The sequence below is a fragment of the Bacillus sp. CIS52 genome (assembly GCF_053545315.1).
On sequence record NZ_JBIUFR010000002.1, the window covers coordinates 457,001 to 511,847 of the forward strand.

The window sequence follows — 54,847 nt, forward strand, 5'->3', positions numbered from 1 at the left end:
AAAACCGCTACCGTCTGATGAACACCGTGCTCAGCCAGCCGGGGATCAGACGGTCGTTTATTCATCTCTTTTTAAAAATACCGTTTATCAGAAATAAGTTCATTCAGCAGGCCTTTTAAACAAATCCCGTTTTTTCAGCGGGATTTTTTGCATGAAAAAACCTGCCTGTAATGACGGCAGGTTTTTCTCGTAATGTCAGTTTTTTTTCAGGAAACCGAGAAGGATTGAAATGATCGGTGAAATGTACAGGAAAAAGGTAAACGGCAGGTAGTCGATGACAGAAACCCCTAACGCGCTTGCCATGAAAGCGCCGCTTACTCCCCAAGGAATCAGCGGATTGATCAATGTTCCGCCGTCCTCAATCGATCGTGCAAGGTGAAGCCGCTTAATGCTGAGCTTGTCATATAAATGTTTATAAGACTGACCCGGAATTAAGATCGACAAGTATTGCTCGCCTGTCGCAAGGTTTACTCCAATGCTTGAGAAGACGGTCGCCATGACAAGACGTCCTTTCGTATGCACGCCTTTTATCAATCCTTGAAGCAGCGCTGCGATCAGGCCTGTTTTTTCCATCAGGCCGCCGAGCGCAAAGGCGATCATAATCAGAGATACTGATCCCATCATGGATTGGAGTCCGCCTCTGTTGATAATGCTGGCTACAGCCTGGTCGCCGGTTTTAAAAGCCGTGCCGCTTTGCAGGGCGGATATAAATCCTTGAATGCTGCTGGCAGGAATAAAAACGGCAGTCAGAAGCCCTGCAGAAATAATACCGGCGGTAAGCACCGGAATAACAGAAACCCGCCTGACCGCCAAAATGATCACCAAAAGAGGTGAAAGAAGCGACCAAGGCGTAACGTGCACGGCATCTTTAATTCCGGAAATGACTGCCTCAATATTTTGCGTTGAAGCGGCATTTATTGAAACGGATGAACCGAGAATATAAAAAAGAACGATTGTGATCAAAAGTGCCGGAACGGTCGTGCCCATCATATGGCGGATATGCTTAAAAATCGGAATTTCGCCGATACCGGCGGCAAAATTCGTCGTGTCGGACATCGGTGACATTTTATCACCGAAACAGGCCCCGCAAATGACTGCTCCCGCCGTCCATTCGAGCGGAACTCCCGCCGCGCTTGCCACCCCTAACAGCGCGACGCCGATTGTACTGACAGTTGTCAGACTTGAGCCGACAAGTGTGCTGATGATCATGCATGAAAATAATGCGGTCAATAGCAGCTGACTCGGCTGTATTATTGATAAAGCGTAAACAGTGACGGCGGGAATAGCCCCGCTGTACATCCAGGCGCCGATCAGCATACCGATCAAAGCCAGCACGATAATCGGCTGTACACCGTTTTTCAATCCGCTGACAATTCCTTTTTCAAGACTGCCCCACGAGAAACCGAGCCGCAAACCTGCCAGAGACAGAATAATGACACAAAAAAACAGCGGCATATGCGGCTCCGTATGAAAGAAAAACAGGCAGGAAATAATGACTGCTAACATTAAAACAAATAAACCGATGGCTGAAATGAACGTCAGCCTTTTTTCTTGTTTCAAAACAACACCCCATCAAACTTTAATCCTTTTGTGCTTTTGGGCACGAAAGTATTGTAACAGAAAAACGCATAAATGAGTGTTTTTTTACAATTATGAATATAGATTTTACCAAAAAGACACAAGTGAATTTTATCCAATTGTTTTTTACTTGACGCCTGCTTTAGAGATGAAATACGCTTATACTGAGAAGAAAAGAAATGGTGAAGAAGATGAATTCATTTTATGACGTACAGCAGCTGTTTAAGTCATTCGGACATATCGTGTATTTCGGTGACAGACAAGCTGAAATTGACTTTATGAAAGATGAATTAAAGGAAATGTACTTGTCAAACGTGATTGAAAGAGACTTATGGCTGAAGGCCTCCGGAGTTCTACAGCAGGAATCTGAGAGGATCAAAAGAAGAGACAACAGCAGGATCTAATAAGAAAAGGAGATCATTATGGAAGAGACATGGTTTGCGGGGATTGATCTTGGGGGAACAACTATCAAGCTGGCCTTTATCAATATGTACGGTGAAATCCAGCATAAATGGGAGGTTCCGACCGATAAGACAGGAAACACTATAACGGTCACGATTGCAAAAGCGCTTGACCAGAAGCTGGAAGAATTGAACAAGCCGAAACGAATCTTGAAATGGATCGGCATGGGAGCGCCCGGACCCGTGGAAATAGCGACAGGGATGGTTTATGAGACGACTAATATGGGGTGGAAAAACTATCCTTTGAAAGACCATCTGGAGGCGGAAACGGGTATTCCGGCCGTTATTGAAAACGATGCCAATATCGCGGCGCTCGGAGAAATGTGGAAAGGCGCAGGTGACGGAGCCAAAGATGTCATTTTAGTGACGCTCGGAACCGGTGTCGGCGGAGGCATCATCGTCAACGGTGAAATCGTACACGGTAAAAATGGGGCCGGCGGAGAAATCGGTCATATTTGCAGCATTCCGGAAGGGGGAGCTCCGTGCAACTGCGGAAAATCCGGCTGTATCGAAACGATTGCGTCCGCAACCGGCATCGTCCGCATCGCAAAAGAAAAACTTGCGTCGGTTTCCGACTCTTCGCTCTTGCAGGTGAGTGATCTGACGGCACGTGACGTGTTCGATGCGGCAAAACAGCAGGATAAAACTGCGCTTGAAGTCGTTGATTATGTCGCAAAACATTTAGGCCTCGTGCTCGGAAATCTGGCAAGCGCCATGAACCCGACGAAAATCGTGCTCGGCGGAGGCGTGTCTAAAGCAGGCGAAATACTGCGGTCAAAAGTGGAAGAGACCTTCAAAATCACCGCGTTCCCGCGTTCTGCGGAAGCGGCCGATATTTCGATTGCGGCACTGGGAAATGACGCCGGAGTCATCGGCGGAGCGTGGATTGCCAAAAATGAATGGCTTAAATATCAAAACTGCTAGAGAAAGTCTGCCTGCCCATGTAGCGGGCGGCTTTCTTTTTTTATCTCCCCTGTCATATAGTTTTAAAAAAGGGGGATGAACATGGCGAGAATTCGTGTCAAACCTGAAATGAAACGGCGTATGAAAGATGTCGCACAGGTGCTTTCAATTGATGAAAAACTGCTGGAAGAAGCCAATAAAGCGGCGGAAAGTGATGAATTATTTTGTCCCGGCTTCCTCGTGAGCGGTCAGCCAGAATGTCCGATAGAAACGCTTAGCGGGCTTTCGCAATACATCCGGGACTGTGAGAGCGTTCTTTCCGCTGATCAATGGGTGAAGGAAGAAAAGGTGTACGGCTCTCAATCGGTTTATGAAGAAATTGAGAAAATAACGGAGGTCTTTCCGTTTGTCATGTGCCGTAAAATCGGCAGTTCCGTTTTGGGAAAACCGCTCTATGAGCTGAGAATAGGCGCAGATACGGCCGAGAGAAACGTGCATGTAAACGCCTCTTTTCATGCCAATGAATGGATTACCACGTCAGTTGCGATTAAATGGTGCAAAGAATATTGCGCGGCATTATGCGAAAATAAAACGGTTTTCGGACATTCCGCTATTGATATATTCAGCCGGACATCCTTATCATTCGTTCCGCTCGTAAATCCTGACGGTGTGGATCTCGTACTTTACGGATGTGAAGATTTATCAGAAAAAAATGAATTTCTCAATGAATTAAATGAGCACCGTCCGGATTTCCGCGAATGGAAGGCGAATATAAACGGCGTTGATTTAAATAAACATTTCCCATCGAATTGGGAGATTGAACAGAGGCGCAAACCGAAGGCTCCCTCGTACCGTGATTTTCCGGGCACGGCGCCGCTCACTGAACCGGAGGCGCAGGCGATGCACCGGCTGATAACGGAGCAGCCGCCTGACAGGCTGATCGCGCTTCATACACAGGGAGAAGAGATTTATTGGGGGTACGAAGGATGTGAACCGGAGCAATCATGTGAGGTCATCCGGGAGTTCGAAGCGATAAGCGGAAACCGCTATCAAGGTGTAAAAACCATTGACAGCCATGCCGGTTTCAGGGATTGGTTTATACAGCAATACGGAAAAGAGGGCTATACCGTTGAGCTCGGGAAGGGGAAAAATCCTTTGCCTTTTCATCAGTTTTCGGATATTTATCAAGCGACGGAAGGAATATTGTGGAGGGCGCTTGTTTTTTGAGACATCTGTGAAATTTCTCATTTGTTTATATTAACAAATATGGGACAATAGAAAAGAATGGGGGGAAGGCTGGTGAGATACTTGTGTTGTGTTCTGCTGTCCGCGTTCGTTCTGTGTTTAGCGGCCTGTGAACCATCTCATCAGCAGCCTGACACAGACGTCTCAGCAAAAGCAGCAGAACAAAAAATCGTTCCGCTCAGTAAAAATGAAGCGGAGAAAACGGAAGGATGGCTGGATAACAGGACCATTCTGTATACAGCACATAATCAGCTGATGAAATATGACCTTTTCAGCGGAAAATCCGAACCGCTCTGCGAAACAAAGGGCCATATTGTCAATGTAAAGATCAGCCTGAAAAAAAAGCTGATTCTCGTTCAAGTGACAAACAGCGGACAGACTGAGCTTGTGCTCATGAACAAGCAGGGGAAAAGACTTTATCACAAAGCCTTTAACTCTTATGAGCTGGAGACGGCTTGGAATCCATATGACCCGTACCAAATGATGATTACCGTTTTTTCTGAAACATGGGACTTCACAGCCTATACAGCCGATATGAAACGCGGCATTTTAAAAATGAGTCCCGTTCAGGCCCCTTTTGTCCATTGGACGTCCTCCGATGAATTTCAATATATTAAGCAAGGAAAAACGGAGGAAGAGGGCCCTTTATATTCTTATGATCTGCAGACGGCAAAAGAAAAAAGAGTGCTTCAACATGTCATCTGGGCAGATTCCCGCCCGGGTATGACGCTTGCCGTCAGACAAACGGATAAACCGGACGGCGACGGCGAGTTCCTTTTCCAAAAGCCGGCATCCGTGACACACCGCTTTCCTCTTCAAAAAAAGTATGAGAGCTTTGCGCCGATGGAATATGATTACGATCAGATCCACAAGCGGTTTTACACGTTTAAGCCGGAGGGCCGGTTATACAGGCTGATCAGCTTTGACTTGGGGGACAAACGGGAGCGGACGGTGCTTAACAATACGGAAATGGAACCGATTCAGATCTCTCCGAACGGGGAATACGCTTTATACGGCTTTACGTATGATCGTCTGATTTCACTGAAAACAGGACTGACAGAACCAATCATAACAAATGAAAAAGGAGTTTGAATCAAATGGCAATCGCAGATGTGACAATTATTCCGATCGGAACAAAAACACCGAGCGTCAGTGAGTATGTAGCGGATGTGCAAAAGATTTTGGAAGGCTACAAAGCAGCCGGCAAAATCAAATTTCAGCTCACACCGATGAACACTTTGATTGAAGGGGAGCTGAGCGACTTGTTCGCGGTCATTCAGGAGATCCACGAAGCCCCGTTCCAAAAAGGGCTGCACAGAGTGGCGACCAATATCCGCATTGATGACAGGCGTGATAAAGAAACGACGCTGGAGAGCAAAATCAAAAGTGTCAGCAAACATTTGCAGCAATAAAAAATAAGCCTGTATCCTAATGGATACAGGCTTTTAATGTGCAGTCGGATATCCGCTTGTAACAACGGTCATTACGGTAAACCAGCCGAACACGCCCAGTGTGGCGGCGGCTAACAAAAATCCCAGTATATTTCTCTGTCTGACAGCCCGCAGGACTCCTAACACAGCTAATAATGCGACAAGGCCGAAGATTACAACAAGTAACATCATGCTCCCCCTTTGTCATTGGAACCTGAAAATCTTTCCATTTTATTTTAACCGTTTTCATTTTGTTTGTCGATAGTGTTTTCCCAGCCGCATTCATTGAATCTTCGGCAGAAAACCTTCATAATAAGGGCATATACATAAAGAGGTGATGAAAGTGAAATGGAGACGAATGCCGGCCGGTCCGATTCAGGCAAACGCCTATTTTCTCGTCAGCGAGGATCAATCTTGTCTAATTTTCGATCCGGGCGGGGAAGCGGACAAACTCAACAATTACATAAAAGAAAACAATTTGAAGCCGCTTGCGATCTTGCTGACGCACGCCCATTTTGACCATATCGGCGCGCTTGACGAGGTAAGAGACAGATGGGATGTTCCCGTATATCTTCACAAAAATGAAGAAAAGTGGCTGGAGGACTCTTCCTTAAACGGATCAGGCATATTGCGCGGCATCGCTGTCACGGCACGGCCCGCCGATCGGCTGATTGAAGGCGACGGCATATTGGACATCGGCCCTTTCCATTTGGAGACGCTGTTTACGCCGGGACATTCACCTGGAAGCGTTTCTTATTATGTGAAGGACGCTGATTTGGTGATTTCAGGCGATGTGCTCTTTCAGGGAGGCATCGGCCGGACGGATTTACATGGAGGAAATCAAGACGTATTGCTTGATTCCATCCATCAAAAACTGCTCACGCTTCCCGGACATACACTTGTGTTAAGCGGTCATGGCGCGGAAACGGACATCCAGACAGAGCAGGAGCGAAATCCGTTTATTAATGGATTTTCATTGTAAACGAAAAAAGACAGACCGTAATCGGTCTGTCTTTTTCAGTCAGTGGGTTCCGCCGCCCGGTGTCATAATAAAAATAGAGTAATATGTAAATCCGGCGAAAAATACGGTTAAGTACGCTCCGAAAATATAAATATACATCCGCTCAGTCAGATTCAAATAAGAAAGAAATACGAAAAAGATCGTCTGTCCAAAAAACAAAAGAGATGCGTCTTTCATGCCGCCTAAAAAAAACATGACTGCAAAAATCCCCGTCCAAAATCCTAACACCCGGAACATGCGATTCATTCCTTATCCCCTCCCGAGAGTCTATCTGAAGTTTATTATAATAGATCGGCAGTTAAAATGTAAACATTTTCATGATTATATTTATTGTGGAATTTATGTCTTTCCCTGTGTTTTATATCTTATGCCGTTCGCTAAAAAAGATCCGAAAAACCTTTTTGAAATATGTTTAGTGAAAAAAAGTTCAGGGTACTTATGTTAACAAAGAGACGGATAATCCGAGGGAGGAATTTTTAAAAATGAAAGATCTTATTTTTTATTCATACCCGAGCTGCACATCATGCCGAAAAACGAAACATTGGTTAAAAGCCCACAATATTGACTTTCAAGAGCGCCACCTATTCAGGGAGACACCGTCAATTGATGAATTGAAGCAAATCTTATCCTTAACAACCGAAGGAATTGATGAAATATTAGCGACGAGGAGCCAAACATTTAAAAACCTCAACCTGAACATTGAAGAAATGACTGTAAATGAAGTGCTGAAGCTTTTGACTGAAAAGCCGAAGCTGCTGCGGCGTCCGATCCTGATCGATCGCAAAAAGCTTGTTGTCGGATATAATCCAGGAGAATTGATGAAGCTGACGAAGAAAAAAACGGTACATCAATCTGTATCATAAGAAAAAAACGAAGATCCGCTGATCAAACATTATCAGCTAATCTTCGTTTTTTGCGGTTCCAGGACTGGGCTAGCTGGATTCGAACCAACGATCACGGAGTCAAAGTCCATTGCCTTACCGCTTGGCTATAGCCCATCGAATGCTAATTACAGTATGTGCATCCGGCGCCGGTTTATACATACAAGTCAGATTTGAATGGAGGAAACCCGTGAAACATTTAAATGAAGTATTATCTCAAGTATTAATTGAAGAATCAGGCGAAATCATACGTCAATGGCTGCTCATCCCCGAACCGGGGCGGCCTTCAGATGATCAGAAAGCGGAAACGCAGCACCGCCTGTTAATTGAAATCGTTGCCGGCATTTTATCAGGGAAAGACGGCGGAGAAGAGGAGCTGACAAAGTGGGCGCTGCAGTTCGCAAGAGACAGGGCCGTGCATGAAGTCCCGGTCTATGAAAGCGTCGCAAGCTTTAAAGAATTCCGGAGATTGGTCTGGAACCGCATACAGGCATGCAGTGAAATGATGTCTGAGAAGCCTGATACAAATGCGGTATTTACATGGGGAGAAAAGCTGAACCAAGCAATTGACCATATGATTGAAGTATTTACAGAGGAATATCATAAAGTGACGATAACGCAATTAAACGCCCAAAAAGAAATGATTAACGAACTAAGTGCGCCGATTATGCCGATTGCCGACGGTATTGGAATTTTGCCGCTTGTCGGCGAAATTGACACTTACCGGGCAAAAATGATTTTGGAATCGGTGCTTGACCAATGTTCTTCGCTCCGGCTTTCTTATTTATTTCTAGATATATCAGGTGTGCCGATTGTGGATACGATGGTCGCTTATCAAATTTTTAAAGTGATTGACAGCACAAAACTTCTTGGCATAGAAACGACAATCTCAGGCATCCGGCCGGAAATCGCGCAAACCGTCGTGAAGCTCGGCATCGACTTTTCTCAGGTGAAAACGGAGCAGAGTCTGGCGAAGGCGCTGGCAAAAAACGGTTTTGTCGTAAAAGAATCATTAAGATGATATAAAGCTGAATGGCCGAGAGGGATTCCCCCCTCAGCTATTCAGCTTTGTCAGCTTCAATCGTAATGATATGATGGCTGTCGATTTCTTTTACTGTAAATGTGTACCCTTCAAAATCAATGGTGCTTCCGGGTTTTGCATCAATATGCTGAGTAAGGAACCAGCCCCCGAGTGTATCGACTTGATCGGCCGTAATCTCAGTTCCGAGTACGTCATTGACGTCACTGATCAGCAATTTGGCGTTCAGAAGATAACGGCTGTCTCCAAGCTTTTGAACGGAAGGTGTCTCATCCGTATCAAATTCGTCCCGGATCTCGCCGACGATCTCTTCAATGATGTCTTCCACGGTTACTAATCCCGCGGTTCCGCCGTACTCATCAATGAGAATGGCCATATGGGCGTGTTCCCGCTGCATTTTAACGAACAATTGATAAATCGGGATCGTCTCAATCACGTGGATGGCCGGCTGAATGTAAGGGCTGAGCTCGTGTTTTGTAAACGATGCCCCTTCAGACAGGAATCTGAATAAAACTTCTTTTATATTGATGATGCCGACAACATGATCTTTATCTCCCTTTACGACAGGATACCGGGTATATTTATTTGTTTTGATAATGTCGCGGAGCATATGTCCTGAACCGCTGTCTAACGGCAGGCTCACCATTTCATTCCGGGGCACCATGATTTCTTTCGCAGTGCGCTTATCAAATGTGAAAATGTTATTTACGTAATGCAGCTCGCTTTTTTTAATCATGCCGCTTCGGTAGCTTTCAGCAAGCAGCACCCGCAATTCTTCTTCCGTATAAGCCATTTCATGTTCTGAAGCCGGCTTCAAGCCGAACAGGGCTGTAATCAGGCGGGCGGAATGGTTAAGCAGCCAGATGAACGGAAACATTAACTTATAAAACAAAATGATCGGTCTGGCAAACAAAAGCGTAATCCGCTCGGCTTTTTGAATGGCAAAACTTTTCGGGGCGAGTTCACCGATGACAACATTCACATATGTAACAAGCAAAAATGCGATAATCAGCGACAGTACATGGGAAACCGCTTCATGAAGCCCGGTTTTTAAAAATAACGGGTGAAGCATTGCTTTGACTGTCGGTTCACCAAGCCAGCCGAGTCCCAAGGCGGTTACGGTGATGCCCAATTGGCACGCCGATAAATATTCATCAAGGTGTGTAATGACATGCTTGGCTGCTTTTGCCCCTTTCACACCTTCCTGAATGAGCTGATTGATGCGGGAGCGCCTTGCTTTAACGATTGAAAACTCGATGGCGACAAAACACGCCGTTAATAAAATAAATAGTACGATGGCAGTCAGTTTGATGATATACAATGTAACGCCTTCCGTGAAGGAAGGCTTGCACCTCCCTTTTTTCGGAATAATACCACTCTGGAAAGCTGCTCAAACATCAAACCTGGTTTAGCCTGCTTCATTTACGGTAATTAAAAACAAGAAAGCGAAACTGGAGGCTGACAAGAGATGAAGATACATTCGGGGACGGACTGGTTTTGGTACCAGCTCGGTCCGCATGAAAAAGCGGAAGCAAAAAAAATGATCCACCACAATCACTGGCCGCAATGCGAAAAGTGGTTTGAACATGAAAATCATATAAACTTTCTGCGCGCAGATACAAATGATCAAAATAATGAAGCGGTTTTCGGTTCTTTAATCTATCATCAAGGATTAGATGATGAAAAAAACCATACCGTATTTCACTTTTATATTACGAGAGACTTCTTTTTTACGATTAATTTTGATTTTTCGCTGCTGCGCGGTGTAAAAGAAAAGCATGCCACACAGCAGATTCAAACCTGTGAAAATCCGATTGAAGGCTTTTTTGTTCTGCTGGGAGAGCTGATGAATTCCTATCTGATCGGACTGGATGAATTTGAAGTCAAGCAACGGACGCTCAAATGGCAGATTCATGATGACAACAGCAAAGGAATCTTGGAAAACGTGCATAAGCTGCGCCATGAGCTGTTCATTTGGAAAGGCCTGATACTGGGGGCTAAAAAAGTGGAAATGGCTTTAAAAGAAGCGTTTCTTCCGAAAAATGACAGGCAGAAAGATTACCTCAGGGCTCATCAAAAGATGGAGAGAGGGATTACATATATCAATGAGTTCGATCAGGAGCTGAGCAATCTGCTGCATGCCGAGGAGGTCATTACCTCTCAAAGAGGAAATGAAATTGTAAAAGCATTGACGATCTTTACAACTCTCTTTACACCGATGACGGCGCTTGGCGCTCTCTGGGGGATGAACTTTGATAATATGCCGGAGCTTCATTGGAAATATTCATATATTTGTTCCATCGTGCTTATTATCGTATCAACCCTGCTGATTTACATTTATCTGCGGCAGAAGGGCTGGACAGGGGATATTCTGCGGGAGAATCAAAAGAAATATTTGCGGAAAGAGAAGAAACGCTAAGAAGAGCAGGCACATGCCTGCTTTTTTGGCGGCCGAAAATGACTGAATGGTTCCGGATTTCATTCAGTAAATCAATATCATGCAGCTGATTTTTGATTTTTTTACGTTTTACACTGTGTAAAAAGCATTATTTCTCTTTTGCCGGCTCTTGTGTATTTGATTTACAATACGTGTCGGAAGGAGGGAAGTCTTATGGAGAATATTGAAACATACAGCAGGAACATTATAAACGAGGCCTATACGGCAAGAGCTTCAGATATACACATTGTGCCGCGTGAAAGGGATGCTTTCATTCATTTTCGCATTGGTCATGCTCTTGTGAAAAAAAGAGTCTTAAAAAAAGAGGAATGCGTAAGGCTTATTTCTCATTTTAAGTTTTTATCGGCGATGGATATAGGAGAAAGACGAAAGCCGCAAAACGGATCACTGTCTCTGCCGCTTCCATCCGAAACCGTTCATTTAAGGATGTCAACCTTACCGACAATGAATGATGAAAGTCTTGTCATCAGGCTTTTGCCTAAGCGGCAGATTCCCCCTCTGGATAAACTGTCCTTATTTCCGGGGGCAGGCGCCGCACTCTTGTCCTTTCTGAAGCATTCCCACGGCTTGATTCTTTTTACCGGTCCGACCGGATCTGGAAAAACGACCACTCTCTACTCGCTTGTCAATTATGCAAAACGGCATTTCAACCGGCGGATTGTCACGCTTGAAGATCCCGTAGAAACGAGAGATGAAGATGTTTTACAAGTTCAGGTGAATGAAAAAGCCGGAGTCACATACTCCGCCGGTTTAAAAGCGATTTTAAGACATGACCCCGATATGATCATCTTAGGGGAAATCAGGGATGCCGAGACGGCTGAAATCGCAGTCCGCGCGGCTATGACGGGGCATCTTGTTCTTTCAAGCCTGCATACAAGAGATGCTAAAGGCGCTATATACAGACTGCTGGAGTTTGGGGTGAACATGACGGAAATTGAACAAACCGTTATTGCCATTGCCGCTCAGCGTCTGGTTGATTTAACGTGTCCGTTTTGCAAAGCGGAAAACTGCTCCGTGTACTGCCGGCTGTACAGGGAGACGCGCCGTGCGGGAATCTATGAACTGCTTTATGGGAAAAATCTCACCCAATGCTTTCAGGAAGCAAAAGGAGAGCACGCCAATTTTCAATATCAGACGCTCCGCAGGCTGATCCGAAAAGGAATCGCGCTCGGCTATGTCACGACTGATAACTACGATCGGTGGGTGTATCATGAAGCGGATTAAAAGAACCTGGCCGTTGAAAGATCAAGCGGCTTTTTTGAAAAGGCTCGGTGAAATGATCGAAAAAGGGTACAGTCTGATCGAAGGGCTCAGACTGCTGAAACTCCAGCTTCATAAACGCCAGCTTGCAGAGCTGACGGACGGAATCCGCCGGCTGAGGGAAGGCGATGCGTTTTACGAAGTGCTTGAGGCATTGTCTTTTCATAAAGAAGCCGTCTCTATCTGCTATTTCGCGGAAAAACACGGAGAATTGCCCGGGGCGATGAAACAAAGCGGCGAATTGTTACAGAGAAAGCTCATGCAGACGAATCAAGTCAAAAAAATGCTCCGGTATCCGATGTTTTTAATCTGCTCCGTCTTTGTCATGTTTTATATTCTGCAAAGTATGATCATCCCGCAATTTTCAGGGATTTATCAATCAATGAATATGAATACTTCCGGTTGCGTCAGTTTCATTTTTTCGTTTTTTCAGCATTTTCACGAAGCTTGCGCACTGGTGCTGTCAGCCGCCCTCAGCTTGTTTTTGTTCGTTTGGTTTTTATGTAAGAAAAAATCCCCGCAAGACAAAATGCTTATTGTTGTGAAAATCCCCTTAATAGGAAAAGCAGCCGTTCTTTTTAACAGCTACTTTTTCTCTTTACAGCTCAGCAGCCTTCTGAAATCCGGTCTTTCTATCTATGACAGCTTAACGGCTTTTAAGGAACAATCTTTTCTGCCTTTTTATCGTGAAGAAGCGGATATGCTCATTACACGTTTGAAAGCAGGTGAGACAATAGAATCCGCTCTTTCCGGGCATCCGTGTTATGAAAAAGATCTAGCGGCCGCAGTCAGCCACGGACAGGCAAACGGCAGGCTTCATCGCGAGCTTTATACGTACAGTCAGTTTATGATGGAGCGCCTTGAACAAAACGCGGAGAAGTATACAGGCATTCTCCAGCCTGTCATTTACGGCGTTGTGGCCGGTATGATTCTGATTGTCTATATGTCAATGATGATGCCGATGTACCAGATGATGAACCAAATGTAAGGGAGTGCTTCGTCTGAAAAATCAAGATGGATTTACTTTAATTGAAATGCTGATCGTGTTATTTATCGTTTCAATTCTGCTTTTAATAACGATTCCTAACGTTACAAAACATAATCAAAGCATACAGCATAAAGGCTGTGAAGGACTGCAGAATATGGTGAAAGCCCAAGTGACGGCGTACGAAATCGACCATGAAGGAAAAATGCCGGATATGAAAGACTTACAGTCAGAGGGATATATCAAAAAGAATACAGCCTGTCCGAATGGAAAACAGATCTTAATTAGCGGCGGGGAAGTTACAGTTGAACAATAACAGGCTGACAGAAAGCGGATTCACCCTTCTTGAAAGCCTGATTGTGTTAAGCCTGGCGTCCGTTCTGCTGACGGTCTTGTTCACGGCGCTTCCGCCGGTTTATACCCATCTGGCCGTTCGGCAAAAAACGGAACAGCTCCAAAAAGATATTCAGCTTGTACAGGAAACGGCTGTCGCAGAGCATAAAAGAACAAAAATCATTTTTCTCCCAAAAGAGCATAAATACAAATTCCAGTCAGCCGGAAAGGCTGTCGAGCGTTCATTTGATTCGCTTCATATTACACTTATGACCTTGCCGGAGAGCCTTGAATTTAATGAAAAAGGCCATCCGAATTCCGGCGGAAAGATTCAATTGAAGCACGCAGGGGTCACTTATGAAATAACAGTTTACCTAGGGAGCGGAAATGTCCATGCAGAACGGAAATAAAGGGTTCTCTACTATTGAAACACTATCAGCAATGGCCATTTGGCTGTTTCTTATGATTTCTATCGTTCCGGTCTGGACGGACATGCTGACGGATAATCTGAAAACAGAGGAACGCCAAAAAGCGCGCCAGCTTCTCCAGGAACGCATCAGCGCTTATATGATGTCCGGAAAAAAGCAGCCGTCTCCCGGTGTGACGTGGAAGGAGGAAGGTGATTATTACAAAGTCTGTGCGGCTGTCCGCGGCGAAAAAGAAATGTGTCTCAGCATTCTCAAAACAGACTGGCTTTACGCTTCTTAATGTTTTGTTTTCCTTGGCAGTCTGTCTCTTCTTATCAAGCACCCTGAGCCCGGTTTTACATTTGTTTTTATCAGGCCAAAACGATAACGGCGGAATAGACAGCCGGGAATATCATATTGCCGTTCAGCAGATCATGAATGAATGTAAACAGGCTGAGACTGTAAAGCCGGCGGACGGCGGACGGGCATTAAGCTGCCGGAAAACAGGAGGCGAAGAAGTGCGTTTTGAAATCTACCATACGATGATAAGGAAAAGAGTGAACGGAAAAGGCCACGTGCCGATCCTGCATCATGCGGCATCTTTAACGGCTGGTGTGAAAAACGGCCTGCTTTTATTAGAGATCTCAAGCGATACAGGTAAAAAGAATCAGGCAGCTATTCCGGTTTACAGCTCTTTAAAAGGTGATTAAATGTACAAATCTGACGGGTTTATATATCCAGCGGTTCTGTTTGTTTCTGCCGCGGTTTTACTTGTCATCAGCTATACTTCAACTGATTTCATCACCCGAAAAACCTTTGCAAAAGAGGCCGGGGAGTACTGGATCGGTGAGAACCTGCTTCAAAACGGCGCGCTGCTGTCAAGCCGTCATGTGATACAGGGACAAAAGGACCGAACCGATACACATCGTTTTCCGTACGGAACCGTTTCCTTTCAGATCACCGAAAGCGATAACCCGGAAGCGGTTCAGGTTACAATTCAGGCGGAAACAGCGTCAGGGACGAGACGGGAGGTTCACCTTTTGTTCAATCAGAAGAAGAAACAGCTGATTCAATGGACAGAAGTATAAAAAAGAGGCGGCGGGACAACACTTCATAGTAAAGACAGCAATATGAGGTGAGAGCCGTGAAAACAAACGATTATGTAAAATATATGACTGAGCAATTCGTTAAATATTTCGATACGCCGAAACAGGAACGGAAAGAGCGAAAAGAAGTGCGGAAAGAAAAGAAAGTGCCGGCTTCCCAGCACTGGTTCGGAATATTGCCGTATGGTTTTAAGCTGTGGATGCAGCGGAAAAAATAAAGTGTAACACACGAAGGTCCTCCTGATACAGGAGGGCCTTTATTGGTATTCCTCAATGACGGCAATTTTATTTACTTTTTGGCTGTAGGGATTAAAAGAAATCGTAACAAACACACCAAATTCTTTAGCGCCTTCCCGCAATGTCAGGTGGTATTGTTTTACCGCTTCATCTGTTCTTTTACGGTCCCACACCTTTTGAATAAATAACGTTTGAGCGAGCGGATATCTTTTTTTAGCTTCTTTTTCCGCGATTTTTTCCCATTTTGATTTATGGTGAAAAGCATAATAAGGCGCCGCTTCCGCCTGATCCATTCCTGAAACCCCGAAAACAAGAAGAGAAAGGCAAATCAGACTTTGTTTGATCATCATTCTTCGTCCTTTCGCTGTATATGATTTCCAATTTGTTCTGAACACTTCATTATTTTCTCACATTTTATTAGAAAAAATTCCAAAAAGGTGTGTAATTTGGAGCAAAACGATGTTTTTAAAAGATTATATTCTTAAAAACGAACAATTTGACCGTTTTTGACATTTTTCAAGACGATAAACCTTGATTATACTTTGTTTGTGCAGTTCTTTAAAAAGAACGATTGTTATATTTATTAACAGTTTTACAGGGGGTAAGGCATGTTCCGATTGTTGCGAATGGAGAAAAGGGATAAGGGGAGATGGAGGATAATGCTGTTTTTGCGGCTTTCATTCATTTTCTGCCTGTCCGTGACGATATGTGCTCAGTTTACGGGTGACACGAGTTCCTCCTTTAATGATGTGAAAAGCTTCAGTCTTCCGGTTCAAACGTGCGGAGATTTTCGATATACAGATGACAATTGCCGTTATGACGAACGCTGGGATCAAAGTGATTTACATATAACAAATCAAACTGATACGTCGGGCGCCGTGTGTGCGCCGCTTCAACTCTATGCCGAGCTGGAGAATAAGGGAAAAGAGCGGACTGTTTCTGACTGGAGGTGGGAACTCCATAAAATCGCCTCTCAGCAACAGCCTCTGCAAAACGGAAATGTTGTGGATAAAGGGCTTATTACTGATAAAAAAAGCAAAACGATTTATAAAATTGAGTCAAAGCGGGCCCTGCAGCCAGGCATATACGCATTCAAGGTTTACAAGCCTGAAGGGTATCCTGCGAATGATGAAAAGTATGAGTGGTCAAAACCGATGAAGCTTGTCAAATGCCAGGAAAAGGCGACGGCTTCCGATCAGAAGAAAACAGAAAAACAACCGGCTGAGCCGGTAAAAGAAAGCGGGGAAGAACATGAAAAGAACGCTGAAACTGATCAGTAATATTTTGTATGCCGTCATTTTCAGTTTGATTATTGTGCTGACTTTAACGGTGATCTCGACCCGGGCTTCCGGCGGTGAGCCGGCCATCTTCGGCTATACGCTGAAATCCGTGCTGTCGGGTTCAATGGACCCGGAATTTAAGACGGGTTCGCTCATAGCGGTAAAGAAAATTTCTGACGTGAATGATTTAAAAAAAGGCGATGTCATCACTTTTACACAAAATGACGGATCAGCCGTAACACACAGAATTATCGGGATCACAAAAAAGGGCGGGCACCTGATGTTTGAGACAAAAGGAGACCATAATGCCGCTCCGGATGCCGCTCCTGTTCAAGCTGAAAACGTGGTGGCTCAGTATACGGGATATCAGCTTCCGTATGCGGGATATGTCATACATTTGGCAAGCCAGCCGATCGGAACGGCGATTCTGCTAATCGTTCCCGGCGTCATGCTTTTGATTTACTCAATCACAGTTATTGTCAGCGCTCTCCGCGATATCGAGCGGAAGACGAAAGCGTTGGAAGAACATGCGAAAAACGGGACGATGTCCACATGAATACGGTTGCAACCTGGCGACAGGATTTGATAACAAAAAAGAAAAAATAGGGGGAATACAAACATGGGTATGAAAAAGAAATTAAGCTTGGGCGTTGCCTCAGCCGCACTCGGTTTAGCATTAGTGGGAGGAGGCACATGGGCCGCATTTAATGATGTGAAGTCGACGGACGCTACATTTGCGTCAGGAACACTTGATTTATCGGCTAAAGAACAATCAGCCAATGTCAATTTATCAAACTTAAAACCAGGTGATAAATTGACGAAAGATTTTGAATTCAGAAATAATGGTTCGCTTGCCATTAAAGAAGTGCTGATGGCATTGAATTTTACTGACTTCAAAGGAGCGAAAAAAGGAAACGAATCTGCGGAAGATTTCCTCAGCCAGTTTGAAATTACGGTTCTGACAGTCGGCAAAGAAGGCGGCAACGGCTATCCTAAAAATATCATTTTGAAGGCAGCCAGCCTGAAAGACTTATACTTAATGTCAACAAAACAGGATAAAGCAGCTGCCGAAGCGATCAGCAAACACATTGATCCGAAATTCTTGAGTGCAAGCGGAAAAGTCAATGTGGCAACCATTAACGGCAAGACGGCGCCTGAGTATGACGGAGTTCCGAAAACGCCTGTTGATTATGATCAGGTGCGGATGGAAATCCAATTTAAAAATGATACCGCAAAAGGTGCGGACGGACTGAGTGTCCAAAACAAATTCCAAGGCAATGCGATTTCTCTTCAATTCTCTTTTGAAGCGACGCAATGGAACGGCTTGACCATTACAAAAGATCATACGGATAAAGACGGTTACGTGAAGGAAAACGAAAAGGCTCACAGTGAGGATAAAAACTAATCCGAACGTCGGGCAGATAAAAGAGGAGTTGTGCACATATGGCGGCACTACTCCTCTTTTTGCGATTTTCTCCATTTTTGATAATCTAAAAATTCACGAAATTGTTTTTTTGATACCCCGGATGTCATCGCATCACGAACTAATTTCTCCCATTCACTATCTAATTGACCATCGTATTCGGTTTCATGTTTTTCATCAAGTAAAGTATGAACCGAGACGTCCAGAACAGCGGAGACTTTTTCTAGAAATTGAATGGAGGGGTTCGTCTGTAAATTTCGTTCTATTGAGCTTAAATAAGACTTCGCTACCCCAGCTTTTTCAGCTAGTTCTGATAGTGAGTAGCCTTTTTCTTTTCGGTATTGTTTAATACGCTGGCCAATCAATGTCATCACCTTCCTTGTGATATTATAGCACATTCAGAAAGGATTTACGGTATGACTTCTGGCGGCCTGGATATGTTGAGAAGACTTTTTATGCGAATGCAGGTATTTGCGTATTTCTTCCAGGCTGATATTTGCTTTTTGAGCTTCTAATATCAGCTCAACCCATTCCTTATCTAATTGCGAAAATTCCATTTTTGCATTTTTCATGCATTTTCTCCTCCTAAAATACTTGTTTATGTATTTCAGCCAATCCGCCCATGACCTTATCTTTACATGTCTGGAAGTGATTCATCGCATGCGAAACGCCAGAAATTTTTTCTATATACTTTTATTATAATATAGAATTTCCAGAAAAAACGGGAAAGGTGTCGAATGGATAACGCTTATCCAGAAAAATTACTTTGCAGGAAAAATAAACCGCCGTTTTCAATCTGAATATGAATTTTCGGCTGATATAAGGCTTTCAGCGCTTGTTTTTCCAAATGGTATTCCTCAGGTTTTTCTTCTGTCTGCTCATAAAACTGATCGAGCAGCCTGAGGTCCTTTTTCCATCTGGCGATCGCGCTGTCGGCCCAGTCTGACGGCTCTTTGGCGGCAGCGTCTTTTAAGTAATGCTCCATCCTTTTAATTCCGCTTTCCGGCTTAATCATCGGCGATATGGTAAAGCAATAGTCTGATATTTGTGATGTCATCGGCAGAGGTGCAAGCTTCTGCTGAAATCCCTCAACGATTGTTCCAGAAACAAGATGCAGGCCTAAAGACAAAAGTCTGTCTTTTTTCATGTCGGATTGGTATGAAATCACTACATTTAATCCAAGCCAGGGCTGAAGCGGCACTCTGGCTCCGGCTGATACAATTTTCTCATATATTCTTGTAAATCTCCCATTTTGTTTAACTGCTTGAAAGATTTGAAAGAGGCGCGGGGCTCCAAAGTAAATAAACTCGCCGTCCATATCCTCCGGAGCCGTTTCTTTATCAGTGATGAACGTAATCTTCATCGGGTTCGGTTCGCCGCCCGTTTTTTCACGCCAATGCCAATAAAACGGGCGGTTCATAATTTGTTTGTCCATCTCGACCGTCAACTGAACCGTCATAAAACCCGGCCCGTGTTCAGTAATCGGGCAGTGGTTCGCTTCAAAAAAGCGCAGTAAAAATTGGTGAACTTCCTGCTGTCTCATGTCGCGCTTCCTCCTTTTAGATTAAGAGCCTTTTTTTCTGGCGGGTTTTTCCGTACCATACGATAAGAAAGAGGTAAGGTTGTCCATTTTGATCCGCATTTCTTCCTCTGTCAGCGAGTGGCATAAAATATCATGTAAATGATCTTCAAAATTGCTCACTTTGATTTTTGTTAAAATGTCATCTAGTTCTCCGACGACATTTTCAAATAAATGAATTTTGTCATACAAGAGTTTTAAGATATGCTCTTCCACCGTATGTTTTGTCGCCATATTGTAGATGTGGACATCTCTTTCCTGACCGAGTCTGTGAATCCTTCCGATTCTTTGTTCAAGCCGCATCGGGTTCCACGGAAGGTCATAGTTGATAATATGGTTGCAAAATTGCAGGTTGATCCCTTCCCCTCCGGCTTCTGTAGCGATCAGGACCTGCACTTTGCCGCGGAAGAGATCCTTCATCCAGTCTTTTTTCCCGCGCTTAAATCCGCCTCTGAACGGAACGGAGCTTATGCCGTTCTGCTGGAGGAACCATTGTAGATAAATCTGTGTCGCCCGATACTCAGTAAAAATAATGACCTTGTCATTAATCTTTTTAATTAAGTCAACAACTTGAATCGCTTTTGAGTTTTGCGTGACTTGATTGATGCGGTCCATTAAATTGGCGATCGTCTGTTCATCGAAAGCGGGCGCTTGTTTGTCTTTTTGATCAAGCATTTTTTTAAGCGTCATATACACGGCTTCCCTGCTTGAACAGCACTCCCGTTGCAGCGTCATAATGGAAAATGCGCTTGCGGGCTTTTCTGTGCCGTTTTTCAGTGCGTTAATGTCATCGTAGAGCGCCTGTTCCGTCGGTGAAAAGGTGATCGGCACTGTTTCCACGTGTCGCTTCGTCCATGTAAGCCCTGTGTCGCTCCGTGTGTTGCGGATCATCACTTTATTGACGAGCTCTTTCAAATGCTCATGAGCGTCAATCCCGTCCTTTTGATTGAACGTTTCTTGAAATCCGCTTTCATTTCCTAAGTGGCCGGGTTTTAACAGTGACACTAAATTGAAAATTTCTTCGATCCGGTTTTGAATCGGAGTCGCCGTCAGAAGCAGGCAGTATTTCTTCACAAGACTTCTCGCAAATTCATAATTTTTCGTTTTGCTGTTTTTGAGCTTATGCGCTTCGTCAATAATGACGAGATCATACGGAATCGAAAGCACAATCTCCTTGTGAGGCGAACGCTTGGCCGTATCAATAGAAGAAACGACGATATCGCACTGTTCCCACACATAGCTTTTTTTCTGTTCAACAGCGGGTATTAAAAACTTCTCCTGAAGCTCTTTCACCCACTGGGACACGAGTGATGCCGGCACAAGAATCAGGATTTTTTTGGCCAGCCCGCGAATCATGTATTCTTTTAAAATCAGTCCCGCTTCGACCGTTTTTCCGAGCCCCACTTCATCAGCCAAAATCGCTTTGCCGTTCATTTTTTCAACGACTTTCTGCGCGACTTCAAGCTGATGGGGAAGCGGAGTGAAATCAGGCAGGTATAAAGGAGCCCTTAACCCTTCGAATTCAGGAATGGCAAGGGTCTGCTGGACTTCAGCCGACAGTTTGTACATCTCCCAATTTGACCAGGGGCCGTCGGTTTTCAGCCGCTCAGAAAACTCTCCCGGCCAGTTTGCATCAAATATGATCTCTGCTGTCATATGTAACAAAACCGCCTTTCTTTTAAAAAACTGATTTATCATCATTTTTGTTGCCGGACGTAAGTGAGGGTGGTAGGATATAAGTAATCATTTCACTAAAAGATATTGCTTTAGTATGTCCATAACAATTGGTAAATATGAGCGAATGACAGCAAGGGGAGAGACTCGGACGAAAAATGTGCATCCGGGCGCCGAAGGAGCAAACTGCGGAGTGAATCTCTCAGGCAAAAGAACTCTTGCTCGACGCAACTCTGGAGAGTGTCTGCGATTTGAAGCAGCAGACCACCAAAGGGGACGTCTTTATGATGTTTTCATAAAGTAAACTTTCAGGTGCCGGGACAGAGAAACCTTCATTTTCATGAGGTGTTTCTCTGTCCTTTTTTATATGTCTTTACAATGCGCCAATGACTGAAGGGGGAAGATGATGCTGAAACGAACACCGCTTTATGACGTGTATAAAGAATACGGCGGAAAAACGATTGATTTTGGAGGATGGGAGCTGCCGGTTCAATTTTCTTCTATTAAAGAGGAGCATGAAGCCGTCCGCACAAAGGCGGGTCTGTTTGATGTATCCCATATGGGAGAAGTCGAAGTCTCCGGTAAAGACGCCCTGTCTTTTCTGCAAAAAATGATGACAAATGACGTTGCCGATTTAAATCCGGGAAGCGCCCTCTATACCGCCATGTGTTATCCTGACGGCGGTACGGTCGATGATTTGCTGATCTATCAGAAAAGCGAGAGCTGCTATCTGCTTGTGATTAACGCGTCCAATATTGAAAAAGACATCGCTTGGCTGACAGAACACGCGGAAGGGGATGTCACGCTGATGAATCAGTCTGACGGGATTTCACTGCTAGCCGTTCAGGGGCCGAATGCTCAGGCGGTTCTTGCGAAGCTGACTGAACGTGATTTGTCTTCCTTAAAACCGTTTACGTTTATTGATGGAGCGGACGTTGCCGGCCGCCAAGTTCTGCTTTCAAGAACAGGCTATACCGGTGAAGACGGGTTTGAACTCTATTGCCGAAATGAAGATGCGGTGCATCTATTTAAGGAGATTCTTACAGCGGGAGAGAATGAAGGAATCGTTCCGTGCGGCCTCGGCGCGCGTGATACGCTGAGATTTGAAGCGAAGCTCGCTTTATACGGTCAGGAATTGACGAAAGACATTACACCGATTGAAGCCGGGATCGGATTTGCCGTAAAACACAAGAAAGATTCTGATTTTTTTGGGAAGTCTGTATTGAGTGAACAGAAAGAAAAAGGAGCTCCGCGTAAGCTGGTCGGGCTTGAGATGATTGAAAAGGGGATTCCGAGACACGGATACGCCGTGAAAAAAGACGGTGCCCTGATCGGGGAAGTCACGACAGGCACACAATCCCCGACGTTAAAGAAAAATATCGGCCTTGCCTTAATCAAAACGGAATTCAGTGGAATTGGAACGGAAGTCGAAGTGGAAATCCGCAAAAAAACGGTAAAAGCAAAGATTGTCCGCACGCCGTTTTATAAACGCCCAAAACAGAGCTGAAAAAGGAGAGTCATATGAAGCATCGATATTTGCCCGCGACAGAACAGGATAAAAAAGAAATGCTGAAAGCCATCGGCGCAGATTCAATTGATGAACTGTTTGCCGATATTCCGGAAGATGTGAGGTTTCAAAAAGACTACCAAATTAAAAAAGCAAAATCAGAAACAGAGCTGACGAGAGAGCTGACAAAGCTTGCGGCGAAAAATAAGGACGCTGTTACATATGCATCTTTTCTGGGGGCAGGAGTGTACGATCACTATCAGCCGGTTATCGTCGATCATGTGATTTCCCGGTCAGAGTTCTACACGGCATATACGCCTTACCAGCCTGAAATTTCACAAGGAGAGCTGCAGGCGATTTTTGAATTTCAAACGATGATTTGCGAGTTAACAGGTATGGATATTGCAAACTCCTCCATGTACGACGGGGGAACGGCGCTGGCAGAAGCGGCGATGCTTGCATCGGGACATACGAAAAAGAAAAAAATCGTCATTTCCGCAGCCGTTCATCCGGAATCACGGGATGTTCTGAAAACATACGCAAAGGGCCAATATATTGAGGTTGTAGAGGTGCCCGCGAAAAACGGCGTCACAGATCTTGAAGCATTGGAACATGCCGTTTGTGATGAGACGGCCGCCGTGATCGTTCAGTATCCGAACTTCTTCGGACAAATTGAGCCGTTAAAGGACATTGAGCCGCTCGCACATAAAGGGAACAGCCAGCTGATTGTTTCTTCTAACCCGCTCGCCCTCGGTATTTTGACTCCGCCCGGAGCATACGGAGCTGATATCGTCGTCGGGGACGCGCAGCCTTTCGGCATACCTGCGGCGTTCGGCGGCCCGCACTGCGGCTATTTTGCAGTAACGAAAAAACTGATGAGAAAGGTGCCGGGCCGGCTTGTCGGCCAAACGGAGGATGAAAACGGGCGGAGAGGTTTTGTTCTCACCCTTCAGGCGCGCGAGCAGCATATCAGAAGAGACAAAGCCACCTCTAACATCTGCTCAAACCAGGCGCTGAATGCGTTAGCAGCTTCAGTCGCGATGACGGCGCTCGGAAAAAACGGCGTCAAAGACATGGCCCGCCAAAATATACTGAAAGCCGATTACGCGAGACGCCAAGCGAAAAAAGCCGGCTTGCACGTAGCATTCGACGGCCCGATGTTTAATGAATTTGCCGTCAGGCTGAACCTCCCCGTCAAGGAAGCAAACCGGCGGCTCCTCAATGACGGCATCATCGGCGGATATGACTTAGGCCTTGCGTATCCGGAATTGAATCAGCATATGCTCATTGCCGTCACAGAGCTGAGAACAAAAGAAGAGATCGATTCGCTTATTGCGGGATTGGGGGATCAACATGAATAATCAAGATCAGGCGCTTATTTTTGAAATGTCCCGCGAAGGGCGTATCGGTTACAGCCTTCCGGAGCTTGATGTGCCGGAAACAGAGCTTGAAAGCCTTCTTCCCGGTGACTACATCCGCGATGAAGACGCAAAGCTGCCGGAAGTATCAGAGCTTGATATTATGCGGCATTATACCGCTCTTTCCAGAAGAAACCACGGAGTTGATTCAGGTTTTTATCCGCTCGGCTCCTGTACGATGAAATACAATCCGAAATTAAATGAAAAAATTGCCCGGTTCCCTGGCTTTTCCGCCATTCACCCGCTTCAGGACGAGGACACGGTTCAGGGGGCGCTTGAGCTTTTATACGATTTAAGCGGACATTTGGAGGAAATTACCGGCATGGACGAGGTGACGCTGCAGCCTGCCGCGGGCGCTCACGGCGAATGGACCGGCCTGATGATGATCCGCGCCTATCATGAAGCGCGCGGGGACTTCGGACGGACGAAGGTCATTGTCCCTGATTCAGCTCACGGCACGAATCCGGCATCCGCTACGGTCGCCGGTTTTGAAACGATTACCGTCAAGTCGAATGAACACGGACTGGTTGACATTGAAGATCTGAAAAGAGCGGTAAATGAAGAAACAGCGGCGCTGATGCTGACGAATCCGAACACCCTCGGATTATTTGAGGAAAACATTACGGAAATGGCTGAAATCGTCCATCAGGCCGGCGGAAAACTTTACTATGACGGAGCGAATTTAAATGCCGTTTTAAGTAAAGCAAGACCGGGAGATATGGGGTTTGACGTCGTTCACCTTAATCTGCATAAAACATTTACCGGGCCGCACGGCGGGGGAGGACCGGGTTCGGGGCCGGTCGGAGTAAAAAAAGAATTCATTCCGTATCTGCCGAAACCCGTTCTCACGAAAAAAGAGGGCCGTTTGACTTTTGACGATGACCGCCCGCAATCGATCGGGCGCGTAAAGCCTTATTACGGCAACTTCGGCATTAATGTCAGAGCCTACACGTATATCCGTTCTATGGGGCCTGACGGCTTAAAAGCAGTGACCGAAAACGCGGTTTTAAATGCAAATTATATGATGAGAAGACTCGCGCCTTATTATGATCTCCCGTATGATCGTCATTGCAAGCATGAATTTGTGTTATCGGGAAGAAGGCAGAAAAAGCTCGGCGTAAGAACGCTTGATATCGCTAAACGGCTTTTAGATTTCGGTTATCACCCGCCGACTGTGTATTTCCCGCTAAATGTTGAAGAAAGCATCATGATCGAACCGACGGAAACGGAATCCAAGGAAACGCTTGATGCGTTTATAGATGCGATGATTCAAATTGCGCGGGAGGCGGAGGAATCGCCTGAAATCGTTCAGGAGGCGCCGCATACCACGGTAGTCAAAAGAATGGATGAAACCAAGGCCGCAAGAAAGCCGGTTTTAAAATACGAACATACATCTGAAGGGGTGTAAAAAAAAGAGCTTCCGTATAAACGGAAAGCTCTTTTTCATTATTGGTTCTTTGCTTTAATTTTTCCGCCCCATTTTTTAAATCCGCCTTTCAGGTTGTAAATATCCTTGCAGCCGTGTTTGCGGAGCGTCTGTGCCGCGCGGCCGCTGCGGACATTGTTTTGGCAGTACAGATAAACGGGTTTATCAGGACGGATTTCGCTTTTGCGCTGTTTCAGCTGTGAAAGCGGAATGTTGCGCGCGCCGAGAATATGGCCGCCTTCAAATTCATTCGGTTCACGGACGTCAATCAGCTGCGCTTTTCTGTAGCCCGCGCGGAATTCCTCTTCCGTAAGTGTTTTCATTAAACGCTGTTGGTAAAAATACGACACGATCATATAAACGATAAACGCCGCAACAATAATTAAAGCAATCATATTAGACAATGCGATTCTACTCCTTTAGCTTATAAAATCAAAACCCTGCTTCCTGAAAACAAGGCTCACCGGACGTTTTGGGACAAATACTATTATAGTAAAGCATGAAGCGATTGTCATCCTTAATGAAACGAAATATTTTTCATTTTCACGGCAGTTTGATAAACTGATTTTATTAAAACGATAAAGAAGGGTTCAATGTATGGAAAAAGAAACATGGCGGTTTATTGACTCAGGGAACGAAAGCCCGGCATTTAACATGGCGCTGGATGAAGCGCTTTTATATTGGCACAGCCAAAAGAAAATTCCCCCGGTGATCCGTTTTTACGGGTGGAATCCGGCAACATTGTCTGTCGGATATTTTCAAAATATTAAGAAGGAAATTAACTTTGACGCAGTACATAAACACGGTCTCGGGTTTGTCAGAAGACCGACAGGCGGACGGGGTGTTCTGCATGATAAAGAATTGACATACAGCGTCATCGTTTCAGAGGATCACCCGGAAATGCCGGCCACGGTGACAGAGGCGTACCGGGTCATTTCAGAAGGCATTCTGCAGGGATTCAGAAACCTTGGGCTTGATGCCTGCTTTGCGATTCCGCGCACGGAGAAAGAAAAAGAAAGCCTGAAAAATCCGCGCTCGTCCGTTTGCTTTGATGCGCCTTCGTGGTATGAGCTGGTCGTCGAAGGACGCAAAGTTGCGGGAAGCGCCCAGACACGCCAAAAAGGCGTTATTCTTCAGCACGGCTCCATCCTGCTTGACATTGATGAGGACAAGCTGTTTGATCTGTTTTTATATCCGAGCGACAGAGTCCGTGAGCGCATGCAGCGGAATTTCAAAAACAAAGCGGTAGCCATCAACGCCTTAGCCCAAAAACCGGTGACGATGGATGAAGCCAGAACCGCTTTTAAAGCCGGTTTTGAGGAAGGCCTGAACATTCATCTTGAACCTTACACGCTCACTCCTGAAGAGCTTGCGTTTGTCAATGAGCTGGCCGAGACGAAATACGCGTCTGACGAATGGAATTATAAGCGCTGATTAAGGCTTGACAGGCCGGAAGCATCCTTGTTTTTTCATAACCGTTAGTGTAAACTTGTAATGGTTTATTAAGTTAAGGTGCTTTTTGGGAGGGGTACGATGACAACACCAAGTATGGAAGATTATATTGAACAGATTTATATGCTGATAGAAGAAAAAGGATATGCGCGGGTTTCTGATATCGCGGAAGCTTTGGCAGTCCATCCCTCCTCTGTAACGAAAATGGTTCAAAAACTAGATAAAGACGAGTATTTGATTTATGAAAAATATCGCGGGCTCGTATTGACGTCAAAAGGCAAAAAGATCGGCAAACGGCTCGTATACAGACACGAATTGCTTGAGCAGTTTTTACGAATCATTGGTGTTGATGAAGAGAAGATTTACAATGATGTAGAAGGAATCGAACATCATCTGAGCTGGAACAGCATTGACCGCATCGGCGATCTCGTTCAGTATTTTGAAGATGACGACCGCCGGAAAAAAGAATTGAAATCCGTACAGAAAAAAACCGAAACTCCCGGTGAATAAAAGGGCGGCCCAAATAGGGCGCCCTTTTTTTAATGTCTTCATTCTTTGGTCTATTTCCCCAAGCCGTTTCTTAAAATAATAATACACCTTGGATGGAAGGGAGAGGGCGCGCTATGCAGATTGACGGCGTATTTTCGGGCGGGGGAATAAAAGGGGTGGCGCTTGCCGGCGCTTATGAAGCGCTGGAAGAAAAGGGCTTTCGCTTTGAAAGGCTCGCCGGAACAAGCGCCGGCGCGATTATTGCCGCATTGATCGCTGCGGGCTACACGAGCAGAGAGGTTCATGCGATCATCGATGATGTCGACGGAAGGCAATTGCTTGATCAGAGATGCTCATTCCTCCCGCTGAAAATCCTGCAGTGGGTGTCGATATATTGGCGCCTCGGATTATACAGAGGCGATGTGCTGGAAAAGTGGATTGCGGATAAATTAAAAGCGAAGGGCATCATCGCGTTCGGCGATATGAAAAAAGGATCGCTCCGTCTGATCGCTTCAGATCTGACGAACGGAACGATGATCGTGCTTCCCGACGACCTTCCCCGCTACGGATTAAATCCGGAGGTGTTCCCGGTTGCCAGAGCTGTCAGAATGAGCTGCAGCATCCCTTATTTTTTTGAACCGATTAAACTGAAGACCGAAAAAGGCATTTCAACGGTTGTTGACGGCGGCGTGTTAAGCAATTTTCCGATTTGGCTGTTTTCAAAAGAGCGCAAGCGGCCGGTCATCGGAATTTCGCTTTCACCTAATGAAAAAGAGCGTCCGAAGAAATCAATCCGGAACGCTTTTGAGCTGTTCGGCGCTTTGTTTGAAACGATGAAAGACGCTCATGATGCCAGACATATCGCGACAAAGTACGAACAGAATATTATTTTTATTCCGGTGGAACATGTAATGGCGACGGAGTTTCACCTCACACCGCAAAAAAAACTAGCTCTCATTGAGCTAGGAAAAAGCAAAACAGAGCAATTTTTGAAGCAATGGAGCTATTAAAAAAGCGCTCTGTTTTTCTTTTTATTCTTTTTACCTTCTATGACGGTAAGCTGGGTCTGGCTTTTTTTCTTAAGAATCATCGGCTTCGGTCTGCTGCTGCTCGGCACGCTCCGCAAATGGCTGACCCGCCCTCTGTGGCCGGCGCGGTGTTTCGCTTTTTGCTCCTTCATTCGGAGCCGCGATTGTTTGGCCGCTTTTCTGAAAGCGGTTCCGTCACGTCCGGCGCGGCGGTTCAGGACCGATCTCACGATAAAATAAATAATGATGCCTGCGATAATGACGGTGATCGCTCTTGAGATCATCTGTCCGGGGTTTGTGACCGCCGCATAAATGAAACCGAATGCGCCAAGCGCTATTAATACAGCAAAAAAAGGTTGTACACGATGATTCATAACTGCCCACCTCCGAAAATAATAACAGGTAACGGTTCAGATTGCGTTGTGAGACGGCTTTTCGCTCTGTTCTGAAATGTCTTCCAGTCTGAGAAGCTCGTTAAAGCTTTCTATGGCAACCTCGACTTGGTCATCTTCCGGTTCCTTTGTCGTTAAAAGCTGCAGCCACAGGCCGGGATAACCGAGCACCTTCAAAACGGGGATATGCCGAACCCTGTTCGTCAGCTGGAGCACTTCAAAGGAGATGCCGAGGACGGCCGGTATAAGCGCAATCCTGTCTAAAATCCGCACCCAAAGCGGATCTGTCGGAACGAGTAAATAGACAAACATGCCGACAATGATCGTAAATAAGATAAAGCTTGAACCGCATCGGTAATGCAGCCGCGACTGTTTCTGAACATTTTCTATCGTAATTGGTAAATTCTGTTCATAACAGTTTATGACCTTATGTTCGGCTCCATGATATTGAAACACTCTTTTAATTAACGGCGTCATTGATAAAAAATAAATGTAGCCGAGAAGCAGGATAAGCTTAAACAGGCTTTCGATGCCGATCTGCGCTGCGTCTGAGGAAAAAACGGGCCTTACAAGCTCAGCTAAAAAGACCGGGACGAGCGTAAAAACGAATTTGCTGAACAAAAACGATAGAACGCCGATCACCGCCAGGCTGAAAAACATCGATAATCCCGAACCCTTCTTATCTTCCTGTTCCAGCTTGGCTTCATCTTGGGGGTCAAGCCCGTAACGTTCGCTGGAGAAGTTTAAATGCTTTGTGCCGTTGGCGCTTGCCTCGATAATTGCGACGATTCCCCGCAAAAAAGGAATCTTTTTTAAAACCGAAAGCTTGGGGTTCGGCACTCTCGGAAGCTTGAAAAAATCAATGCTTCCGTCATTCCTGCGGATGGCGGTAACATAATTTTTTCTGCCGCCGAACATTACCCCTTCAACGACAGCCTGACCGCCGTATGCGGGCGGCGTTTTGTGTTTGGACATTGTTTATCAACCTGCCTGTTTTCTTAGGATTTACTAACCATTTCCTTTCACTCTATTGTACAGGAAACAGCGGTAAACCTCTAGTTTGACAGCCGGAAAATCAATGCTTTTTCTACAAGCAGTATACCCGGTTTCCTTAGAATTTACTCATTAAATGAAAATATGGCGGAACTTTTTATGACTTTTCAATTTTGGGGCATTCTATGACTGGAGGTGCCATGATGACCAGCGAAAAACATTCAGAACAGGAAGAAAAAAAGAATCAGGGTGATGATCAGCAGCCTGTTTCATTTACCGGCAGAATTTGCGGTATCGGATTTGCCGGCGGTGTATTTTGGAGTTTGATCGGCTATCTCGGATATATCTTTCATTTTTCAGAGATCAGTCCCAACATGATTCTTCAGCCGTTTATGATCGGAGAATGGAAAAAACAATGGCTCGGCACGATGGTCAGCATCGTCGTCATCGGATTCATTTCGATTGCCGGGGCATTTATATATTTCGTCTGTCTGAAGCGTTTTAAAACGATGTGGCCGGGGATGGTATACGGCGTCATTTTATGGTGCGCGGTTTTTTTCTTATTCAATCCGATTTTCGAAGACGTGAAATCTGTCACTGAATTGAAATCAGATACAATCGTGACGACGATTTGCCTTTACATTCTGTATGGTTTGTTTGTCGGCTACTCGATTTCTTTCAACTACAATGAGCTTACGTCAGACAAGCTTGCAAGGGCGCTAGGCAACAAGTGAATAAGTGTATAATCCCTGTCCGGTATGGTAAAATGTTCACGAGAAGTGAACATTTTTTATGCTGAAAACCGGATGGGGATGCTCCCGCGGTGTCAGGCGGCAGTCAAGAATCGGCGAGGAGGAGAAAGGGAATGAAACTTGAGAAATTGCGAAATCTGTTCGGTCAGCTGGATATAGACGGAATGTTGGTGACAAGCTCCGCCAATCTGCAGTATATGACGGGATTTACGGGTTCGTCGGGTCTTGCGGTCATATCGAAAGAACGCGCGGCATTTATCACGGATTTCCGTTACACCGAGCAGGCGAAGGCGCAAGTAAAGGGCTTTGATATTATCGAGCACGGCGGAAGCTTAATCCAAACCGCTGCGGATACGATTCTTGAGTATGGCATTAAAAAACTCGGCTTTGAGCAAAACAGCATGACGTACGGAACATATGCATCCTACCAAGCGGTGCTGCAGGAAGCGGAGATGGTTCCCGTCGCGGATTCCGTTGAAAAGTTGCGCTTGATTAAGTCAAGTGAAGAGATTAAGATATTAGAGGAAGCTGCGAAGATTGCGGATGATGCGTTTGAACATATTCTGACGTTTATCAAACCGGGCATCTCAGAGATTTCAGTTGCGAATGAGCTTGAATTTTATATGAGACGTCAGGGAGCAGACGGTTCTTCCTTTGATATGATCGTCGCCTCGGGAGTGAGATCCAGCCTTCCGCACGGAGTGGCAAGCGGCAAATTGATTGAAAAGGGAGACTTGGTCACGCTCGATTTCGGCGCGTATTATAAAGGCTATTGTTCTGATATCACACGCACCGTCGCGGTCGGAGAGCCTAGTGATAAACTGAAAGAAATTTATCAGGTCGTATACGATGCCCAGGCGCTTGGCGTTTTGCATATTAAACCCGGCATGACGGGAAAAGAAGCGGATGCCCTGACGAGGGATCACATCACCGCAAAAGGCTACGGACAGTATTTCGGCCATTCAACAGGACACGGATTCGGAATGGAGGTCCATGAATCACCGGGGCTGTCTTTCAGGTCATCGGCCGTTCTTGAGCCGGGCATGGCAGTAACGGTTGAGCCGGGCATATACATACCGGAAGTTGGGGGCGCAAGAATCGAAGATGATATCATCATCACAGAGGACGGCAACCGGACAATCACGCATTCCCCTAAAGAATTAATTATTTTGTGATTGGAATATAGGAGGACATCAAACATGATTTCAGTTAACGATTTTCGTACAGGATTAACGATTGAAGTAGACGGCGGCATTTGGCGCGTCGTTGACTTCCAGCACGTAAAGCCGGGAAAAGGCGCGGCATTTGTCCGTTCTAAATTGCGCAATCTGCGCACGGGCGCTATTCAGGAGAAAACATTCCGTGCAGGTGAAAAAGTGGCGAAAGCGCAAATCGAAACAAAAACGATGCAGTATCTTTATGCCAATGGAGATCAGCACGTGTTCATGGATACAAGCTCATATGAACAGCTTGAATTGAACGAAAACCAAATCGAAGAAGAATTAAAATATCTTTTGGAAAATATGTCTGTGCACATCATGATGTATCAATCTGAAACGCTCGGTATTGAACTGCCGAACACAGTTGAACTGAAAGTTGTTGAAACAGAGCCGGGAATTAAAGGCGACACGGCGTCAGGCGGCACAAAACCTGCCAAAACGGAAACAGGTCTTGTCGTAAACGTACCGTTCTTCGTGAACGAAGGCGATACGCTTGTTGTAAATACATCAGACGGCTCTTACGTGTCAAGAGCATAGTCAAAGACATACGAAGTCTGCTCCTTTTACGGGGCAGGCTTTTTTTTGCGTTCTGAAACAGAATCTTTCTTCTATATGAAAATAGTGAGACTACTTCCGTCAGCTAGAGCATATAGTGTAACAAAATGCTTGAAGTTGGGGGATTGTAATGAAATTTTTGTTTGGTTCAATCAATTCTACTGTTTTAACGATGGCCGGTTTACGAGTTTTGTCCTCTCTCATTGAATTATCGGCGGCCATTATCATGCTTGTTACAAACGACATCAGAAAAGCGGTTGTGGTAAATAGTATTTTGGCAATCGTCGGCCCGCTGATTTTTATCATTACGATGACGATCGGTATTTATCAGATTGCCGGACAGCTTTCATATGCAAAATTGATTTTGATTTTCGCGGGGGTTGTGCTGATTCTAGCCGGTGTTCACAAATAGGGGTCCGGGTGTCATAAAGTCTGTCCCGGATCATACATTTTAAAGAAGCCAATCGGTAAAAAAGGAGGAGACTCTATTGAATGAAATTACAGAGGTTCTCCCTGAATTATTGAGAGATGCCATCTCCGCCGTGTCTGAAGAAGCGCGCGAGGATACAGAGGAAATCAGAATCCGCGTCGGCAGGCCGGTTGAACTGATCCGAAAAGGACAACCTTTGTTTTTGTCATATATCTGTACGGCCGGCGACGCACAGCTGATCCTCAGCCGGCTCAGCAATTACAGCATGTACACGCTGGAAGAAGAGCTGAAAAAAGGATATATCACAATCAGAGGAGGCCACCGTGTGGGGCTCGCCGGAAGAGTCATCGTCGAAAACGGAGCCGTCAAAGGACTCCGGGATATTACTTCCTTTAATATTCGAATCGCCCGGGAGAAGCTAGGCATCGCAGAACCGCTCATTCCTTTCTTATGGAAAGAAAACTGGCTGAATACGCTGATCATCGGCCCTCCGCAAACGGGGAAAACGACCTTGCTTCGTGATTTGGCCCGGCTTTCAAGCACCGGATCGAAACGCATTCCGGCGAAAAAGACCGCTATCGTAGATGAACGCTCAGAAATTGCCGGCTGCCTGCGGGGCATTCCCCAGCACAGTTTCGGCCGCAGAGTGGATGTCCTTGACGCCTGTCCGAAGGCGGAAGGGCTGATGATGATGATCCGCTCTATGAGTCCCGATGTCATGATCGCAGATGAGATCGGGAGAATGGAAGACTCAAAAGCGCTGATGGAGGCGCTCCATGCCGGCGTAACCGTTATCGTATCCGCGCACGGATGGAATATGAAAGACTTGGTCAAGAGGCCGTCGCTGAAAATGCTTTGGGAGGAAAAAGTGTTTGACCGGTATGTAGAGCTGTCAAGACGCCGCGGTCCGGGAACGATCAGCAGGATGTACGGAAAGGACGGAGAACCGGTTCCGTATGCTGAAAGCGTGATGACATGCTGAAGCTTTTGGGCGCTGTGTTCATTCTGACGGCGACAACATGGACGGGATTTGAGATCGCCAAAATCTATATTGAAAGGCCGAGGCAGATCCGTCAGCTGCGTGCGGCGCTGCAATCGCTTGAAGCGGAAATTATGTTCGGGCATACGCCGCTGCACATTGCTTCGGGACAAATCGCCGCACAGCTTTCCAAGCCTGTATCGTCATTGTTCCAAGCTTTCAGCAGGAGGCTTGAGCAGGGAAGCGATTCCGCCAAAACAGCCTGGGAACAGAGCTTGAAACATAACTGGCCCTCCATGGCGATGAAAAAAAGCGAATACGATGTGCTGAAGCAATTCGGAGAGACGCTCGGGCTCCATGACCGCGTTTCTCAGCAGAAACATATCAAGCTTGCGCTTACACATTTGGAAGCGGCGGAAGCGGATGCCGGACGGGCGCAGGCGAAAAATGAAAAAATGGTGAAAAGTTTAGGGTTTTTAGCCGGACTGTTACTCATTCTTCTATTGATGTAAACATGAGGGGAGCAAACATAAAATGGGAGTCGACGTAAATGTCATTTTTCAAATCGCCGGAGTCGGTATCGTGGTTGCGTTTCTGCACACCATACTTGATCAAATGGGAAAAAAAGAATACGCCCAATGGGTGACGTTGCTTGGCTTTATCTATATTTTATTTATGGTGGCGACGATTGTCGATGACCTGTTCAAAAAGATCAAAGCTGTGTTTCTATTCCAAGGATAGGGGGGCTTACAGATTGAGATTGTTCAAATTGTAGGTTTAGGCCTGATCGCCACGTTTCTCTCCCTGATCGTAAAAGAACAGAAACCGACTTTCGCGTTTATGATTGTCGTCTTCAGCGGCTGCGTGATCTTTCTTTATCTCGTCGACCAGATTTACGACATTATCAGAATGATAGAAAAAATAGCCGTCAATGCAAATGTCAATATGGTCTATGTGGAAACCATTTTAAAAATTATCGGCATCGCCTACATCGCTGAATTCGGAGCGCAGCTGACAAAAGATGCTGGCCAGGGAGCAATTGCTTCGAAAATAGAGCTGGCCGGGAAGATTTTGATCCTCGTGATGGCCGTGCCGATACTGACCGTTATTATTGAAACGATTCTCGGACTTATTCCTTCTTAATCATAAAGGGAAAGGGGGGCGCAAAAAATGAAGCGCTTTCGGTGGGCGGGGGCTTTTTTGTTCATCCTCCTCTTAATTTTTCAGACTGAATGTGTACAAGCTGCCGGAACAGACGGTGCGGCGCAGGAAACCGCAGTTCACCAAGAAACGGCTGATGAAGTGGCGAAAAAGCAGGCCGAAGCGCTGAAAACAGAAGGCATCGGAAAGTTCTGGGACGACATTATGACAGAATACGGCGGCCTTCTGCCGGAAAGCCAAAAGGGAAGCATCATTGACTTTATTAACGGAGAAAAAACGTTCTCGCCTGAGGCGTGGCTGAAGGCCTTATTTTCCTATCTGTTTCATGAAGTGCTCGCAAACGGAAAACTTCTGGGAACTTTGATCCTTCTCACCATTTTTTGCGTCATTCTGCAGCTTCTGCAAAATGCGTTCCAGCAGAGCACCGTCAGCAAAGTAGCTTATGCGATTGTTTATATGGTACTGATTATTCTCGCTTTAAACAGCTTTCATGTTGCCGTTAATTATGCCAGTGAAGCGATTCAGACGATGACAAGCTTCATTCTCGCGCTGATCCCGCTTTTGCTCGCGCTTTTGGCATCTTCCGGTGGAGCCGTTTCCGCTGCCTTTTTTCACCCCGTTATTTTATTTCTGATGAATACGAGCGGCCTGCTTATTCAAAACATCGTTATGCCGCTTATTTTCCTGTCAGCGATTTTAAGCATCGTCAGCACAATGACAGATCAATATAAAGTCACACAGCTTGCCAATCTCCTCAGAAATATCGCGATCGGCGCGCTTGCCGTATTCCTCACCGTGTTTCTCGGTGTCATCTCCGTTCAGGGGGCTTCGGCTGCCGTGACAGACGGGATCACCCTCAGGACTGCAAAATTTATAACGGGCAATTTTATTCCCGTGCTCGGCCGAATGTTTACGGATGCGACCGATACGGTCATCAGCGCCTCACTCTTATTAAAAAACACTGTGGGAATCCTCGGTGTCGGAATTTTGATCTGCATCTCCGCCTTTCCGGCAATCAAAGTGCTTTCTCTCGCTTTTATTTATAAGCTCGCGGCCGCCATTCTGCAGCCGCTCGGAGGCGGGCCCGTCATTACGTGTCTCGGCGTCATCAGCAGAAGCGTGCTCTATATTTTCGCGGCGCTCGCCATTGTCTCTCTCATGTTTTTCCTCAGCATCACAGTCATTATTACAGCAGGAAATCTCACCATGATGATGAAATAAAGGAGGCCCATTGGATATGAGCTTTTTAACAGAATGGCTGACAAGCATTATTTTGTTTATCTTATTTGCCATCGTCATCGACATGCTGCTGCCCAGCTCCAGTATGCAAAAATACGCAAAGATGGTTGTCAGCCTGCTGTTAATCATTGTCATGCTCAACCCGATATTCAAACTTTTCAAAACAGACCCGGAGATCATCTTCGATTATTTGACAAAACAAGAGCAATCTCAATCCGCTGACATAAAAAATCAAATCAAATCAGAAAAAAAAGAAATACAAGCATCAAACCGCGCATATGTTTTAGAAGAAATGGCTGTCCAACTAAAAAAGAAAGCGGAGGAGATGTTCAGTCATGACGAATACAAAATAGACGACATCCGCCTTACAGCGGAAGAACAGGTTCGTTCAGAAGAAGATGTAAAAACGATCAGCGTGTATATGGCCCCATCTTCTGAAAAAACCGTGCAAACCGTCGCACCGATCGACATCCGCACAGACCGCAAATACGAACCCGAAGGCGCAGCCGGCAAAAAGGAGGCCGCAGTCATCAAAGAAAAACTTGCGGATATATGGGAAATCGGCAGTGAGAAAATTACGGTTTATATGGAAGGCGGGGAGAAAAACGGCCATGAATAAAAACGGACTATGGACCATACTCAAAAAACAGCTGATGATCGGACAGGCGAAAGACGGAGAAAAACCAAAACTGACAAAATATCATTACTTTCTGTTCGTGTTTGTGCTCGGCGTATCTTTTATGCTGGTCAGCCAGATGTTCTCTTCACCGGAAAAAACCGGGAAGGGCGAAACGGCGCAGACTGTCATGTCCGGCCGTACGGACGATAAGAGCGGGCAAAAAAGCGCACCAGTTTTTAAAGCATCAAAAGACAGCAGCGCAAAAAACACGATTGATGATTACGAGAGAGACTATGAAAACCAGCTGAAAGAGATCCTTGAAACGATTATCGGCGTAGAGGATGTATCAATAGTCGTAAACGTAGACGCCACATCTTTAAAAGTGTTTGAGAAAAATAAAACGAAAAAAGACACCACCACTGAAGAAACCGATAAAGAAGGCGGCAAAAGAAGCGTAACCGATCAAACCTCTGAAGAACAAATTGTCATGATTCGAAACGGGGATCAGGAAACCCCGGTCGTCGTCCAGACGAAAAAACCCGATATCCGCGGTGTACTCGTTGTCGCTCAAGGAGTGGACAACGTTCAAATAAAAAAAACCATCATTGATGCCGTCACTAGGGTGCTTGATGTTCCGAGCTACCGTGTAGCGGTTGCCCCTAAAAAAATCAAGGAGGATTCATAAATCATGCTGAAAAAACAAACGGTTTGGCTTTTAACAATGCTCAGTCTCGTCGTGGTATTAAGTGTTTATTATATTATGTCGCCGGAAAGCAAAAATGCCGTGCAGATGAAAACCGAAAAAAGCAGCGGGGAAATCGCCACAGAAAAAACGCCGGCTCCTAAAACGGAAGAAAAGAGCGAAAGCGGCACAGAAAAAGAAGACGGAACAAAAGGAACGAAAGATTCTAAAGGCACAAAAGAGGATAAAGAAACGTCAGCCGAAGCATCGGAAAAAGACGGATCGGTCGCCACAGAAACAGCTGATGAAAATTTATTTACCGCATACCGCATGGAACTTGAAGACGCGAGAAGCAAAGAAAGAGAACAGTTAAACAGCATCGTTTCAAGCGATGATGCGACAGCAAAAGAAAAAAGCGAAGCCTACGATAAAATGACGGCGCTGAGCAATGCGGAAGGGACAGAAAAACAGCTGGAAACGCTCATTAAAACGCAAGGCTACAAAGACGCGCTCGTGGATGCTGAAGGTGACAAAATCAACATTACGGTCATGTCTGACAAACATTCAAACGCAAAAGCTTCCGCCATCATTGACCTGGTGGAAAAAGAAATCAAGAATATGAAAGACGTCGCCGTTACGTTTGAACCGACAAAATAAGATGCCTGAGCCGCCCGCACCCGCTGCGGGCTTTTTTGCTGTCATTTTAGATCAGTGTTGAATTTACACAACCGCTCCTGTAAGATAAACATAGTATGTACTTTTAGTAGCAACCCATAAATTTCTATTTTTTATACATAGGAGTGGAACTGATGTTAAAAATCAACGAAATTCATGAATTGATAAAAAGAATCGATGAATCTTCCATTGACGAATTTGTTTACGAGATGGAAGGCGTAAGTCTGAAGCTGAAAAAAAATGAAGCGCCGGCAGTGAATATAACGGGACAAGCTCCAGCTGTTCCCGCCGCTTACGCACCTGCTCCGCAGGCTGCAAAACCGGAAGCGCGCGAAGCCGATCCTGTTCAGGAAGCGCCGAAACAAGATGAAAACCTGCACAAAATTACGTCTCCGATGGTCGGAACGTTTTATGCTTCTTCATCGCCGGAAGCCGGCCCTTACGTAAACCAAGGTTCAAAAGTGAACGAAAATACAGTGGTTTGTATCGTAGAAGCAATGAAACTCTTTAACGAGATTGAAGCGGAAGTAAAAGGAGAAATCGTTGAAGTGTTAGTTGAAAACGGCCAGCTGGTCGAATACGGACAACCTCTATTTCTTGTAAAAGCTGAGTAAGGAGACCTGCTATTATGATTAAAAAGCTATTGATCGCCAACCGAGGAGAAATTGCCGTCAGAATCATCCGGGCCTGCAAAGAGCTTGGCATTGAAACTGTAGCCGTTTATTCTGAGGCAGATAAAGAGGCCCTGCATGTCCAAATGGCCGATGAGGCTTTTTGTATCGGGCCGAAAACATCAAAAGACAGCTATTTAAATGTAACGAACATCGTCAGCGTCGCAAAGCTGACCGGTACGGATGCGATTCATCCGGGATACGGATTCTTAGCTGAAAATGCCGATTTTGCCGAGCTGTGCGAGGAATTAAACGTGACGTTTGTCGGCCCTTCGGCTGACGCCATTTCGAAGATGGGGACAAAAGATATCGCACGTGACACGATGCAGCAGGCGGGCGTGCCGATTGTGCCCGGTTCAAAAGGAATCATAAAAAATACCGAAGAAGCGGTTTCGCTTGCGGGTGAAATTGGGTATCCTGTGATTATAAAAGCCACTGCGGGCGGAGGCGGAAAAGGCATCCGGGTCGCACGCACAGAAGAAGAGATGATTAAAGGCATCGAAATCACCCAGCAGGAGGCCGCTACGGCATTCGGAAATCCGGGTGTGTACATCGAGAAGTACATAGAAGATTTCCGCCATGTTGAAATTCAGGTGCTTGCCGATAATTACGGAAACACGATCCATCTTGGAGAGCGTGACTGTTCTATCCAAAGACGTCTGCAAAAACTTCTTGAAGAGTCGCCGTCACCTGCGCTTGATTCTGAAATCAGAGAGCAGATGGGTGAAGCAGCGGTAAAAGCAGCGAAGGCCGTCGGTTACACGGGAGCCGGTACAGTAGAGTTCATTTATGACTACAGAGAACAGCGCTATTACTTCATGGAGATGAACACGCGTATTCAAGTAGAGCACCCTGTCACAGAAATGGTGACGGGAACCGATCTGATCAAAGAACAGATCAAAGTGGCATCCGGACAGGAGCTCTCGCTCAGACAGGAAGACGTTGAATTTAACGGCTGGGCGATTGAATGCCGCATCAACGCTGAAAATCCTGCGAAAAACTTCATGCCTTCACCTGGTAAGATTAACATGTACCTGCCGCCGGGCGGACTCGGCGTGCGCGTGGATTCAGCCGCATATCCGGGCTATTCGATCCCGCCGTACTATGACAGCATGATTGCCAAAGTCATCACATACGGAACAACGCGTGATGAGGCGGTCGCACGGATGAAACGCGCGCTGAGCGAATTTGTGATTGAAGGTATTGAAACAACGATTCCGTTCCATCTGAAACTGCTTGAACATGAAACATTTGTCAGCGGAGAGTTTAATACAAAGTTTTTAGAAACATATGATGTAATGGGCTCATAATTTTTGCGGGAGGTGAATTGAATGGAAGACAACAGTGTGCTTAAAATGGATCATGATGAGGGTCATTTAGGCAAAGTTGAAATTGCTCCTGAAGTCATTGAAGTCATTGCCGGCATCGCCGCTTCCGAGGTTGAAGGAATAGCTGAAATGCGCGGCAATTTCGCCACGGGCGTCGTAGAACGATTCGGCAAAATCAATCACGGCAAAGGCGTAAAGGTCGATTTAGCCGATGACGGGATTACCATTGACGTCTATTGCGTCGTTCAATTCGGGATTTCGATCCCGAAAGTGGCGGCAAGCGTTCAGGAGAATATCCGCCAAACCTTATTAAATATGACGTCTCTGACCATCAATGAAATCAATATTCATATCGTCGGCATTCAATTTGACACGAAAGCCCAAGAAGTCGAAATCGACGAAGAAATGTAATGAGCGTATAAAAACCAAGGGGATGGGCAGCCCTTTGGTTTTTTATACGTTTCCCTTCTTTTCAGGCATGAAGAAAGCCGGCTTACAAACGGCAGCCGAGTTTCTTCATGCTGTGAAATCCGAATGAAATTCAAAGGGTTTGTAAAAACATTCGGCATTAGGGTGAAAAAACCTAAATTTCGACATGCGATTGGGAAAAAAATATGTTATGATCTCTTTAGGCTTAACGACAAGCGGATAAAGAGGATCTGAAGGAGAAAGAAAATGAAAAGAAGAACAGCTAGAGAAAAAGCTTTGCAGGCACTTTTTCAGATTGATGTCAGCGATATTGCACCGAACGAGGCCATCGAGCACGCGCTTGATGGCGGAAAAACAGATGACTTCTTTGAACAGCTGGTGTACGGAGTGCTTGAACATCAGGTGCAGCTTGATGAAATGATTTCCGGCCATCTCGTCAATTGGAAGCTTGACCGGATTGCAAACGTAGACCGCGCGATCCTCCGTCTGGCGGTGTATGAAATGGTTTATACTGACGACATTCCTGCTAACGTGTCATTAAACGAAGCCATCGAGCTGGCAAAACGGTTCGGCGACGATAAAGCTGCAAAATTCGTAAACGGGGTTCTTTCTAACATCAAAACTGATATTGAATCATAGGAGGAAAGAAAATGACTGCAACAATCATCGACGGAAAAGAAACGGCTAAAGAAAAACGCGAACAATTGGCAAAAGAAGTAGAAGAGCTGAAAGCACAAGGCGTAGTGCCGGGCTTGGCGGTCATTTTAATCGGCGACGATCCCGCCTCTGTTTCATATGTGACAGGCAAGAAAAAAGCCGCTGAAACAATGGGAATGAAGTTTAAGCTTGACCGTTTTGACTCAAGCTTAACCGAAGCGGAGCTTTTAACAGTGATTGATGAGTACAATCAAAATCCGGAATTTCACGGCATTCTCGTCCAGCTGCCGCTCCCGGATCATATTTCTGAAAAAGCCGTCATCGAGCGGATCTCCCCTGATAAGGATGTTGATGGTTTCCACCCTCTCAACGTCGGGAAAATGCTGCTTGGAGAAGATACATTTCTTCCTTGCACACCGCACGGAATTGTCGAGTTATTGAAAAAGACGAACGTAGATCTTTCCGGCAAAGAAGTTGTTGTAGTCGGACGAAGCAATATTGTCGGTAAACCGGTCGGCCAGCTGCTGCTGAACGAAAATGCGACCGTCACATATTGCCATTCCCGTACAAAAAATATGTCTGAGCATACGAAAAAAGCAGATATTCTTGTGGTTGCGGTCGGTAAAGCGAACTTCATCACAGCTGATCAAATCAAAGAGGGCGCCATTGTCATTGATGTCGGCGTCAACCGCCTCGAAAGCGGAAAACTCTGCGGAGACGTTCAGTTTGATGAAGCGAAAGAAAAAGCATCTTTCATTACGCCGGTCCCGGGCGGAGTAGGTCCGATGACCATCACGATGCTTGCGCATAATACTGTTAAATCTGCCAGACGTACGTTATCATAGATAACCGGAGGCAGTCACAAAAAGTGTGACAATGAGCACGATACCCGCTTCTTAAGGCTCCTTTCAGCCAGAGCGGGTTTTTTTCTTAGTTCAGGGCAAAAAGCCTTTATGAAAGGAATGCAGGATGTGAGTGAAGCGGCATATGTCACGGTTTCCGCACTGACCAAATATATTAAACGAAAATTCGATGTAGACCCTCATCTTGAAGACATTTGGATTAAAGGTGAGCTGTCCAACGTTAAAATCCATACAAGAGGCCACATCTATTTTACTTTAAAAGATGAACATGCCCGCATGCAGGCCGTCATGTTTCAAAGGCAAAGTTCAAGGCTTGCGTTTAAGCCTGAGGACGGAATGAAGGTCATCGTAAGAGGCGGCATCTCCGTCTATGAACCGAGCGGAAGCTATCAGCTGTACGCGAAAGAAATGCAGCCGGACGGTGTTGGGGCGCTTTATTTAGCCTATGAAGAATTAAAGAAAAAACTTGCCGGCGAAGGGTTGTTTGATGACCGGCATAAGCAGGCCATCCCCGCTTTTCCAGCCACGATCGGGGTTGTCACGTCACCGACGGGAGCGGCCGTCAGAGACGTCATTACCACACTCAAAAGAAGATATCCCCTGGTGAAAGTCATTGTGCTTCCCGCGCTCGTTCAGGGTGAAAACGCCAGCAGATCGATTGTGAAGCGCATTGAAGAAGCCAATTCGCAAAAGATGTGTGACGTTCTGATCGTCGGAAGGGGAGGGGGCTCGATCGAAGAATTGTGGGCGTTTAACGAAGAAATCGTTGCCCGGGCGATTTTTGCTTCCGCCATTCCGGTTATATCGGCTGTCGGACATGAAACAGACTTTACAATCAGTGATTTCGTCGCGGATATCCGGGCTGCAACGCCGACGGGAGCGGCAGAAATCGCCGTTCCTCACACGACGGACTTAATGGAACGGACAAAAACGGCGGAAGTCCGCCTGACAAGAGCGATGCAGCAGCATATCGGCAAGAAAAAAGAACGGGTTCAATCGCTCCAGTCATCTTACGCATTCCGTTTTCCGAAACGATTGTATACCCAAAAAGAACAGCAGTTTGATCTTTTGTATCAGCAATTCCAAGCACAGCTCACAGGGCTTACGGAGCGGAAAGAAAGGCAGCTGGAGCGGAATACGTACAGATTAACGGCGCTTCACCCTGAAACCCAGCTGAAACAGGCGAAAAAACGGTACGAAGAGCGCTCAAATCAGCTGACGCGGAGCATGAATGTCCAGCTGAAGCAGCTTCATTCGCAGTTTCAGACGGTTCTTGGTAAACTGAATGCATTAAGTCCCCTTCAAGTTATGGAGAGAGGATACAGTCTGGCCTATAAAGACAAAGAGCTGATCAAAAGCGTTGATCAAGTGGAACAACATGATACGCTTGAAGTAAAGATGACAGACGGCGTTTTGACGTGTGAAGTATTGCAAAAGAGAGGCGAACGATAATGACAGAAACCAAAAAAAGTGAAGAGCTGACATTTGAAGAGGCGATGAAAGGCCTTGAAGGCATTGTCGCAAAGCTTGAAGAAGGAGACGTGCCGCTGGAGCAGGCGATTAATTATTTTCAGGAAGGAATGGCCCTTTCAAAAATGTGCCATGAAAAGCTTCAGCATGTCGAAAAACAAATGGACTTTATTTTAAAAGATAACGGAGAACTTGCACCTTTCAGCGTTCAGGAGGAAGACGAAGGTGACAAATAAACTGGACGCATTTTTAGCATCGCGCAAACAACTGATTGAGCGGAATCTTTCCTTGTATACAGAACGGCTCGCCATGCCGGAAACCCTCAAAAAATCTATGCTGTATTCTTTGGAAGCGGGCGGAAAGAGGCTGCGCCCCCTCGTTGTCTTAGCCGTTTTGAATGCTTACGGAAAAGATGAAAAAGACGGGATTCCGGTCGGATGCGCTGTTGAAATGATTCATACGTATTCCTTAATCCATGATGATCTGCCTTGCATGGACGATGATGATTTGCGCCGGGGAAAGCCGACAAACCATAAAGTCTTCGGAGAAGCGGCAGCTGTATTGGCCGGAGACGGGCTTCTGACAGAAAGCTTTAAATTAATCACATCTCACGTGTCTGACGCGGTTTCAGCGGAAAAACGGCTCCGCCTCGTCGAGGAGCTGATCAAAGCGGCAGGAACGGAAGGAATGGTCGGCGGGCAGGCTGCCGACATGGAAGCGGAACAAAAGCAGGTAACGCTTGAGGAGCTGGAATCCATCCATGAGCGGAAAACGGCCAAGCTCCTCGGTTTTTCCGTGACGGCAGGCGCTATTTTGGCAGATGCGCCGGAGGATGAAATCGAAAAGCTGCGTCTGTTCAGCAGCCATATCGGCATCGGATTTCAAATCAGAGACGACATCCTTGATATTGAAGGTCATGAGGAGAAGATCGGCAAACCGGTCGGTTCAGACACGACGAATGAAAAATCAACGTATCCGTCGCTTTTAACGCTTGAAGGTGCGAAAGAGAAGCTTTCATATCATATCAGCGAGGCGAAACGGATCATCAGCGGCCTATCTCTTCAGAAAGAACTGCTGCATGACCTCTGCGATTTAATAGCGGCGAGAGATCATTAAAACGATCCTGATTTGAAGGGGCTGCCGCTCCTATGGTAAAATGTAAGCAGTTTCGATGAAAATAAAAAGGGAGTCTTTTTATTTTTTTAAAAAGACACTGTTTAATTTGCAGAAATTCATGCTGAAAGTGAGTTGATCCGCTTTGGATCTTTTATCAATACAGGACCCGTCATTTCTTAAAAAGATGTCAATTGAACAGCTGGAAGAGCTGGGTGAGGAAATCCGCAATTTTCTCATCACATCGCTGTCTGCCTCAGGCGGCCATATCGGGCCGAACCTCGGGGTTGTCGAGCTGACGATTGCGCTTCACAAAGAATTTGACAGTCCGAAAGATAAATTTTTATGGGATGTCGGACATCAGTCCTATGTTCATAAACTGTTAACCGGACGCGGCAAGGAGTTTGAAACCTTGCGCCAATATAAAGGGCTTTGCGGTTTCCCGAAACGCAGCGAAAGCGAACATGACGTATGGGAAACAGGCCACAGCTCAACATCGCTCTCAGGCGCGATGGGAATGGCTGCCGCCCGCGATATTAAAGGGACGAAAGAATATATCATCCCGATTATCGGGGATGGCGCTTTAACCGGAGGAATGGCGCTTGAAGCACTGAACCATATCGGCGACGAGAAAAAAGATATGATCGTCATCCTGAATGATAATGAGATGAGCATTGCGCCGAATGTCGGGGCGATTCATTCTATGCTCGGCCGGCTTCGCACGGCCGGCAAATATCAATGGGTAAAAGACGAGCTGGAATATTTATTTAAGCGCATCCCGGCCGTCGGCGGAAAATTGGCCGCCACGGCTGAGCGGATAAAAGACAGCTTAAAATATATGCTTGTGTCAGGCATGTTTTTTGAAGAGCTGGGCTTTACGTATTTAGGCCCGGTAGACGGTCATTCCTACCACGAGCTGTTTGAAAACCTGCAATACGCCAAAAAAACAAAAGGCCCAGTCCTTTTACATGTCATCACGAAAAAGGGCAAAGGCTATAAACCGGCAGAGACCGACACAATCGGGACATGGCACGGGACTGGCCCGTACAAAATCAATACGGGTGATTTCGTCAAGCCGAAAGCCGCGGCGCCTTCATGGAGCGGACTCGTCAGCGGGACCGTGCAGGAGCTGGCGCGCGAGGATGACAGAATTGTCGCGATTACACCGGCCATGCCGGTCGGTTCTAAGCTGGAAGGGTTTGCGAAAGAATTTCCGGAGCGCATGTTTGATGTCGGAATCGCAGAACAGCATGCGGCGACGATGGCCGCGGGAATGGCGCTTCAAGGCATGAAGCCGTTTCTCGCGATCTATTCGACCTTTTTGCAGCGGGCGTATGATCAGGTCGTCCATGACATCTGCCGTCAAAACGCGAATGTATTTATCGGCATTGACCGCGCGGGTTTGGTCGGCGCTGACGGGGAGACCCATCAAGGCGTCTTTGACATTGCCTTTTTGCGTCATATACCGAACCTCGTTTTAATGATGCCGAAGGATGAAAATGAAGGCCGCCACATGGTCAATACAGCTCTTGCTTATGAGGAAGGTCCGATCGCGATGCGCTTCCCGCGCGGAAACGGGCTCGGTGTAAAGATGGATAAAGAGCTGAAAACCATTCCGATCGGAACATGGGAAGTGCTCCGTCCCGGAAAAGACGCGGTGATTTTAACGTTCGGAACGACCATTGAAATGGCGCTCGAAGCGGCTGAAGAACTGCAAAAAGAAGGCCTGTCCGTGCGTGTCGTCAATGCGCGGTTCATAAAACCGATTGATAAACAAATGATGAAGGCGATTCTTAATGAAGGTCTGCCGATTTTAACGATTGAAGAAGCCGTGCTTGAAGGCGGATTCGGAAGCACGATTCTTGAATTCGCTCATGACCTCGGCATGTATCATACGCCGATTGACAGAATGGGCATTCCTGACCGGTTCATTGAGCACGGAAGCGTAACCGCCCTGCTTGAAGAAATCGGTCTCACAAAGGCTGAGGTTATGAACCGGATTAAACTGCTGATGCCGCCGAAGACACATAAAGGAATTGGATCATGACAGCAAAAAAAGAACGATTAGATGTACTTCTTGTAGAAAAAGGCCTTGCGGAAACGCGGGAAAAAGCGAAACGCGCCATTATGGCGGGCATCGTATACTCAAATGAAAACCGATTGGACAAACCGGGTGAAAAAATCGCCCGGGATCTTCCGTTAACGGTAAAAGGAAACCCTCTTAAATACGTCAGCAGAGGCGGATTAAAGCTTGAGAAAGCTCTTGAGGTGTTTCCCGTCTCAGTAAAAGGCAAAACGATGATTGATATCGGCTCGTCTACTGGAGGATTTACAGATTGCGCCCTCCAAAACGGCGCCGAACGGTCCTATGCAGTAGACGTCGGCTATAATCAGCTCGCTTGGAAGCTGAGACAGGACGAGAGGGTCGTCGTCATGGAACGGACGAATTTCCGCTATTCCGAGCCTTCCGATTTCACAGAGGGTCTGCCGGAATTCGCGACGATCGATGTTTCTTTCATCTCACTCCGTCTTATTCTGCCGGTTTTAAAAACGCTGCTTGTGCCGGGAAGCGATTGTATCGCACTGGTGAAGCCGCAATTTGAAGCCGGACGTGAATCAGTCGGAAAAAAAGGCATTGTCAGAGATCCCGGCGTTCATGCTGACGTTCTCCGCCGTATGAATCAGTTTGCCGCTTCTGAAGGATATACAGTGAAAGGACTGTCCTTCTCACCGATTACAGGGGGAGACGGCAATATCGAGTTTCTGCTTCATTTGAAGTGGGAGGGAGAAGACGGAAACGGCGCTGAACTGCCGGAAGAAGATATTCTCCGTACCGTCCGCGAAGCACATGAAACATTAAAAGCCAAAAAGACAGATGTACCGGAATAATAGGGGGCTATTATTCCTTTTTTCTGCCATCATGTACTTTTTATCAAGAAGCGGTTAACATAATGACAAGAACAGCTTGAAAACAGAGGTGCTTACATGACAAAAGGCCAAAGGCATATAAAAATCAGAGAGCTTATTACAAGCCATGAGATTGAAACGCAGGATGACTTAGTTGACATGCTGAGAGAAGAAGGGTATAAGGTAACCCAGGCGACTGTTTCCAGGGACATTAAAGAACTGCATCTCGTAAAGGTGCCGACCAATAACGGTTCCTACAAATACAGCCTGCCGGCGGATCAGCGGTTCAACCCGCTGTCAAAACTGAAGCGTTCATTAATGGATGCGTTCGTAAAAATTGACTCAGCAAGCCACATGATCGTATTAAAAACGATGCCGGGGAATGCGCAGGCAATCGGCGCTTTGATGGATAATCTCGAATGGGAAGAAATCATGGGCACGATCTGCGGAGATGACACAATTTTAATCATCTGCAGGACGCCTGAAGATACGGAGGGCGTTCAAAGCCGTCTTTTGGAGCTGCTGTAGCGTAATTATCAGATAAAAGGTGGAATGCTGTTTGTTAGCTGAACTATCAATAAAAAACTTTGCCATTATAGAGGAACTGACGATTTCGTTTGAACGGGGGCTCACCGTCCTGACGGGAGAAACAGGGGCCGGCAAGTCAATTATTATAGACGCCGTTTCCCTGTTAGTCGGCGGCCGCGGGTCGTCTGAATTTGTCCGTTACGGTGAAACAAAGGCCGAGCTTGAAGGACTGTTTCTTTTGGACAGCGGCCATCCCGTTTTTGAGGTGTGCCGTGAGCAGGGAATAGACGCATCTGACGACATGATTGTCATGAGAAGAGACATTAATGCCGGGGGAAAAAGCGTCTGCCGTGTCAACGGAAAATTAGTAACGATTGCGGCTTTGAGGGAGATCGGCAGACTTTTATTAGATATTCACGGGCAGCATGACAACCAGCTGTTAATGGAAGATGACAAACATTTAGAGCTTTTGGATAAATTTGCGGGCGCTGAGGCCGAATCAGCGCTTCAGGCATACCAAGAAGGCTACGACCGTTATATGAAGCTGCTCAAAAAAGTGAAGAAGCTGTCGGAAAGCGAACAGGAAATGGCGCATCGGTTAGATCTGATTCAATTTCAGCTTGAAGAAATCGAATCAGCGAAGCTCGAATTGAATGAAGACGAACTTCTTCAAGAAGAGCGGAAGCAGATATCCAACTTTGAAAAAATTTATGAATCATTGCAAAACGCCTATAATGCGCTCCGCAGCGAACAGGGGGGGCTTGACTGGGTCGGAATGGCCTCTGCCCAGCTTGAAGACATTTCGGATATCAATGAACCGCTGCAAAAGCTGTCAGAAAGTGTGTCAAGTTCCTATTATCTGCTGGAGGATGCAACCTTTCAAATGCGCAATCTGCTAGATGATCTGGAGTATGACCCGGAACGGCTGAATTTTATTGAAACCCGTTTAAACGAGATTAAACAGCTGAAGCGTAAATACGGAGCGACGGTCGAAGACATTCTGGAATACGGCTCCAAAATAGAAGAGGAAATTGATCAAATCGAAAACCGCGACAGCCACCTTGAAGCGCTGAAGAAGGAACTGGAGTCCGTCGGCAAAGATGTGGCCGTAGAAGCCGCCAATTTATCAAAAATCAGAAAAGCCTGGGCCAAAAAACTGGCGGAAGCAATTCATCGGGAATTAAAAAGCCTGTATATGGGCAAATCAACGTTTGATACGGAATTCCTCGTGAAAACCGATCCGTCTGCCAGTGAAGCGCCGGTTGTCAACGGCCAGCCCGTGCAGCTTACCCAAAAGGGAATTGACCTCGTGAAATTTTTAATTTCAACGAACACCGGTGAGCCGTTAAAACCGCTGTCAAAGGTCGCATCCGGCGGCGAACTTTCAAGGGTGATGCTGGCGCTGAAGAGTATTTTTTCTTCCCAGCAGGATGTCACTTCCATCATCTTTGATGAAGTGGACACTGGCGTAAGCGGGCGGGTTGCCCAAGCCATCGCGGAAAAAATCCATAAAGTATCGACTGGTTCACAGGTGCTCTGCATTACACACCTGCCGCAGGTTGCCGCTATGGCGGATACGCACCTTTTGATCGCAAAAGAATTCAAAGACGGACGGACGACAACGCATGTCACGCCGCTTTCAAAGCAGGATAAGGTAGCGGAAATCGGCCGTATGATTGCGGGTGTTGAAGTGACCGACCTGACAAAACGGCATGCGCAAGAGCTTTTAAAACAGGCCGGACAGGTAAAAACGACAGGATAAGCTGCTGATACAGGCAGCTTATTTTTTTGTTCCATTTCTCTAACAGTGTATCCAATGTTTTTCTTCGTATGCCGGTTATAAATCAAGCGCAGGAAGGCAAAAGTATAGAGGTAGCAGAAAAAGAAAGTGGTGTGGGATAGGAGCGAGGAGAGTGAAGGAATGAATGCACGATAACATGAGGAAAGCAATAGGTGTAATTCTCCTTGTTTCTTTACTAAGTGTAGGCTTTTTTAAGCCATTTAAAGAATTTTTACTGATACCGTCAGAAATGAGCGTCTTTGAAAACCAGACACAAGCCGTTCCGGTCAATGCATCAATAAGCGCTGAAAAGGGTGAATTATCAGAAGCCTTTACGCTGAGAGAAGAGCACGGTCATGCAAGCATAACAGGGCAAAAACAAGGCCGGTCAGAAGTAGTATATGATCTTGCCGGGTTTCCCATTAAAAAAACGAAAGTGCGTGTCCTTCCTGAATTGAAGGTCATTCCGGGCGGACAGTCCATCGGTGTAAAACTGCATTCAGTCGGTGTTTTGGTCGTCGGCTTTCACCAGGTGATGACAAAGGATGGGAAAAAATCTCCGGGAGAACAAGCGGGAATTGAATCTGGCGACATCATTATTAAAATGAACGGACATAAAATTGAAAAAATGAGCGACATCGCCCCGTTTATTCAAAAAGCGGGTAAGACCGGGGAATCTTTGGATTTATTGGTGAAACGCGATAAGCAAAAAATCAAGACAAAGCTGATTCCGACAAAGGACGAAGCTGAGGGAAAATATCGAATCGGCCTTTATATTCGTGATTCGGCAGCCGGTATCGGCACGATGACATTTTTTGAACCGAAAACAAAAAAATACGGCGCATTGGGCCACGTCATTTCTGATATGGATACGAAAAAACCGATTGTTGTGGAAGACGGCGAAATCGTCCGTTCAACTGTAACATCAATTGAAAAAGGAAAAGGCGGCAATCCCGGCGAAAAACTGGCAAGGTTTTCGTCAGAACGGAAAACGATCGGCGATATTAACCGCAACAGTCCGTTCGGCATTTTCGGGAAACTGCATCAGCCGATTAAAAACAACATCTCAGACAAAGCGCTTCCGATTGCCTTGTCAAATGAAGTGAAAAAAGGACCGGCGCAAATGCTGACGGTTATTGAAAACGATAAAGTAGAGAAATTTGATATTGAAATCGTCAGCACCACTCCGCAAAAATTCCCGGCGACTAAGGGAATGGTGTTAAAAGTGACCGATCCGAAACTGCTGAAAAAAACCGGCGGAATCGTTCAGGGAATGAGCGGAAGCCCGATCATCCAAAACGGGAAAGTCATCGGAGCCGTAACCCACGTGTTTGTCAATGATCCGACAAGCGGCTACGGCGTTCATATCGAATGGATGCTTTCTGAAGCGGGTGTTGATGTTTATGGAAAAGACAAAGCAAGCTGACTGCCGGATCATCCGGCAGTTTTTTTATGTGCGCGTTCTTCACTTCTTTCCAGGATTCATGTAAAATAAGACATGAAGATTTTTCGACAAATTCACGTTTCCTGATTTGTCAAACTTAATTTTTAGTCGAAAAACCTAGAAAATGCTAGAAAAACAAAGATATTCCACTATTATTGGTAAATATGGATTTTTTAAAAGGGGAAGTAGTGGTTTTGTCGAATGTAACATGTAGCAGTCAAATAGGTTGTGTCCTGTTAATACATTGGGGGAGGAAGAAACGTGGAGAAAATTAAAGTTTGTGTTGCTGATGATAATCGAGAGCTTGTAAGCCTGTTGAGTGAATATATAGAGGGACAGGATGATATGGAAGTAATCGGCGTTGCTTATAACGGGCAGGAATGTCTTTCTTTGTTTAAAGATAAAAATCCCGATGTGCTCGTTTTAGATATTATTATGCCGCATCTGGACGGACTGGCGGTTTTGGAGCGGCTCCGTGAATCAGAGCTTGAGAAACAGCCGAACGTTATCATGCTGACGGCATTCGGTCAGGAAGACGTTACGAAAAAAGCCGTCGATTTAGGTGCGTCCTATTTCATCCTGAAGCCGTTTGATATGGAAAACCTTGTCGGCCATATCCGTCAGGTAAGCGGAAATGTCAGCAGCGTCACACACCGTGCGCCGTCTGCACAAAGCAGCATCATCCGCAGCCAGCCGGAGCCGAAACGGAAAAATCTCGATGCCAGCATTACAAGCATTATCCATGAGATCGGTGTGCCTGCCCATATTAAAGGCTATCTTTATTTGCGGGAAGCCATTTCCATGGTGTACAACGATATTGAACTCCTCGGCAGCATCACAAAAGTCCTTTATCCCGACATCGCCAAAAAATTCAACACGACCGCAAGCCGTGTAGAACGGGCCATCCGCCATGCGATTGAAGTCGCTTGGAGCAGGGGAAATATTGATTCCATTTCTTCGCTGTTCGGGTATACCGTAAGCATGACAAAAGCAAAACCAACCAACTCAGAATTCATCGCGATGGTTGCTGACAAGCTGAGATTAGAGCATAAAGCTTCGTAACGCAAGCTTTATGGCAAGATGACGTTTTACGCCTTCTTTTCCGTGCATGAATGCGGAAGAGAAGGCGTTTTGAGTTTTTGCTCACGAAGATCCCTCCAGCCTGAGGAATCTTGAAGCCGCATAAAAGCGGGATTTACGGCATCTACACATATAACACGGGAGCTGATACTTTGATGATTTCGCCGTCTCTGATATAAAAGCGGGGGACGCGGCGGCTTAACGCAGATACGACTTCGTAGTTAATCGTACCGAGCATTTCGGCAATTTCATCAACGGAAATCTCGGCTCCTTTTTGTTTGCCGTAAATGACGACTTCTTCTCCTTGTTTGCCCTCACTATCACCCAAACTGACCATAATCATATCCATCGTCACTCTCCCCGCCACCGGCACTCTTCTGCCGCGGTGAAGAATAAACCCGCGGTTGGAAAGGGCGCGCGAGTAGCCGTCAGCATAGCCGATCGGAATTGTCGCGATGATTTCACCCGGTTCGGCGATATATGTGGCGCCATAACTGACGGTCCGGGGCTCTGTCACCATGGCTTTCACATAAGCGATACGTGCCTTTAAGCTGAGTGCGGGCGTGAGATCTACGAGGTTCAGCTCCTTTATATAAGCGGACGGGTATAGTCCATATAAACCGATGCCTAAACGGATCATATCGGCGCTGAATTCGGGAAAAGCGATAGCGGCGGCTGTGTTGCACATATGGACAGTAGGCAGCGGGATGTCTTGATTTTTTAAAAAGCGGAGAAAGCTGATGAACTTTTCATGCTGCAGCATTGTCAATTCAGTATCAGGTTCATCCGCTGTTGAAAAATGGGTAAAGACCCCGTCCCATGACAGGTATGTACTCGACTTGAGCGCTTTTACAACTGCTAAAAGGTCTTCTTCTGTGCGTACACCCAGCCGGCCCATTCCGGTATCCACATTGATATGAATGGACAGCCGTTTCGAATCAGCTTCTTTTTCCAATATCTGATTTGCTTTTTTGACCCAGCTGACTTGAAACGCTGATAATGTTATATTCCACAAGGCAGATTTTTTTACACAGCTGAGAGCTGTAAAGCCGAGCACAAGGATAGGTGCCGTAATTCCCGCTCTCCGTAACACAATTCCCTCTTCAACGCTGGCAACTGCGAGCTCGCTCGCGCCGCTTTCCAGTGCCTGCCGCGCTACTTCCACAGAGCCGTGGCCATAAGCATTTGCTTTTACGACGGCCATAATCTTCGACTTCTTCGGAATATGGCGGCGGATCGCCCGTACATTCTTTTTTATCGCATCAAGGTCAACTTCAATCCAAACTTCCCGGCAAAGTTTTTTCATCGCGATTCCTTCTTTCCTTAATGAGATTCAGTACTGACGTGTTTTCATGCTTTCAATCTGCATTTTATTCACACTGAACTGAAATCATTCAAAACATGAGAAGGTGACCGCTGATGTTTAAAATCAAGTTTTCGGGAAATCAGTGCGCCTGCTTTATTTATGCAGTAAGGGCTGCATGGCAGCCCTTAAATTGACTTCACAATATTCTGATCTGAAAATTGGTGTTCAAACATTTTGGACTGGCTTACAGCATTGTTTTGAATGACAATGCCGATATTTCCCCCTCCGGAACCGAAAACGGTTTTTGATGCAGTCAGCGGACTGATGGATATGGCGCCGCCAACATTGACAACGCCGTTTCCTGATACGTTGTTTATCGTAATCGGGCAACCGCTCATTCTATTTTTTCTCCTTTCTCTCACAGTCTACTATCTATATGTACGCTGTAATATGAAATAAGATTAAACAAAACGGCAAAAAAAACCGGCTGCTGTGAGCCGGAAAGGGAGGGAAATACAGATATCATAGTGTTTTCGTTACATTTTGATCAGAGAATTGCGAGTTTAGTGATTGAGACGTGCTGAATTGGTTTAATTGCAGAACAATACCTATATTTCCTCCTCCTGAGCCGTAGACGGTTTTTGATACGGTTAAAGGGCTTATCGAAAACGCCCCGCCGACATTGACAACTCCGTTTCCGGAAAGACTGTTAATCGTAATAGGAAAACCAGCCATCATATACGGTCTCCTTTCTATTAATCTATTTACTATATGTACGCTGCGAATCAGTAATAGGAGTAAACAAAGCGGTAAAAAGTTATGAAACAAAAAAACTGCCGGACGTCCGGCAGTTTTTTGATTACTTTTCAAACGGCACCCAGCCGCCTGTATTCTGGATCATTTCCCATAACGGTTCAGGAAGTCGGTATTTCTCAATTTCAGATGCTTTAATGG

Annotated in this window: 69 protein-coding genes, 1 tRNA gene and 1 riboswitch (2 of these 71 cut by a window edge); of the genes, 53 read left to right on the forward strand and 17 right to left on the reverse strand. The window is 45.9% G+C overall.

The genetic code is table 11. The features are described from left to right. Window positions 1-119 carry the 3' portion of a hypothetical protein gene (locus ACH32G_RS12235; protein ID WP_016938952.1) on the forward strand. It extends 55 nt beyond the left edge of the window, so 119 of the gene's 174 nt are visible here — the last part of the coding sequence; its start codon lies off the left edge, out of view; the stop codon is at window positions 117-119. A 76-nt stretch (window positions 120-195) separates the two neighbouring features. On the opposite strand, the gene nhaC is transcribed toward ACH32G_RS12235, so the two are convergent. Next, the gene (gene nhaC / locus ACH32G_RS12240) at window positions 196-1,560 is read right to left on the reverse strand and encodes a Na+/H+ antiporter NhaC (RefSeq protein WP_448814400.1); all 1,365 of its coding nucleotides are present in this window, start codon (window positions 1,558-1,560) and stop codon (window positions 196-198) included. Window positions 1,561-1,757: 197 nt separating this feature from the next. Between nhaC and ACH32G_RS12245 the strand changes: the two genes are divergently transcribed. The 5 genes from ACH32G_RS12245 (at window position 1,758) to ACH32G_RS12265 (ending at window position 5,599) form a co-directional block, all read left to right on the forward strand. After that, on the forward strand, window positions 1,758-1,982 hold the full coding sequence (locus ACH32G_RS12245) for a YqgQ family protein (protein ID WP_016938954.1): 225 nt from the start codon (window positions 1,758-1,760) through the stop codon (window positions 1,980-1,982). Window positions 1,983-2,000: 18 nt separating this feature from the next. Beyond that, on the forward strand, window positions 2,001-2,963 hold the full coding sequence (gene glcK / locus ACH32G_RS12250; RefSeq protein ID WP_045926727.1) for a glucose kinase GlcK: 963 nt from the start codon (window positions 2,001-2,003) through the stop codon (window positions 2,961-2,963). A gap of 81 nt (window positions 2,964-3,044) precedes the next feature. Next, on the forward strand, window positions 3,045-4,169 hold the full coding sequence (locus tag ACH32G_RS12255) for a M14 family metallopeptidase (RefSeq protein WP_448814401.1): 1,125 nt from the start codon (window positions 3,045-3,047) through the stop codon (window positions 4,167-4,169). A 72-nt stretch (window positions 4,170-4,241) separates the two neighbouring features. After that, entirely contained in the window at window positions 4,242-5,279 is a 1,038-nt protein-coding gene (locus tag ACH32G_RS12260) for a YqgU-like beta propeller domain-containing protein (RefSeq protein WP_448814402.1), read from the forward strand. A gap of 5 nt (window positions 5,280-5,284) precedes the next feature. Then, window positions 5,285-5,599, forward strand: a complete 315-nt coding sequence (locus tag ACH32G_RS12265) for an MTH1187 family thiamine-binding protein (RefSeq protein ID WP_045926724.1) — start codon at window positions 5,285-5,287, stop codon at window positions 5,597-5,599. A 33-nt stretch (window positions 5,600-5,632) separates the two neighbouring features. Here ACH32G_RS12265 and ACH32G_RS12270 read toward each other — a convergent pair whose 3' ends face one another. After that, window positions 5,633-5,806: a DUF2759 domain-containing protein gene (locus ACH32G_RS12270; RefSeq protein ID WP_003153076.1), complete on the reverse strand. Its 174-nt coding sequence runs from the start codon at window positions 5,804-5,806 to the stop codon at window positions 5,633-5,635. A 154-nt stretch (window positions 5,807-5,960) separates the two neighbouring features. Here ACH32G_RS12270 and ACH32G_RS12275 point away from each other — a divergent pair, with 154 nt between their 5' ends. After that, window positions 5,961-6,599 (forward strand): MBL fold metallo-hydrolase, encoded by a 639-nt coding sequence (locus tag ACH32G_RS12275; protein WP_016938959.1) that lies wholly within the window; start codon window positions 5,961-5,963, stop codon window positions 6,597-6,599. Window positions 6,600-6,638: 39 nt separating this feature from the next. Here the strand turns inward: ACH32G_RS12275 and ACH32G_RS12280 are convergent, their stop codons facing one another. Then, on the reverse strand, window positions 6,639-6,884 hold the full coding sequence (locus tag ACH32G_RS12280) for a DUF2626 domain-containing protein (RefSeq protein ID WP_003153078.1): 246 nt from the start codon (window positions 6,882-6,884) through the stop codon (window positions 6,639-6,641). A 236-nt stretch (window positions 6,885-7,120) separates the two neighbouring features. Here ACH32G_RS12280 and ACH32G_RS12285 point away from each other — a divergent pair, with 236 nt between their 5' ends. Continuing rightward, window positions 7,121-7,501: a Spx/MgsR family RNA polymerase-binding regulatory protein gene (locus ACH32G_RS12285; RefSeq protein WP_045926723.1), complete on the forward strand. Its 381-nt coding sequence runs from the start codon at window positions 7,121-7,123 to the stop codon at window positions 7,499-7,501. Between the two features lie 64 nt (window positions 7,502-7,565). On the opposite strand, the gene ACH32G_RS12290 is transcribed toward ACH32G_RS12285, so the two are convergent. Beyond that, window positions 7,566-7,636, reverse strand: a tRNA-Gln gene (locus tag ACH32G_RS12290). A 73-nt stretch (window positions 7,637-7,709) separates the two neighbouring features. On the opposite strand from ACH32G_RS12290, the gene ACH32G_RS12295 reads away from it, so the two are divergent. Beyond that, window positions 7,710-8,540: an STAS domain-containing protein gene (locus tag ACH32G_RS12295; RefSeq protein WP_099744660.1), complete on the forward strand. Its 831-nt coding sequence runs from the start codon at window positions 7,710-7,712 to the stop codon at window positions 8,538-8,540. A 37-nt stretch (window positions 8,541-8,577) separates the two neighbouring features. Here ACH32G_RS12295 and ACH32G_RS12300 read toward each other — a convergent pair whose 3' ends face one another. Beyond that, entirely contained in the window at window positions 8,578-9,879 is a 1,302-nt protein-coding gene (locus ACH32G_RS12300; RefSeq protein WP_099744659.1) for a hemolysin family protein, read from the reverse strand. Between the two features lie 147 nt (window positions 9,880-10,026). On the opposite strand from ACH32G_RS12300, the gene ACH32G_RS12305 reads away from it, so the two are divergent. From ACH32G_RS12305 to ACH32G_RS12345, 9 genes are all read left to right on the forward strand, one after another. Next, the gene (locus tag ACH32G_RS12305; protein WP_049627017.1) at window positions 10,027-10,977 is read left to right on the forward strand and encodes a magnesium transporter CorA family protein; all 951 of its coding nucleotides are present in this window, start codon (window positions 10,027-10,029) and stop codon (window positions 10,975-10,977) included. Window positions 10,978-11,169: 192 nt separating this feature from the next. Then, window positions 11,170-12,240 (forward strand): competence type IV pilus ATPase ComGA, encoded by a 1,071-nt coding sequence (gene comGA / locus ACH32G_RS12310; RefSeq protein WP_095241609.1) that lies wholly within the window; start codon window positions 11,170-11,172, stop codon window positions 12,238-12,240. Next, window positions 12,227-13,264, forward strand: a complete 1,038-nt coding sequence (gene comGB / locus ACH32G_RS12315; protein WP_064777758.1) for a competence type IV pilus assembly protein ComGB — start codon at window positions 12,227-12,229, stop codon at window positions 13,262-13,264. The genes comGA and comGB overlap by 14 nt, the downstream gene beginning before the upstream one ends. A 4-nt stretch (window positions 13,265-13,268) precedes the next feature. Next, window positions 13,269-13,577 carry a competence type IV pilus major pilin ComGC gene (comGC, locus tag ACH32G_RS12320; protein WP_016938966.1) on the forward strand — a complete coding sequence of 103 codons (309 nt, stop codon included), beginning with the start codon at window positions 13,269-13,271 and terminating at the stop codon, window positions 13,575-13,577. Then, window positions 13,567-14,004, forward strand: coding sequence for a competence type IV pilus minor pilin ComGD (gene comGD / locus ACH32G_RS12325; protein WP_045926719.1), 438 nt, complete (start codon window positions 13,567-13,569; stop codon window positions 14,002-14,004). The genes comGC and comGD overlap by 11 nt, the downstream gene beginning before the upstream one ends. Further along, the gene (comGE, locus tag ACH32G_RS12330; RefSeq protein WP_045926718.1) at window positions 13,988-14,302 is read left to right on the forward strand and encodes a competence type IV pilus minor pilin ComGE; all 315 of its coding nucleotides are present in this window, start codon (window positions 13,988-13,990) and stop codon (window positions 14,300-14,302) included. The genes comGD and comGE overlap by 17 nt, the downstream gene beginning before the upstream one ends. Next, the gene (comGF, locus tag ACH32G_RS12335; RefSeq protein ID WP_448814403.1) at window positions 14,214-14,711 is read left to right on the forward strand and encodes a competence type IV pilus minor pilin ComGF; all 498 of its coding nucleotides are present in this window, start codon (window positions 14,214-14,216) and stop codon (window positions 14,709-14,711) included. Before comGE ends, comGF begins: the two co-directional genes overlap by 89 nt. Next, on the forward strand, window positions 14,712-15,089 hold the full coding sequence (gene comGG / locus ACH32G_RS12340) for a competence type IV pilus minor pilin ComGG (RefSeq protein WP_016938970.1): 378 nt from the start codon (window positions 14,712-14,714) through the stop codon (window positions 15,087-15,089). 56 nt (window positions 15,090-15,145) lie between these two features. Continuing rightward, on the forward strand, window positions 15,146-15,325 hold the full coding sequence (locus ACH32G_RS12345) for a YqzE family protein (protein ID WP_016938971.1): 180 nt from the start codon (window positions 15,146-15,148) through the stop codon (window positions 15,323-15,325). A gap of 39 nt (window positions 15,326-15,364) precedes the next feature. Here ACH32G_RS12345 and ACH32G_RS12350 read toward each other — a convergent pair whose 3' ends face one another. Then, window positions 15,365-15,694, reverse strand: a complete 330-nt coding sequence (locus tag ACH32G_RS12350; protein WP_198697877.1) for a DUF3889 domain-containing protein — start codon at window positions 15,692-15,694, stop codon at window positions 15,365-15,367. Between the two features lie 258 nt (window positions 15,695-15,952). Between ACH32G_RS12350 and tapA the strand changes: the two genes are divergently transcribed. The 3 genes from tapA (at window position 15,953) to tasA (ending at window position 18,029) form a co-directional block, all read left to right on the forward strand. Beyond that, window positions 15,953-16,624, forward strand: coding sequence for an amyloid fiber anchoring/assembly protein TapA (tapA, locus tag ACH32G_RS12355; protein ID WP_198697876.1), 672 nt, complete (start codon window positions 15,953-15,955; stop codon window positions 16,622-16,624). Continuing rightward, complete coding sequence (sipW, locus tag ACH32G_RS12360) at window positions 16,596-17,180, forward strand: signal peptidase I SipW (RefSeq protein WP_049627012.1); 585 nt, start codon at window positions 16,596-16,598, stop codon at window positions 17,178-17,180. The genes tapA and sipW overlap by 29 nt, the downstream gene beginning before the upstream one ends. A gap of 63 nt (window positions 17,181-17,243) precedes the next feature. Further along, on the forward strand, window positions 17,244-18,029 hold the full coding sequence (gene tasA, locus ACH32G_RS12365) for a biofilm matrix protein TasA (RefSeq protein WP_047475632.1): 786 nt from the start codon (window positions 17,244-17,246) through the stop codon (window positions 18,027-18,029). Between the two features lie 47 nt (window positions 18,030-18,076). Here tasA and sinR read toward each other — a convergent pair whose 3' ends face one another. The 4 genes from sinR to ACH32G_RS12385 form a co-directional block, all read right to left on the reverse strand. Next, window positions 18,077-18,412: a transcriptional regulator SinR gene (gene sinR, locus ACH32G_RS12370; protein ID WP_003226345.1), complete on the reverse strand. Its 336-nt coding sequence runs from the start codon at window positions 18,410-18,412 to the stop codon at window positions 18,077-18,079. A gap of 33 nt (window positions 18,413-18,445) precedes the next feature. Then, window positions 18,446-18,619, reverse strand: coding sequence for an anti-repressor SinI (sinI, locus tag ACH32G_RS12375; protein ID WP_016938977.1), 174 nt, complete (start codon window positions 18,617-18,619; stop codon window positions 18,446-18,448). 176 nt (window positions 18,620-18,795) lie between these two features. After that, window positions 18,796-19,590 (reverse strand): YqhG family protein, encoded by a 795-nt coding sequence (locus ACH32G_RS12380; protein ID WP_045926713.1) that lies wholly within the window; start codon window positions 19,588-19,590, stop codon window positions 18,796-18,798. A gap of 21 nt (window positions 19,591-19,611) precedes the next feature. Beyond that, complete coding sequence (locus ACH32G_RS12385) at window positions 19,612-21,282, reverse strand: DEAD/DEAH box helicase (RefSeq protein WP_045926712.1); 1,671 nt, start codon at window positions 21,280-21,282, stop codon at window positions 19,612-19,614. A 145-nt stretch (window positions 21,283-21,427) separates the two neighbouring features. Beyond that, window positions 21,428-21,528, forward strand: a riboswitch (glycine riboswitch). A gap of 178 nt (window positions 21,529-21,706) precedes the next feature. Here ACH32G_RS12385 and gcvT point away from each other — a divergent pair. From gcvT to gcvPB, 3 genes are read left to right on the forward strand one after another with little or no spacing between them, the layout of a single operon-like run. Next, window positions 21,707-22,807 (forward strand): glycine cleavage system aminomethyltransferase GcvT, encoded by a 1,101-nt coding sequence (gene gcvT, locus ACH32G_RS12390; protein WP_016938980.1) that lies wholly within the window; start codon window positions 21,707-21,709, stop codon window positions 22,805-22,807. A gap of 14 nt (window positions 22,808-22,821) precedes the next feature. Beyond that, window positions 22,822-24,168 carry an aminomethyl-transferring glycine dehydrogenase subunit GcvPA gene (gene gcvPA / locus ACH32G_RS12395; protein WP_188154557.1) on the forward strand — a complete coding sequence of 449 codons (1,347 nt, stop codon included), beginning with the start codon at window positions 22,822-22,824 and terminating at the stop codon, window positions 24,166-24,168. Then, the gene (gene gcvPB, locus ACH32G_RS12400; protein ID WP_047475636.1) at window positions 24,161-25,633 is read left to right on the forward strand and encodes an aminomethyl-transferring glycine dehydrogenase subunit GcvPB; all 1,473 of its coding nucleotides are present in this window, start codon (window positions 24,161-24,163) and stop codon (window positions 25,631-25,633) included. Before gcvPA ends, gcvPB begins: the two co-directional genes overlap by 8 nt. Before the next feature lie 38 nt (window positions 25,634-25,671). Here gcvPB and ACH32G_RS12405 read toward each other — a convergent pair whose 3' ends face one another. Beyond that, a complete protein-coding gene (locus tag ACH32G_RS12405; protein WP_013352854.1) occupies window positions 25,672-26,055 on the reverse strand; it encodes a rhodanese-like domain-containing protein in 384 nt (127 codons plus the stop codon). 193 nt (window positions 26,056-26,248) lie between these two features. On the opposite strand from ACH32G_RS12405, the gene ACH32G_RS12410 reads away from it, so the two are divergent. From ACH32G_RS12410 to ACH32G_RS12420, 3 genes are all read left to right on the forward strand, one after another. Beyond that, window positions 26,249-27,085, forward strand: a complete 837-nt coding sequence (locus ACH32G_RS12410; protein ID WP_045926708.1) for a lipoate--protein ligase family protein — start codon at window positions 26,249-26,251, stop codon at window positions 27,083-27,085. A 99-nt stretch (window positions 27,086-27,184) separates the two neighbouring features. Continuing rightward, window positions 27,185-27,613 (forward strand): transcriptional regulator MntR, encoded by a 429-nt coding sequence (gene mntR / locus ACH32G_RS12415; protein WP_327815263.1) that lies wholly within the window; start codon window positions 27,185-27,187, stop codon window positions 27,611-27,613. Between the two features lie 113 nt (window positions 27,614-27,726). Next, window positions 27,727-28,602, forward strand: coding sequence for a patatin-like phospholipase family protein (locus ACH32G_RS12420; RefSeq protein ID WP_016938985.1), 876 nt, complete (start codon window positions 27,727-27,729; stop codon window positions 28,600-28,602). On the opposite strand, the gene ACH32G_RS12425 is transcribed toward ACH32G_RS12420, so the two are convergent. Beyond that, a complete protein-coding gene (locus ACH32G_RS12425; RefSeq protein ID WP_016938986.1) occupies window positions 28,599-28,994 on the reverse strand; it encodes an SA1362 family protein in 396 nt (131 codons plus the stop codon). The two genes, ACH32G_RS12420 and ACH32G_RS12425, sit on opposite strands and share 4 nt — an antisense overlap. Window positions 28,995-29,030: 36 nt before the next feature. After that, entirely contained in the window at window positions 29,031-29,987 is a 957-nt protein-coding gene (locus tag ACH32G_RS12430; protein WP_448814404.1) for a DUF1385 domain-containing protein, read from the reverse strand. Window positions 29,988-30,208: 221 nt separating this feature from the next. Between ACH32G_RS12430 and ACH32G_RS12435 the strand changes: the two genes are divergently transcribed. The 26 genes from ACH32G_RS12435 to spo0A all read left to right on the forward strand — a co-directional run bounded on the left by ACH32G_RS12435 (window position 30,209) and on the right by spo0A (window position 52,569). Beyond that, on the forward strand, window positions 30,209-30,739 hold the full coding sequence (locus ACH32G_RS12435; RefSeq protein WP_049627006.1) for a YqhR family membrane protein: 531 nt from the start codon (window positions 30,209-30,211) through the stop codon (window positions 30,737-30,739). Between the two features lie 131 nt (window positions 30,740-30,870). Then, entirely contained in the window at window positions 30,871-31,932 is a 1,062-nt protein-coding gene (locus ACH32G_RS12440) for a M24 family metallopeptidase (protein ID WP_016938989.1), read from the forward strand. 24 nt (window positions 31,933-31,956) lie between these two features. Continuing rightward, entirely contained in the window at window positions 31,957-32,514 is a 558-nt protein-coding gene (gene efp, locus ACH32G_RS12445) for an elongation factor P (RefSeq protein WP_003153123.1), read from the forward strand. A gap of 148 nt (window positions 32,515-32,662) precedes the next feature. Continuing rightward, window positions 32,663-32,944 (forward strand): YqhV family protein, encoded by a 282-nt coding sequence (locus ACH32G_RS12450; RefSeq protein ID WP_016938990.1) that lies wholly within the window; start codon window positions 32,663-32,665, stop codon window positions 32,942-32,944. 76 nt (window positions 32,945-33,020) lie between these two features. Beyond that, on the forward strand, window positions 33,021-33,944 hold the full coding sequence (gene spoIIIAA, locus ACH32G_RS12455; RefSeq protein ID WP_448814405.1) for a stage III sporulation protein AA: 924 nt from the start codon (window positions 33,021-33,023) through the stop codon (window positions 33,942-33,944). Continuing rightward, window positions 33,938-34,453 carry a stage III sporulation protein SpoIIIAB gene (gene spoIIIAB, locus ACH32G_RS12460; protein ID WP_016938992.1) on the forward strand — a complete coding sequence of 172 codons (516 nt, stop codon included), beginning with the start codon at window positions 33,938-33,940 and terminating at the stop codon, window positions 34,451-34,453. The genes spoIIIAA and spoIIIAB overlap by 7 nt, the downstream gene beginning before the upstream one ends. Window positions 34,454-34,475: 22 nt before the next feature. Further along, a complete protein-coding gene (gene spoIIIAC / locus ACH32G_RS12465; RefSeq protein ID WP_003153142.1) occupies window positions 34,476-34,682 on the forward strand; it encodes a stage III sporulation protein AC in 207 nt (68 codons plus the stop codon). Window positions 34,683-34,694: 12 nt separating this feature from the next. Beyond that, window positions 34,695-35,084: a stage III sporulation protein AD gene (gene spoIIIAD / locus ACH32G_RS12470; protein WP_076982559.1), complete on the forward strand. Its 390-nt coding sequence runs from the start codon at window positions 34,695-34,697 to the stop codon at window positions 35,082-35,084. 27 nt (window positions 35,085-35,111) lie between these two features. Further along, entirely contained in the window at window positions 35,112-36,323 is a 1,212-nt protein-coding gene (gene spoIIIAE / locus ACH32G_RS12475; RefSeq protein ID WP_064777768.1) for a stage III sporulation protein AE, read from the forward strand. Between the two features lie 16 nt (window positions 36,324-36,339). Next, the gene (spoIIIAF, locus tag ACH32G_RS12480; protein ID WP_049627004.1) at window positions 36,340-36,960 is read left to right on the forward strand and encodes a stage III sporulation protein AF; all 621 of its coding nucleotides are present in this window, start codon (window positions 36,340-36,342) and stop codon (window positions 36,958-36,960) included. Beyond that, the gene (spoIIIAG, locus tag ACH32G_RS12485; protein ID WP_045926703.1) at window positions 36,953-37,645 is read left to right on the forward strand and encodes a stage III sporulation protein AG; all 693 of its coding nucleotides are present in this window, start codon (window positions 36,953-36,955) and stop codon (window positions 37,643-37,645) included. The genes spoIIIAF and spoIIIAG overlap by 8 nt, the downstream gene beginning before the upstream one ends. Before the next feature lie 3 nt (window positions 37,646-37,648). Continuing rightward, the gene (locus ACH32G_RS12490; RefSeq protein ID WP_099744643.1) at window positions 37,649-38,299 is read left to right on the forward strand and encodes a SpoIIIAH-like family protein; all 651 of its coding nucleotides are present in this window, start codon (window positions 37,649-37,651) and stop codon (window positions 38,297-38,299) included. A gap of 152 nt (window positions 38,300-38,451) precedes the next feature. Beyond that, window positions 38,452-38,931 (forward strand): acetyl-CoA carboxylase biotin carboxyl carrier protein, encoded by a 480-nt coding sequence (accB, locus tag ACH32G_RS12495; RefSeq protein ID WP_016938997.1) that lies wholly within the window; start codon window positions 38,452-38,454, stop codon window positions 38,929-38,931. A gap of 14 nt (window positions 38,932-38,945) precedes the next feature. After that, window positions 38,946-40,298 carry an acetyl-CoA carboxylase biotin carboxylase subunit gene (gene accC, locus ACH32G_RS12500; protein WP_016938998.1) on the forward strand — a complete coding sequence of 451 codons (1,353 nt, stop codon included), beginning with the start codon at window positions 38,946-38,948 and terminating at the stop codon, window positions 40,296-40,298. Between the two features lie 21 nt (window positions 40,299-40,319). After that, window positions 40,320-40,727, forward strand: a complete 408-nt coding sequence (locus tag ACH32G_RS12505) for an Asp23/Gls24 family envelope stress response protein (RefSeq protein ID WP_016938999.1) — start codon at window positions 40,320-40,322, stop codon at window positions 40,725-40,727. 264 nt (window positions 40,728-40,991) lie between these two features. After that, a complete protein-coding gene (gene nusB / locus ACH32G_RS12510; RefSeq protein WP_016939001.1) occupies window positions 40,992-41,384 on the forward strand; it encodes a transcription antitermination factor NusB in 393 nt (130 codons plus the stop codon). Window positions 41,385-41,395: 11 nt separating this feature from the next. Further along, window positions 41,396-42,247, forward strand: a complete 852-nt coding sequence (gene folD, locus ACH32G_RS12515; RefSeq protein ID WP_016939002.1) for a bifunctional methylenetetrahydrofolate dehydrogenase/methenyltetrahydrofolate cyclohydrolase FolD — start codon at window positions 41,396-41,398, stop codon at window positions 42,245-42,247. Between the two features lie 126 nt (window positions 42,248-42,373). Continuing rightward, window positions 42,374-43,717 (forward strand): exodeoxyribonuclease VII large subunit, encoded by a 1,344-nt coding sequence (xseA, locus tag ACH32G_RS12520; RefSeq protein ID WP_049627001.1) that lies wholly within the window; start codon window positions 42,374-42,376, stop codon window positions 43,715-43,717. After that, window positions 43,717-43,971, forward strand: a complete 255-nt coding sequence (locus ACH32G_RS12525) for an exodeoxyribonuclease VII small subunit (protein WP_007408352.1) — start codon at window positions 43,717-43,719, stop codon at window positions 43,969-43,971. Before xseA ends, ACH32G_RS12525 begins: the two co-directional genes overlap by 1 nt. Next, a complete protein-coding gene (locus ACH32G_RS12530) occupies window positions 43,961-44,851 on the forward strand; it encodes a polyprenyl synthetase family protein (protein ID WP_045926700.1) in 891 nt (296 codons plus the stop codon). The genes ACH32G_RS12525 and ACH32G_RS12530 overlap by 11 nt, the downstream gene beginning before the upstream one ends. A gap of 142 nt (window positions 44,852-44,993) precedes the next feature. After that, window positions 44,994-46,895 (forward strand): 1-deoxy-D-xylulose-5-phosphate synthase, encoded by a 1,902-nt coding sequence (gene dxs, locus ACH32G_RS12535; RefSeq protein WP_016939005.1) that lies wholly within the window; start codon window positions 44,994-44,996, stop codon window positions 46,893-46,895. Continuing rightward, a complete protein-coding gene (locus ACH32G_RS12540) occupies window positions 46,892-47,737 on the forward strand; it encodes a TlyA family RNA methyltransferase (RefSeq protein ID WP_016939006.1) in 846 nt (281 codons plus the stop codon). Before dxs ends, ACH32G_RS12540 begins: the two co-directional genes overlap by 4 nt. 96 nt (window positions 47,738-47,833) lie before the next feature. After that, on the forward strand, window positions 47,834-48,283 hold the full coding sequence (gene ahrC, locus ACH32G_RS12545; protein ID WP_003153173.1) for a transcriptional regulator AhrC/ArgR: 450 nt from the start codon (window positions 47,834-47,836) through the stop codon (window positions 48,281-48,283). 31 nt (window positions 48,284-48,314) lie between these two features. Next, on the forward strand, window positions 48,315-50,045 hold the full coding sequence (recN, locus tag ACH32G_RS12550) for a DNA repair protein RecN (protein WP_049626999.1): 1,731 nt from the start codon (window positions 48,315-48,317) through the stop codon (window positions 50,043-50,045). 163 nt (window positions 50,046-50,208) lie between these two features. Then, entirely contained in the window at window positions 50,209-51,489 is a 1,281-nt protein-coding gene (gene spoIVB, locus ACH32G_RS12555) for a SpoIVB peptidase (protein ID WP_448814406.1), read from the forward strand. Between the two features lie 279 nt (window positions 51,490-51,768). Next, on the forward strand, window positions 51,769-52,569 hold the full coding sequence (gene spo0A / locus ACH32G_RS12560) for a sporulation transcription factor Spo0A (RefSeq protein ID WP_003153177.1): 801 nt from the start codon (window positions 51,769-51,771) through the stop codon (window positions 52,567-52,569). 142 nt (window positions 52,570-52,711) lie between these two features. Here the strand turns inward: spo0A and alr are convergent, their stop codons facing one another. The 4 genes from alr to ACH32G_RS12580 form a co-directional block, all read right to left on the reverse strand. Continuing rightward, window positions 52,712-53,893 (reverse strand): alanine racemase, encoded by a 1,182-nt coding sequence (gene alr, locus ACH32G_RS12565; protein WP_448814407.1) that lies wholly within the window; start codon window positions 53,891-53,893, stop codon window positions 52,712-52,714. 185 nt (window positions 53,894-54,078) lie between these two features. Then, on the reverse strand, window positions 54,079-54,291 hold the full coding sequence (locus ACH32G_RS12570) for a spore germination protein (protein WP_016939010.1): 213 nt from the start codon (window positions 54,289-54,291) through the stop codon (window positions 54,079-54,081). Window positions 54,292-54,415: 124 nt separating this feature from the next. Next, complete coding sequence (locus tag ACH32G_RS12575; protein ID WP_032864884.1) at window positions 54,416-54,628, reverse strand: spore germination protein; 213 nt, start codon at window positions 54,626-54,628, stop codon at window positions 54,416-54,418. A gap of 124 nt (window positions 54,629-54,752) precedes the next feature. Beyond that, window positions 54,753-54,847, reverse strand: the final stretch of a protein-coding gene (locus ACH32G_RS12580) for an NADH-dependent flavin oxidoreductase (protein ID WP_016939012.1). The gene runs 1,024 nt beyond the window's last position; only the last 95 of its 1,119 coding nucleotides appear in the window; its start codon lies beyond the right edge, outside the window — the gene reads right to left on this strand; its stop codon occupies window positions 54,753-54,755.

Excerpts from the sequence above, each read along its gene's own strand:
- ACH32G_RS12245 (WP_016938954.1), top strand. The coding sequence starts at position 1,758 with ATGGTGAAGAAGATGAATTCATTTTATGACGTACAGCAGCTGTTTAAG.
- glcK (WP_045926727.1), top strand. The coding sequence starts at position 2,001 with ATGGAAGAGACATGGTTTGCGGGGATTGATCTTGGGGGAACAACTATC.
- ACH32G_RS12255 (WP_448814401.1), top strand. The coding sequence starts at position 3,045 with ATGGCGAGAATTCGTGTCAAACCTGAAATGAAACGGCGTATGAAAGAT.
- ACH32G_RS12265 (WP_045926724.1), top strand. The coding sequence starts at position 5,285 with ATGGCAATCGCAGATGTGACAATTATTCCGATCGGAACAAAAACACCG.
- ACH32G_RS12270 (WP_003153076.1), bottom strand. The coding sequence starts at position 5,806 with ATGTTACTTGTTGTAATCTTCGGCCTTGTCGCATTATTAGCTGTGTTA.
- ACH32G_RS12280 (WP_003153078.1), bottom strand. The coding sequence starts at position 6,884 with ATGAATCGCATGTTCCGGGTGTTAGGATTTTGGACGGGGATTTTTGCA.
- ACH32G_RS12285 (WP_045926723.1), top strand. The coding sequence starts at position 7,121 with ATGAAAGATCTTATTTTTTATTCATACCCGAGCTGCACATCATGCCGA.
- ACH32G_RS12305 (WP_049627017.1), top strand. The coding sequence starts at position 10,027 with ATGAAGATACATTCGGGGACGGACTGGTTTTGGTACCAGCTCGGTCCG.
- comGA (WP_095241609.1), top strand. The coding sequence starts at position 11,170 with ATGGAGAATATTGAAACATACAGCAGGAACATTATAAACGAGGCCTAT.
- comGB (WP_064777758.1), top strand. The coding sequence starts at position 12,227 with ATGAAGCGGATTAAAAGAACCTGGCCGTTGAAAGATCAAGCGGCTTTT.
- comGE (WP_045926718.1), top strand. The coding sequence starts at position 13,988 with ATGCAGAACGGAAATAAAGGGTTCTCTACTATTGAAACACTATCAGCA.
- comGG (WP_016938970.1), top strand. The coding sequence starts at position 14,712 with ATGTACAAATCTGACGGGTTTATATATCCAGCGGTTCTGTTTGTTTCT.
- ACH32G_RS12350 (WP_198697877.1), bottom strand. The coding sequence starts at position 15,694 with ATGATGATCAAACAAAGTCTGATTTGCCTTTCTCTTCTTGTTTTCGGG.
- tapA (WP_198697876.1), top strand. The coding sequence starts at position 15,953 with ATGTTCCGATTGTTGCGAATGGAGAAAAGGGATAAGGGGAGATGGAGG.
- sipW (WP_049627012.1), top strand. The coding sequence starts at position 16,596 with ATGAAAAGAACGCTGAAACTGATCAGTAATATTTTGTATGCCGTCATT.
- tasA (WP_047475632.1), top strand. The coding sequence starts at position 17,244 with ATGGGTATGAAAAAGAAATTAAGCTTGGGCGTTGCCTCAGCCGCACTC.
- sinI (WP_016938977.1), bottom strand. The coding sequence starts at position 18,619 with ATGAAAAATGCAAAAATGGAATTTTCGCAATTAGATAAGGAATGGGTT.
- ACH32G_RS12380 (WP_045926713.1), bottom strand. The coding sequence starts at position 19,590 with ATGAGACAGCAGGAAGTTCACCAATTTTTACTGCGCTTTTTTGAAGCG.
- ACH32G_RS12385 (WP_045926712.1), bottom strand. The coding sequence starts at position 21,282 with ATGACAGCAGAGATCATATTTGATGCAAACTGGCCGGGAGAGTTTTCT.
- gcvT (WP_016938980.1), top strand. The coding sequence starts at position 21,707 with ATGCTGAAACGAACACCGCTTTATGACGTGTATAAAGAATACGGCGGA.
- gcvPA (WP_188154557.1), top strand. The coding sequence starts at position 22,822 with ATGAAGCATCGATATTTGCCCGCGACAGAACAGGATAAAAAAGAAATG.
- gcvPB (WP_047475636.1), top strand. The coding sequence starts at position 24,161 with ATGAATAATCAAGATCAGGCGCTTATTTTTGAAATGTCCCGCGAAGGG.
- ACH32G_RS12410 (WP_045926708.1), top strand. The coding sequence starts at position 26,249 with ATGGAAAAAGAAACATGGCGGTTTATTGACTCAGGGAACGAAAGCCCG.
- mntR (WP_327815263.1), top strand. The coding sequence starts at position 27,185 with ATGACAACACCAAGTATGGAAGATTATATTGAACAGATTTATATGCTG.
- ACH32G_RS12420 (WP_016938985.1), top strand. The coding sequence starts at position 27,727 with ATGCAGATTGACGGCGTATTTTCGGGCGGGGGAATAAAAGGGGTGGCG.
- ACH32G_RS12425 (WP_016938986.1), bottom strand. The coding sequence starts at position 28,994 with ATGAATCATCGTGTACAACCTTTTTTTGCTGTATTAATAGCGCTTGGC.
- ACH32G_RS12430 (WP_448814404.1), bottom strand. The coding sequence starts at position 29,987 with ATGTCCAAACACAAAACGCCGCCCGCATACGGCGGTCAGGCTGTCGTT.
- ACH32G_RS12435 (WP_049627006.1), top strand. The coding sequence starts at position 30,209 with ATGACCAGCGAAAAACATTCAGAACAGGAAGAAAAAAAGAATCAGGGT.
- ACH32G_RS12440 (WP_016938989.1), top strand. The coding sequence starts at position 30,871 with ATGAAACTTGAGAAATTGCGAAATCTGTTCGGTCAGCTGGATATAGAC.
- efp (WP_003153123.1), top strand. The coding sequence starts at position 31,957 with ATGATTTCAGTTAACGATTTTCGTACAGGATTAACGATTGAAGTAGAC.
- ACH32G_RS12450 (WP_016938990.1), top strand. The coding sequence starts at position 32,663 with ATGAAATTTTTGTTTGGTTCAATCAATTCTACTGTTTTAACGATGGCC.
- spoIIIAB (WP_016938992.1), top strand. The coding sequence starts at position 33,938 with ATGCTGAAGCTTTTGGGCGCTGTGTTCATTCTGACGGCGACAACATGG.
- spoIIIAC (WP_003153142.1), top strand. The coding sequence starts at position 34,476 with ATGGGAGTCGACGTAAATGTCATTTTTCAAATCGCCGGAGTCGGTATC.
- spoIIIAE (WP_064777768.1), top strand. The coding sequence starts at position 35,112 with ATGAAGCGCTTTCGGTGGGCGGGGGCTTTTTTGTTCATCCTCCTCTTA.
- spoIIIAF (WP_049627004.1), top strand. The coding sequence starts at position 36,340 with ATGAGCTTTTTAACAGAATGGCTGACAAGCATTATTTTGTTTATCTTA.
- spoIIIAG (WP_045926703.1), top strand. The coding sequence starts at position 36,953 with ATGAATAAAAACGGACTATGGACCATACTCAAAAAACAGCTGATGATC.
- ACH32G_RS12490 (WP_099744643.1), top strand. The coding sequence starts at position 37,649 with ATGCTGAAAAAACAAACGGTTTGGCTTTTAACAATGCTCAGTCTCGTC.
- accB (WP_016938997.1), top strand. The coding sequence starts at position 38,452 with ATGTTAAAAATCAACGAAATTCATGAATTGATAAAAAGAATCGATGAA.
- accC (WP_016938998.1), top strand. The coding sequence starts at position 38,946 with ATGATTAAAAAGCTATTGATCGCCAACCGAGGAGAAATTGCCGTCAGA.
- ACH32G_RS12505 (WP_016938999.1), top strand. The coding sequence starts at position 40,320 with ATGGAAGACAACAGTGTGCTTAAAATGGATCATGATGAGGGTCATTTA.
- nusB (WP_016939001.1), top strand. The coding sequence starts at position 40,992 with ATGAAAAGAAGAACAGCTAGAGAAAAAGCTTTGCAGGCACTTTTTCAG.
- folD (WP_016939002.1), top strand. The coding sequence starts at position 41,396 with ATGACTGCAACAATCATCGACGGAAAAGAAACGGCTAAAGAAAAACGC.
- ACH32G_RS12525 (WP_007408352.1), top strand. The coding sequence starts at position 43,717 with ATGACAGAAACCAAAAAAAGTGAAGAGCTGACATTTGAAGAGGCGATG.
- ACH32G_RS12540 (WP_016939006.1), top strand. The coding sequence starts at position 46,892 with ATGACAGCAAAAAAAGAACGATTAGATGTACTTCTTGTAGAAAAAGGC.
- ahrC (WP_003153173.1), top strand. The coding sequence starts at position 47,834 with ATGACAAAAGGCCAAAGGCATATAAAAATCAGAGAGCTTATTACAAGC.
- spoIVB (WP_448814406.1), top strand. The coding sequence starts at position 50,209 with ATGCACGATAACATGAGGAAAGCAATAGGTGTAATTCTCCTTGTTTCT.
- alr (WP_448814407.1), bottom strand. The coding sequence starts at position 53,893 with ATGAAAAAACTTTGCCGGGAAGTTTGGATTGAAGTTGACCTTGATGCG.
- ACH32G_RS12570 (WP_016939010.1), bottom strand. The coding sequence starts at position 54,291 with ATGAGCGGTTGCCCGATTACGATAAACAACGTATCAGGAAACGGCGTT.
- ACH32G_RS12575 (WP_032864884.1), bottom strand. The coding sequence starts at position 54,628 with ATGGCTGGTTTTCCTATTACGATTAACAGTCTTTCCGGAAACGGAGTT.